Origin of the sequence: Caballeronia udeis, assembly GCF_044909315.1 — a bacterium.
Classification (GTDB): domain Bacteria; phylum Pseudomonadota; class Gammaproteobacteria; order Burkholderiales; family Burkholderiaceae; genus Caballeronia; species Caballeronia udeis_A.
In genome coordinates, this window is record NZ_JBIYEB010000036.1 from 1 (window position 1) to 55,605 (window position 55,605).

At 60.4% G+C, this 55,605-nt stretch carries 56 protein-coding genes, 2 tRNA genes and 3 pseudogenes; 34 read left to right on the plus strand and 27 right to left on the minus strand.

The window, feature by feature from the left end; translation table 11 throughout:
* On the plus strand, positions 1–94 hold a 94-nt coding region (locus ABH944_RS37780; protein WP_404613222.1), incomplete at its 5' end, for a 4Fe-4S dicluster domain-containing protein.
* Between the two features lie 61 nt (positions 95–155).
* Here ABH944_RS37780 and aroC read toward each other — a convergent pair.
* The 3 genes from aroC to ABH944_RS37795 all read right to left on the minus strand — a co-directional run bounded on the left by aroC (position 156) and on the right by ABH944_RS37795 (position 3,896).
* Entirely contained in the window at positions 156–1,259 is a 1,104-nt protein-coding gene (gene aroC / locus ABH944_RS37785; RefSeq protein WP_404613216.1) for a chorismate synthase, read from the minus strand.
* Between the two features lie 95 nt (positions 1,260–1,354).
* A complete protein-coding gene (locus tag ABH944_RS37790) occupies positions 1,355–3,289 on the minus strand; it encodes an MFS transporter (RefSeq protein WP_404613214.1) in 1,935 nt (644 codons plus the stop codon).
* 154 nt (positions 3,290–3,443) lie between these two features.
* The gene (locus ABH944_RS37795) at positions 3,444–3,896 is read right to left on the minus strand and encodes a CBS domain-containing protein (protein ID WP_031359018.1); all 453 of its coding nucleotides are present in this window, start codon (positions 3,894–3,896) and stop codon (positions 3,444–3,446) included.
* A 265-nt stretch (positions 3,897–4,161) separates the two neighbouring features.
* On the opposite strand from ABH944_RS37795, the gene ABH944_RS37800 reads away from it, so the two are divergent.
* From ABH944_RS37800 to ABH944_RS37810, 3 genes are all read left to right on the plus strand, one after another.
* The gene (locus ABH944_RS37800; protein WP_404613212.1) at positions 4,162–5,487 is read left to right on the plus strand and encodes an O-acetylhomoserine aminocarboxypropyltransferase; all 1,326 of its coding nucleotides are present in this window, start codon (positions 4,162–4,164) and stop codon (positions 5,485–5,487) included.
* A complete protein-coding gene (locus ABH944_RS37805) occupies positions 5,484–6,308 on the plus strand; it encodes an alpha/beta fold hydrolase (protein WP_404613210.1) in 825 nt (274 codons plus the stop codon). The genes ABH944_RS37800 and ABH944_RS37805 overlap by 4 nt, the downstream gene beginning before the upstream one ends.
* Positions 6,309–6,502: 194 nt before the next feature.
* Positions 6,503–6,823: an Mpo1-like protein gene (locus ABH944_RS37810; RefSeq protein WP_062091667.1), complete on the plus strand. Its 321-nt coding sequence runs from the start codon at positions 6,503–6,505 to the stop codon at positions 6,821–6,823.
* 23 nt (positions 6,824–6,846) lie between these two features.
* On the opposite strand, the gene ABH944_RS37815 is transcribed toward ABH944_RS37810, so the two are convergent.
* Positions 6,847–8,154, minus strand: a complete 1,308-nt coding sequence (locus tag ABH944_RS37815) for a YihY family inner membrane protein (RefSeq protein ID WP_404613208.1) — start codon at positions 8,152–8,154, stop codon at positions 6,847–6,849.
* Between the two features lie 145 nt (positions 8,155–8,299).
* Between ABH944_RS37815 and wrbA the strand changes: the two genes are divergently transcribed.
* The 4 genes from wrbA to ABH944_RS37835 all read left to right on the plus strand — a co-directional run bounded on the left by wrbA (position 8,300) and on the right by ABH944_RS37835 (position 11,783).
* On the plus strand, positions 8,300–8,905 hold the full coding sequence (gene wrbA / locus ABH944_RS37820; RefSeq protein WP_404613206.1) for an NAD(P)H:quinone oxidoreductase: 606 nt from the start codon (positions 8,300–8,302) through the stop codon (positions 8,903–8,905).
* Between the two features lie 3 nt (positions 8,906–8,908).
* A complete protein-coding gene (locus ABH944_RS37825; RefSeq protein ID WP_404613204.1) occupies positions 8,909–9,361 on the plus strand; it encodes a DUF2069 domain-containing protein in 453 nt (150 codons plus the stop codon).
* 110 nt (positions 9,362–9,471) lie between these two features.
* Complete coding sequence (locus ABH944_RS37830) at positions 9,472–10,947, plus strand: FAD-binding oxidoreductase (RefSeq protein ID WP_404613202.1); 1,476 nt, start codon at positions 9,472–9,474, stop codon at positions 10,945–10,947.
* Positions 10,948–10,979: 32 nt separating this feature from the next.
* A complete protein-coding gene (locus ABH944_RS37835) occupies positions 10,980–11,783 on the plus strand; it encodes a metallophosphoesterase (protein WP_404613200.1) in 804 nt (267 codons plus the stop codon).
* A gap of 273 nt (positions 11,784–12,056) precedes the next feature.
* Here the strand turns inward: ABH944_RS37835 and ABH944_RS37840 are convergent, their stop codons facing one another.
* Both ABH944_RS37840 and ABH944_RS37845 read right to left on the minus strand, forming a co-directional pair.
* Positions 12,057–12,227 carry a hypothetical protein gene (locus tag ABH944_RS37840; protein WP_156529088.1) on the minus strand — a complete coding sequence of 57 codons (171 nt, stop codon included), beginning with the start codon at positions 12,225–12,227 and terminating at the stop codon, positions 12,057–12,059.
* Positions 12,228–12,387: 160 nt separating this feature from the next.
* Entirely contained in the window at positions 12,388–13,326 is a 939-nt protein-coding gene (locus ABH944_RS37845; protein WP_404613198.1) for a LysR family transcriptional regulator, read from the minus strand.
* Between the two features lie 207 nt (positions 13,327–13,533).
* On the opposite strand from ABH944_RS37845, the gene ABH944_RS37850 reads away from it, so the two are divergent.
* Genes ABH944_RS37850 through ABH944_RS37865 form a run of 4 tightly spaced genes read left to right on the plus strand, consistent with a single transcriptional unit; the run spans position 13,534 to position 18,299 of the window.
* A complete protein-coding gene (locus ABH944_RS37850; RefSeq protein WP_404613196.1) occupies positions 13,534–15,033 on the plus strand; it encodes an efflux transporter outer membrane subunit in 1,500 nt (499 codons plus the stop codon).
* 2 nt (positions 15,034–15,035) lie between these two features.
* A complete protein-coding gene (locus tag ABH944_RS37855) occupies positions 15,036–17,192 on the plus strand; it encodes an FUSC family protein (protein WP_404613194.1) in 2,157 nt (718 codons plus the stop codon).
* Positions 17,182–17,382, plus strand: a complete 201-nt coding sequence (locus ABH944_RS37860; protein WP_031359030.1) for a DUF1656 domain-containing protein — start codon at positions 17,182–17,184, stop codon at positions 17,380–17,382. The genes ABH944_RS37855 and ABH944_RS37860 overlap by 11 nt, the downstream gene beginning before the upstream one ends.
* 38 nt (positions 17,383–17,420) lie before the next feature.
* On the plus strand, positions 17,421–18,299 hold the full coding sequence (locus ABH944_RS37865) for an efflux RND transporter periplasmic adaptor subunit (protein WP_404613192.1): 879 nt from the start codon (positions 17,421–17,423) through the stop codon (positions 18,297–18,299).
* Here ABH944_RS37865 and astE read toward each other — a convergent pair.
* The 9 genes from astE to ABH944_RS37910 all read right to left on the minus strand — a co-directional run bounded on the left by astE (position 18,294) and on the right by ABH944_RS37910 (position 28,410).
* A complete protein-coding gene (gene astE / locus ABH944_RS37870; RefSeq protein ID WP_404613191.1) occupies positions 18,294–19,316 on the minus strand; it encodes a succinylglutamate desuccinylase in 1,023 nt (340 codons plus the stop codon). The genes ABH944_RS37865 and astE overlap by 6 nt on opposite strands.
* Entirely contained in the window at positions 19,300–20,643 is a 1,344-nt protein-coding gene (astB, locus tag ABH944_RS37875) for an N-succinylarginine dihydrolase (protein WP_404613189.1), read from the minus strand. Before astB ends, astE begins: the two co-directional genes overlap by 17 nt.
* Positions 20,644–20,652: 9 nt before the next feature.
* Positions 20,653–22,128 carry a succinylglutamate-semialdehyde dehydrogenase gene (gene astD, locus ABH944_RS37880; protein WP_404613187.1) on the minus strand — a complete coding sequence of 492 codons (1,476 nt, stop codon included), beginning with the start codon at positions 22,126–22,128 and terminating at the stop codon, positions 20,653–20,655.
* 11 nt (positions 22,129–22,139) lie between these two features.
* Positions 22,140–23,177: an arginine N-succinyltransferase gene (astA, locus tag ABH944_RS37885; RefSeq protein ID WP_404613185.1), complete on the minus strand. Its 1,038-nt coding sequence runs from the start codon at positions 23,175–23,177 to the stop codon at positions 22,140–22,142.
* Entirely contained in the window at positions 23,174–24,229 is a 1,056-nt protein-coding gene (gene aruF, locus ABH944_RS37890) for an arginine/ornithine succinyltransferase subunit alpha (protein ID WP_404613183.1), read from the minus strand. Before aruF ends, astA begins: the two co-directional genes overlap by 4 nt.
* Before the next feature lie 43 nt (positions 24,230–24,272).
* Entirely contained in the window at positions 24,273–25,484 is a 1,212-nt protein-coding gene (locus tag ABH944_RS37895; RefSeq protein WP_404613181.1) for an aspartate aminotransferase family protein, read from the minus strand.
* Between the two features lie 274 nt (positions 25,485–25,758).
* A complete protein-coding gene (locus ABH944_RS37900; RefSeq protein WP_062091653.1) occupies positions 25,759–26,574 on the minus strand; it encodes an ABC transporter ATP-binding protein in 816 nt (271 codons plus the stop codon).
* Between the two features lie 141 nt (positions 26,575–26,715).
* The gene (locus tag ABH944_RS37905) at positions 26,716–27,156 is read right to left on the minus strand and encodes a hypothetical protein (protein ID WP_404613179.1); all 441 of its coding nucleotides are present in this window, start codon (positions 27,154–27,156) and stop codon (positions 26,716–26,718) included.
* A 33-nt stretch (positions 27,157–27,189) separates the two neighbouring features.
* Positions 27,190–28,410, minus strand: coding sequence for an EAL domain-containing protein (locus tag ABH944_RS37910; RefSeq protein WP_404613177.1), 1,221 nt, complete (start codon positions 28,408–28,410; stop codon positions 27,190–27,192).
* Positions 28,411–28,904: 494 nt separating this feature from the next.
* Here ABH944_RS37910 and ABH944_RS37915 point away from each other — a divergent pair, with 494 nt between their 5' ends.
* The 4 genes from ABH944_RS37915 to rpsU all read left to right on the plus strand — a co-directional run bounded on the left by ABH944_RS37915 (position 28,905) and on the right by rpsU (position 30,949).
* Positions 28,905–29,450 (plus strand): GNAT family N-acetyltransferase, encoded by a 546-nt coding sequence (locus ABH944_RS37915; RefSeq protein ID WP_404613176.1) that lies wholly within the window; start codon positions 28,905–28,907, stop codon positions 29,448–29,450.
* A gap of 115 nt (positions 29,451–29,565) precedes the next feature.
* Positions 29,566–30,159: an IMPACT family protein gene (locus ABH944_RS37920; RefSeq protein WP_404613174.1), complete on the plus strand. Its 594-nt coding sequence runs from the start codon at positions 29,566–29,568 to the stop codon at positions 30,157–30,159.
* Between the two features lie 9 nt (positions 30,160–30,168).
* A complete protein-coding gene (locus tag ABH944_RS37925) occupies positions 30,169–30,516 on the plus strand; it encodes a 2Fe-2S iron-sulfur cluster-binding protein (RefSeq protein ID WP_404613172.1) in 348 nt (115 codons plus the stop codon).
* A 220-nt stretch (positions 30,517–30,736) separates the two neighbouring features.
* Positions 30,737–30,949 carry a 30S ribosomal protein S21 gene (rpsU, locus tag ABH944_RS37930; protein WP_006999077.1) on the plus strand — a complete coding sequence of 71 codons (213 nt, stop codon included), beginning with the start codon at positions 30,737–30,739 and terminating at the stop codon, positions 30,947–30,949.
* 441 nt (positions 30,950–31,390) lie between these two features.
* Here the strand turns inward: rpsU and ABH944_RS37935 are convergent.
* Both ABH944_RS37935 and ABH944_RS37940 read right to left on the minus strand, forming a co-directional pair.
* Positions 31,391–31,467, minus strand: a tRNA-Met gene (locus tag ABH944_RS37935).
* 77 nt (positions 31,468–31,544) lie between these two features.
* A pseudogene (locus ABH944_RS37940) lies at positions 31,545–32,619 on the minus strand (peptide MFS transporter).
* A 398-nt stretch (positions 32,620–33,017) separates the two neighbouring features.
* Here ABH944_RS37940 and ABH944_RS37945 point away from each other — a divergent pair.
* On the plus strand, positions 33,018–33,749 hold the full coding sequence (locus ABH944_RS37945) for an SDR family oxidoreductase (RefSeq protein WP_404613170.1): 732 nt from the start codon (positions 33,018–33,020) through the stop codon (positions 33,747–33,749).
* Here ABH944_RS37945 and ABH944_RS37950 read toward each other — a convergent pair.
* The 7 genes and pseudogenes from ABH944_RS37950 to ABH944_RS37980 form a co-directional block, all read right to left on the minus strand.
* The gene (locus ABH944_RS37950; RefSeq protein WP_404613168.1) at positions 33,689–34,375 is read right to left on the minus strand and encodes a ribonuclease HI family protein; all 687 of its coding nucleotides are present in this window, start codon (positions 34,373–34,375) and stop codon (positions 33,689–33,691) included. The two genes, ABH944_RS37945 and ABH944_RS37950, sit on opposite strands and share 61 nt — an antisense overlap.
* A 266-nt stretch (positions 34,376–34,641) precedes the next feature.
* Positions 34,642–35,223: pseudogene (locus ABH944_RS37955) on the minus strand (NapC/NirT family cytochrome c).
* A gap of 9 nt (positions 35,224–35,232) precedes the next feature.
* Positions 35,233–35,730: a nitrate reductase cytochrome c-type subunit gene (locus ABH944_RS37960; RefSeq protein WP_404613166.1), complete on the minus strand. Its 498-nt coding sequence runs from the start codon at positions 35,728–35,730 to the stop codon at positions 35,233–35,235.
* A 10-nt stretch (positions 35,731–35,740) separates the two neighbouring features.
* A pseudogene (gene napA / locus ABH944_RS37965) lies at positions 35,741–37,517 on the minus strand (periplasmic nitrate reductase subunit alpha); the annotation flags it as partial.
* Positions 37,518–37,679: 162 nt separating this feature from the next.
* Positions 37,680–37,826 (minus strand): hypothetical protein, encoded by a 147-nt coding sequence (locus ABH944_RS37970; RefSeq protein WP_404613164.1) that lies wholly within the window; start codon positions 37,824–37,826, stop codon positions 37,680–37,682.
* Positions 37,827–37,849: 23 nt separating this feature from the next.
* Positions 37,850–38,038 carry a periplasmic nitrate reductase, NapE protein gene (locus ABH944_RS37975; protein ID WP_404613162.1) on the minus strand — a complete coding sequence of 63 codons (189 nt, stop codon included), beginning with the start codon at positions 38,036–38,038 and terminating at the stop codon, positions 37,850–37,852.
* Positions 38,039–38,367: 329 nt separating this feature from the next.
* Positions 38,368–39,072 carry a glutathione S-transferase N-terminal domain-containing protein gene (locus tag ABH944_RS37980; protein ID WP_404613160.1) on the minus strand — a complete coding sequence of 235 codons (705 nt, stop codon included), beginning with the start codon at positions 39,070–39,072 and terminating at the stop codon, positions 38,368–38,370.
* 277 nt (positions 39,073–39,349) lie between these two features.
* Between ABH944_RS37980 and ABH944_RS37985 the strand changes: the two genes are divergently transcribed.
* The 3 genes from ABH944_RS37985 to ABH944_RS37995 all read left to right on the plus strand — a co-directional run bounded on the left by ABH944_RS37985 (position 39,350) and on the right by ABH944_RS37995 (position 42,223).
* Complete coding sequence (locus tag ABH944_RS37985; protein ID WP_404613158.1) at positions 39,350–41,524, plus strand: malate synthase G; 2,175 nt, start codon at positions 39,350–39,352, stop codon at positions 41,522–41,524.
* A 62-nt stretch (positions 41,525–41,586) separates the two neighbouring features.
* On the plus strand, positions 41,587–41,820 hold the full coding sequence (locus ABH944_RS37990; RefSeq protein WP_404613156.1) for an AbrB/MazE/SpoVT family DNA-binding domain-containing protein: 234 nt from the start codon (positions 41,587–41,589) through the stop codon (positions 41,818–41,820).
* Complete coding sequence (locus ABH944_RS37995; RefSeq protein WP_404613154.1) at positions 41,813–42,223, plus strand: PIN domain-containing protein; 411 nt, start codon at positions 41,813–41,815, stop codon at positions 42,221–42,223. Before ABH944_RS37990 ends, ABH944_RS37995 begins: the two co-directional genes overlap by 8 nt.
* On the opposite strand, the gene ABH944_RS38000 is transcribed toward ABH944_RS37995, so the two are convergent.
* A complete protein-coding gene (locus tag ABH944_RS38000; protein ID WP_404613152.1) occupies positions 42,195–42,491 on the minus strand; it encodes a HigA family addiction module antitoxin in 297 nt (98 codons plus the stop codon). The genes ABH944_RS37995 and ABH944_RS38000 overlap by 29 nt on opposite strands.
* 110 nt (positions 42,492–42,601) lie before the next feature.
* On the opposite strand from ABH944_RS38000, the gene ABH944_RS38005 reads away from it, so the two are divergent.
* The 9 genes from ABH944_RS38005 to ABH944_RS38045 all read left to right on the plus strand — a co-directional run bounded on the left by ABH944_RS38005 (position 42,602) and on the right by ABH944_RS38045 (position 48,909).
* Positions 42,602–42,691 (plus strand) — tRNA-Ser (locus ABH944_RS38005).
* Positions 42,692–42,855: 164 nt separating this feature from the next.
* Positions 42,856–44,070 (plus strand): tyrosine-type recombinase/integrase, encoded by a 1,215-nt coding sequence (locus ABH944_RS38010; RefSeq protein ID WP_404613150.1) that lies wholly within the window; start codon positions 42,856–42,858, stop codon positions 44,068–44,070.
* 112 nt (positions 44,071–44,182) lie between these two features.
* On the plus strand, positions 44,183–44,956 hold the full coding sequence (locus tag ABH944_RS38015) for a hypothetical protein (RefSeq protein ID WP_404613148.1): 774 nt from the start codon (positions 44,183–44,185) through the stop codon (positions 44,954–44,956).
* Positions 44,957–45,326: 370 nt separating this feature from the next.
* A complete protein-coding gene (locus ABH944_RS38020; protein ID WP_404613146.1) occupies positions 45,327–45,641 on the plus strand; it encodes a transcriptional coactivator p15/PC4 family protein in 315 nt (104 codons plus the stop codon).
* 370 nt (positions 45,642–46,011) lie between these two features.
* Complete coding sequence (locus tag ABH944_RS38025; protein WP_404613144.1) at positions 46,012–46,296, plus strand: hypothetical protein; 285 nt, start codon at positions 46,012–46,014, stop codon at positions 46,294–46,296.
* Positions 46,289–46,591, plus strand: a complete 303-nt coding sequence (locus tag ABH944_RS38030; RefSeq protein ID WP_404613142.1) for a hypothetical protein — start codon at positions 46,289–46,291, stop codon at positions 46,589–46,591. Before ABH944_RS38025 ends, ABH944_RS38030 begins: the two co-directional genes overlap by 8 nt.
* Entirely contained in the window at positions 46,584–46,817 is a 234-nt protein-coding gene (locus tag ABH944_RS38035) for a hypothetical protein (protein WP_404613141.1), read from the plus strand. The genes ABH944_RS38030 and ABH944_RS38035 overlap by 8 nt, the downstream gene beginning before the upstream one ends.
* A gap of 108 nt (positions 46,818–46,925) precedes the next feature.
* The gene (locus ABH944_RS38040) at positions 46,926–47,150 is read left to right on the plus strand and encodes a hypothetical protein (RefSeq protein ID WP_404613139.1); all 225 of its coding nucleotides are present in this window, start codon (positions 46,926–46,928) and stop codon (positions 47,148–47,150) included.
* Positions 47,151–47,202: 52 nt separating this feature from the next.
* On the plus strand, positions 47,203–48,909 hold the full coding sequence (locus ABH944_RS38045) for an AAA family ATPase (protein ID WP_404613138.1): 1,707 nt from the start codon (positions 47,203–47,205) through the stop codon (positions 48,907–48,909).
* A gap of 163 nt (positions 48,910–49,072) precedes the next feature.
* On the opposite strand, the gene ABH944_RS38050 is transcribed toward ABH944_RS38045, so the two are convergent.
* On the minus strand, positions 49,073–49,867 hold the full coding sequence (locus tag ABH944_RS38050; protein ID WP_404613136.1) for a hypothetical protein: 795 nt from the start codon (positions 49,865–49,867) through the stop codon (positions 49,073–49,075).
* A 73-nt stretch (positions 49,868–49,940) separates the two neighbouring features.
* Positions 49,941–51,122: an HNH endonuclease gene (locus tag ABH944_RS38055; RefSeq protein ID WP_404613134.1), complete on the minus strand. Its 1,182-nt coding sequence runs from the start codon at positions 51,120–51,122 to the stop codon at positions 49,941–49,943.
* A gap of 150 nt (positions 51,123–51,272) precedes the next feature.
* Here ABH944_RS38055 and ABH944_RS38060 point away from each other — a divergent pair, with 150 nt between their 5' ends.
* The 5 genes from ABH944_RS38060 (at position 51,273) to ABH944_RS38080 (ending at position 55,480) form a co-directional block, all read left to right on the plus strand.
* Positions 51,273–51,797, plus strand: a complete 525-nt coding sequence (locus ABH944_RS38060) for a hypothetical protein (protein WP_404613132.1) — start codon at positions 51,273–51,275, stop codon at positions 51,795–51,797.
* Between the two features lie 162 nt (positions 51,798–51,959).
* The gene (locus tag ABH944_RS38065) at positions 51,960–52,160 is read left to right on the plus strand and encodes a hypothetical protein (protein WP_404613130.1); all 201 of its coding nucleotides are present in this window, start codon (positions 51,960–51,962) and stop codon (positions 52,158–52,160) included.
* Positions 52,161–52,174: 14 nt separating this feature from the next.
* Entirely contained in the window at positions 52,175–53,230 is a 1,056-nt protein-coding gene (locus ABH944_RS38070) for a hypothetical protein (RefSeq protein WP_404613128.1), read from the plus strand.
* Positions 53,231–53,352: 122 nt separating this feature from the next.
* On the plus strand, positions 53,353–53,577 hold the full coding sequence (locus ABH944_RS38075; protein WP_404659667.1) for a hypothetical protein: 225 nt from the start codon (positions 53,353–53,355) through the stop codon (positions 53,575–53,577).
* A gap of 10 nt (positions 53,578–53,587) precedes the next feature.
* Positions 53,588–55,480 (plus strand): phage tail tape measure protein, encoded by a 1,893-nt coding sequence (locus tag ABH944_RS38080; protein ID WP_404613124.1) that lies wholly within the window; start codon positions 53,588–53,590, stop codon positions 55,478–55,480.
* The last annotated feature ends 125 nt before the right edge of the window (positions 55,481–55,605 follow it).

The following is a 55,605-nucleotide window of genomic DNA, read 5'->3' on the forward strand; positions in this document are numbered from 1 at the left end:
GCACTGCAAGACCTGCGATATCAAGGACCCGACGCAGAACATTGTGTGGGTGCCGCCGGAGGGGGGCGGCGGGCCGAATTATCCGAATATGTGATTGTTCGGGTTTAAGGCTTCAGGAAATAGCGCCGGTTCTTATGCTCAGAACCGGCGCTATTTTATTTGGCGATATGCGCGGCGATATGAGGCGTCGTCGTCACCACGTCGCCGTTCTGCGCGCGATGCCGCAACGCATGATCGATCAGCACGAGTGCGAGAAGCGCTTCGGCGATTGGCGTCGCCCGGATACCGACGCACGGATCGTGGCGGCCGAAGGTTTCGACCGTCGCGGAATGACCGGCTTTATCGATGGATTCGCGCGGCGTGCGGATGCTCGACGTCGGTTTGATCGCGATCGATACAGTGATGTCCTGCCCGCTCGATATGCCGCCCAGCACGCCGCCAGCATTGTTCGCAGCGAACCCCTCCGGCGTCATTTCGTCGCCGTGAACCGAGCCGCGTTGCGCGACGCTCGCGAAACCCGCACCAATTTCAACACCTTTCACCGCGTTGATGCCCATCATCGCTTTGGCGATGTCGGCGTCGAGACGGTCATAAAGCGGCTCGCCCAGCCCGGCCGGCACACCCGTCGCCATCACGCCGATGCGCGCGCCGATCGAATCGCCATCCTTGCGCAGCGCGTCCATGTACTCCTCGAGGCGCGGCACGATTTCCGCGTTCGGCGCGAAAAACGGATTCTCCCGGACGTGTTCCCACGCAACGAACGGAATCGGGATTTCGCCGAGCGCGCTCATGAACCCGCGTGTTTCGATACCCATGCGCTCACGTAGCCATTTCTTCGCTACAGCGCCGGCAGCCACGGTCGGCGCCGTGAGCCGCGCCGATGACCGCCCACCGCCGCGATAGTCGCGGATGCCGTACTTCTGCCAGTAGGTGTAGTCGGCATGCCCGGGACGGAACGTCTCGGCGATATTGCCGTAATCCTTGCTGCGCTGATCCGTATTCCGGATCAGCAACGCGATAGGCGTACCGGTCGTTTTGCCTTCGAACACGCCCGAGAGAATCTCGACCTGATCGGCTTCCTGACGCTGCGTCACATGTCGCGACGTACCCGGTTTGCGTCGATCCAGTTCGATCTGGATATCTGCCTCCGAGAGTTCCATTCCCGGCGGGCAGCCGTCGATCACGCAGCCAATCGCGGGACCGTGCGACTCGCCGAAGTTCGTGACGGTGAAAAGCGTGCCGAGTGTATTGCCGGACATGAGCGTCGTCCTGAAAAAAGCGAAAGAGCCAATATTATGCCAGCCGAGCGCGCTTTAAGCCCCCCTGAGCCTTCTTGAACCTGCCCCCCCGGGGCTTATTTGCGGGCGCCTCGCAGTGTTGTGACCACCTCTTGCAGATGTTCCGGCGTGGCATTGGCCGGATCGATAGGCTCGCCTACCGCGAGCGTCAGGCGGCTCATCACCCCGCGATGAACAGGACGCGGCCAGCGGTTGTCATCGTGGCGTGAAAAAACGCTGCCCCAAAGACCGCGTAAAGCGATGGGCACGACCGGGGCGGAATGGCGCCGGAGAATTTCCGTGATGCCGTGGCGGAACGGGTTGATATCGCCGGTCCGGGTCAGCTTGCCCTCCGGGAAGATGCACACCAGATCGCCGTCGGCGAGTGCACGGCCGCAGGCATCGTAGGCTTTTTCCAGCAGTTTTGCGTCTTCGTGAGCCGGTGCGATCGGAATGGCCTTGACGTGACGGAACAGCCAGCCGACCAGCGGCGAGCGGAAAATCCGGTGATCCATCACGAAGCGAATCGGCCGCGGACTTTCCGACATGATCACGATGGCATCGACGAAACTGACGTGATTGCACACCAGCACCGCCGCCCCGTGCTCAGGAATGCGCTGGGCGTTCACCAGCCGGATCCGGTAGAACGTATGCACGAGAGTCCATGCAAGAAAGCGCAGCAGGAACTCGGGCACAAGCGAATAGATGTACGCGGCCACCACGATATTCAGCAACGCCGTGGTGAGAAACAGCCCCGGAATGCCCACGCCCGCCGACGTCAGGCCGACCGCCATCAACGCCGACACGATCATGAAAAACGAGTTGAGGATGTTGTTCGCGGCGATGATGCGCGCGCGGTGCGTCGGCTGGCTGCGCGACTGGATCAGCGCGTAGAGCGGCACGCTGTAAAAACCGCCGAACATGGCGAGCAGGAACAGGTCGGCCAGGATGCGCCAGTGCACGCCCATTTGAAGAAACTCGCCGACGCCCATCAGATGACCCGCCGGCGCGATGTCGTGACTGGCAAAAAACAGGTCAATGGCGAAAACGCTGATACCGATCGATCCGAGCGGCACGAGGCCGATTTCGACACGGCGTTTCGAGAGCTTTTCACACATCAGCGAACCGATGCCGATACCAATCGAAAACGTGCCGAGCAGCACGGTCACGACGTCCGGATTCGCCGACAGGACGTCCTTCGCGAAGTTGAAGAACGACGTGAGAAACGTCGCGCCGACAAACCACAGCCACGAAATCCCGAGCAGGCTCAGGAACACGGTCCGGTCCTGACGCGCGAGCGCGAGGTTACGCCAGGTCTCGCTGAACGGGTTCCAGTTGATCTTCAGGTCGGGCTGCAGCGCTGCGGTTTTCGGTACGAAACCCGACGCGACACGCCCGATCAGCGCAACCGTCACGCAGCACACGGCAAGCAACATGGCGCCGTGCTCGGTCAACCCCGCCGCCGCGCCGCCAATGATCGTCCCGATCAGGATGGCGACGAACGTCCCCATTTCGACCAGCCCGTTGCCACCAACAAGCTCCGACGGCTGGAGATGCTGCGGCAGATACGCGTATTTCACCGGTCCGAAGATGGTCGAATGGACACCCATGAGGAACGTGCAGGCGTACAGCAGCGGCGCGCTGTGCAGCATGAAACCCGCGCCGCCGATCAGCATCACCACGATTTCGAAGGTCTTCACGAAGCGCGTGAGCGTGGCCTTGTCGTATTTATCGGCGACCTGGCCTGATGTCGCGGAAAAAAGCACAAAGGGGATGATGAAGATGGCGGAGATCAGGAAAGCGGCGGTTTTCGGATCGACACCTGAAAAGCGTGCCGCCTGAAACGTGACCAACGATGTAAAGCCGACCTTGAAGACGTTGTCGTTGAGCGCGCCGAGAAATTGCGTCCAGAAGAACGGCGCAAAACGACGTTCGCGCAACAGGCGAAACTGACTGTCGCCATGTTGGGCGCCAGCCTTTTTCGCTCGGGTCGATGCAGATGTTTCGCTCATGGATTATTGGAATTGATAGCTGAGAGAGTTGATCCGTTGAAGGTACGAAAAAAATGCGCGCCGCTCGGGCGCGCATTTTATGCGTGACATTGTGATGCGCTTCGACCAGGTCAGCGCGAATCGTTCCAATCCCGCTAATCGCGCGACGCCCCGGTCAACGCGCTTCTTCCTGCTGCTCCGGCCAGTCGCGGATATAGGCCTTGAGCATCTTGTTCTCGAAGCCCTGCTCTTCCACCACGGCCTTGGCCACGTCGTAGAAAGAAATCACGCCCATCAACACGTTCTTTTCCATGACCGGCAGGTAACGAACGTGATGCTCAAGCATCATGCGGCGCACCTCGTTCACGTCCGTTTCCGGCGTACACGTGATGGGGTGATCGTCCATGACCTTGCGGATAGTGGAGGTACCCACGCTGCCGCCGTTCTCGCTCAGCGTGAGGATGATCTCGCGGAACGTGAGCATGCCGGCGAGATCGCCGTATTCAATCACCACAAGTGAACCAATGTCGTGTGACGCCATTGTGTTGATTGCTTCGTGCAGCGGCGTGTCGGGTGTCACCGTGAAGAGCGCGTTGCCCTTGACGTTCAAAATGTCGCTGACTCGCATGATTGTCTCCTCGCGAAAAGCCTGAATATCTGTCGATCCTAGCGGAAAGGCAGGTAAAAAGAAAGCGCGCAAGAACCCCGTGTTTTGTCTGCAAAAGCACGCGGGGCGGGCTTTTGCACCGGGTCGGCGCATCCCGCGCCAAGGCTGCCCTTGCGCGGCATGGCGCCGCATCGGGCAAATGCCTGCGCTGGCGTCTACCCCAAGTTTATCGGGCCACACCCGATGTTACGATAATTGACTCTTTTCCCATGGTAGACCGTCCACGATGCCCGCCAACCGCTTCGACACGCTCGTGCTGCACGCCGGCGCAGCGCCCGACCCTGCCACAGGCGCCCGCGCCACGCCGATCTACCAGACCACGTCGTTCTCGTTTCGCGACACCGACCACGCTGCTTCGCTCTTCAACATGGAGCGCTCAGGACACGTTTATTCACGTATTTCGAACCCGACCGTCGCCGTATTCGAGGAGCGCGTAGCCGCGCTGGAAGGCGGTGCGGGGGCAATTGGCACGGCCAGCGGACAGGCCGCGCTGCATCTTGCGATCGCTACGCTGATGGGTGCGGGTTCGCACGTGGTCGCGTCAAGCGCGCTGTACGGCGGCTCGCACAACCTGCTGCATTACACGATGCGGCGCTTCGGGATCGACACCACGTTCGTGCCGCCGCACGATCCCCACGCCTGGCGCGCAGCCATCCGCCCCAATACGCGACTGCTGTTCGGCGAAACACTGGGAAACCCCGGTCTCGACGTGCTCGATATTGAGACGATTGCCGAGATCGCGCATTCGAACCACCTGCCACTGCTGGTGGATTCGACCTTCACCACGCCCTATTTGCTGCGGCCCTTTGATCATGGCGCCGACTTCGTCTACCACTCGGCGACCAAATTCCTGGGCGGCCATGGCACGACAATCGGCGGCGTGCTGGTGGACGGCGGCACGTTCGACTTCACCGCCACCGATCTTTTCCCCGAGTTCACCGAACCCTACGACGGTTTTCACGGCATGGTCTTCACCGAAGAAAGCACCGTCGCGCCGTTCCTGCTGCGCGCCCGCCGCGAAGGCTTGCGTGACTTCGGAGCCTGCCTGCATCCGCAAGCTGCGTGGCAACTCCTGCAGGGCATTGAAACCTTGCCGTTGCGGATGGACCGGCACGTCGCCAACACGCGCAAGGTGGTCGAATTCCTGCTCGCTCACCCTGCCGTGGAAGGCGTGGCTTATCCGGAACTCGAGAGCCACCGCGACTACGCGCTCGCTCAGCGCCTGCTGCCGCGTGGCGCGGGCGCCGTATTCAGCTTCGACCTGCGGGGCGACGTCGCGGCAGCGCGGCGCTTCATTGAAGCGTTGACCCTGTTCTCGCATCTCGCGAACGTTGGCGATGCGCGCTCGCTCGTCATTCACCCCGCTTCAACCACCCATTTCCGCATGGATGCCGCCGCCCTCGCCGCAGCGGGCATTGCGCCGGGACGTATCCGGCTGTCGATTGGCCTGGAAGATCCCGACGACCTTATCGATGACCTCAAGCGTGGCCTCAAGGCGTCGCAGAAGGCTTCGTCAAGCGCTGCGCGCAGCAGCGACGGGAGCCGCGCATGATGCTCGAAGTCGAGGGCGCTTCAGCCTACGCCTACACCGGCGGCCACGCGTTCGAGCCGGATCGTCCCGTAGCCGTGTTCGTGCATGGCGCCAAGCACGATCACAGCGTCTGGGCTCTGCAGACACGCTACTTTGCCCATCACGGCCTGAACGTGCTTGCCGTCGACCTTCCCGGTCACAACCGCAGCGCAGGCCCGGCGCGGCGAACCATTGCGGCGCTCGCGGACTGGCTTGTCGCTGTACTGGATGCCGCCGAGGTCAAGGAAGCCATGTTGATTGGCCACAGCATGGGCTCCCTGATAGCGCTCGATTGCGCCGCGCGTTATCCGTTACGCGTCACACGTCTTGCCCTGCTCGCCACAGCCTTTCCGATGACCGTCTCCGACGCCCTTCTCGATGCCGCGCTCAATCGCGAACCCGAGGCCATCGACATGGTCAACCAGTGGTCGCACTCGTCGATCGCCGCCAAACCGTCGTGCCCCGCACCGGGGTTCTGGCTGCAGGGCGCCAACCAGCGCCTGATGGAGCGCGTGGCCGCACTTGGCGAGCCCCATCTCTTCCATACCGATTTCAGCGCCTGCAACGCGTATGCGGAGGGATTTGAACGGGCGGCTGCGCTACGTTGCCCGGTACAGATCATTACCGGCCGCCTTGATGCCATGACGCCGCCCCGCGCCAGCCGCGCACTGACCGACGCGATGAAGCAAGCGAATGTCTCTGTTGAAACAGTCATGCTGGACGCCGGGCACGCACTGATGAGCGAGCAACCCGATGCGACCCTCGCCGCGTTATTCAGTTTCGCAACGCGCCATTTTAGGTGACGGATCACGTTGCGGCACATGAACCAAACTCATGAGCCAAGCTTACCGGCCCTCTCTCCACTCCGCTATCAGCCGGATGGGAGGGGTGTCCAACAGTTTCCGGGTCAGAAGCGAACGCAGTTGCACAGTGTGCTCAATCGCCGGAGAATGAATCCTGCTGAGCCAATGCTGCAACCTGCTCGAAGGAGACTGTCATGGCCCAAACCACGCATTCCGATCACTTCGCGAGCTTCGCCGAGTTCTATCCGTACTACCTCGAAGAGCACCGTAACGTGGTGTCACGCCGGCTGCACTTCATCGGTTCGCTAGGCGTAATTGGCTGTCTTGCAATGGCTATTGCCACCGGCGACTGGCTCTGGCTTCCCGCTGCCGTTATTTGCGGCTACGGCTTTGCGTGGGTCGGCCATTTCTTCTTCGAGAAGAACCGCCCGGCCACCTTTCGCCATCCGCTCTACAGCCTGATGGGCGACTGGGTCATGTTCAAGGACATCTGCATCGGCAGGATTTCGCTTTAGCGTGCTTCGAAACGCCGGGTGATTCAGGCGGTTTGATGCGGCATGGACGTTACCCCTTGTGCCCCTCGAGCACCTTCCTGGCGAGAGGCCGCACGCGCCGCCAGCAGCGTAGCCAGCGTAACCTCGAGCTTCTCGTTGCTCAGCGCGTTCATCAATGCGGCACGGTCAATGTGCGAGGAATCGAGGCGCAACTGATAATCCAGCTCTTCGCGTTCGATCACGAACAAATCGAAGAGGCTCGACACCGTGATCTGTTGCGGATTGGCGATCAGCACATAGCGCGGCACCCGAAGATTCTCCAGCCTCGCAATCCATTCCAGCGCGTCGAGCTTGCGAACCAGGCGCATGGACGTATCCATGTCACACCGCAGCATCCGTGCAAGCTCGAGGCCGGTGTAACCCGGCAAGCCGGCTTCACGCGCCTCTGCAAGACGAGCGAGCAATTCGAGGGCATCAAGCAGATCGCTCCCCGGAAAATCATTTCGATGAAACTGGCCGATCCGGATTGCCGGCAACGCCGACGTGAGCATTGCGCCGATCAGCGTGATCATCCAGCACAAATACACCCATAGCAGGAACACGGGCAACGCGGCGAACGCGCCATACACGGCGGTATAAGTTGGAATACGCCGCACGTAATAACCGAAACCGCGCTTCGCCAGTTCGAACGCGATAGCCGCGACGAGTCCGCCAACCAGCGCATCGCGCCACTCGACTTTGCAATTCGGCAGGAACACATAGAGCATCGAGAACGCCAGCACCGTGAACGGCAGCGATACGCTAGCCAGTGCCCACTCGACCACCGGCGGCAGGAGATTATGTGAGCCGGCAAACGCAATGGACTGCGCAAACAGGTAAGACGAGATCGACAAGCTCACGCCGAACAGAATAGGACCGAGCGTGATGATGGCCCAATACACCAGGACGCGTTGAGCGAACGGCCGCGATTTGCGCACGCGCCAGATCACGTTGAACGCGGACTCGACCGTCATCATCGTCATCACCGACGTGACGAACAAGATGATCATGCCGACCGTTGTCAGCCCCTTCGCCTTCGACGCAAACTGGTTCAGGTACTTGAAGATCTGGCTGTTGATCTGCGAGGGCATCAGGTGCGCGGCAAGAAAATCCTGCAGCGACATCTGGAACGAAGCGAAGATCGGAAACGCCGTGAAGAGCGCGAACGCAACAGTCGCAAGCGGCACGAGCGACAGCACGGTGGTAAATGTCAGGCTGCCGGCTACCTGCGGCACGCGATCCTCGCCCGTACGACGCGCAACGAAGCTGGCAAGCCGCTTCGCCGTGTCGAGATCGATGGGAAACTTCAGCAAGAATCTCTCTCCTTGAAACACTGCAACAGATCCGCGGCGCGGTTTGAATGGCGGGCTGAAGCATGCCAAACGCATGCCGAAATACACCCCAAAACGCCCCGCCCACGTACCCGATCCTTATAATACCCGTTCACCGAAAAGGCTCATGAACGACATTCTCGTGCTCTACTACAGCCGCAACGGCGCCACCCGCGCACTCGCCCAGGCGATTGCGCAAGGCGTCGACAGCGTACCCGGCATGCAGGCGCGCGTGCGCACCGTGCCTCCTGTATCCACCGTCTGCGAAGCCACGCAGCCGGATATTCCCGCCGACGGCCCGCCCTATGCCGAAGTGCGTGACCTGGAAGAATGCGCCGGGCTCGCACTTGGCTCGCCCACGCGGTTCGGCAACATGGCGGCCCCGCTGAAATACTTCCTCGACGGCACCTCGCCGCAATGGCTATCCGGCGCGCTGGCAGGCAAACCCGCCAGCGTCTTCACCTCCACGGGCAGCCTGCATGGCGGACAGGAAACCACCCTGCTTTCCATGATGCTGCCCTTGCTTCACCACGGCATGCTGATCGTAGGCATTCCGTACACCGAGCCGAAGCTGACCACCACGCAAACCGGAGGCACGCCCTATGGAGCGTCCCATTTCGCGCGTGCTGAAACGGCTGACAGCGGCATCTCCGCCGACGAGAAAGCATTGGCCATGGCGCTCGGCGCACGCCTGGCCACGACGGCGCTCACGCTTCAGCGCGGCGGCGCCTGATTGATGACCACACCCCCCGTCATGGAAACAGCCGGCACACAACCGGGCTTTGCGCGAGGCGCGCTGTTCAGCCTGATTGCGCTGATTGCGTTGTCGCTCGCGTGGGAGCTTTGGCTCGCGCCGCTGCGCCCGGGCGGCTCCGCGCTTGCGCTCAAGGCCATCCCGCTGCTGTTCGCGCTGCGCGGCACCTTCCGTCGCAACGTGTACACGCTGCAATGGGCATCAATGCTCGTGCTGCTGTACTTTGCCGAAGGCGTTGTGCGCGGCATGACCGACGGTGGATTGTCAGCGCGCCTTGGCTGGCTCGAAGCGCTGCTCGCCCTTGCATTCTTCGTCTGCGCGCTTGGCTTTGTCGCGCCGTTCAAACGTGCTTCACGCGCCGCGAAGCGAGCGAAGGCCGCTGCCGCGGCGACCACCTCGGCGCCAGACTCGACGCCCGACGGCAATCATTTGTAGCATGGAATGGTCGGCGTCAACGAGACCTATGCCATCAAGCCAGGGTTCGCCCGGTTCAACCTTGCGCGATACTGTGTCATCCGTCGCCCACGCCACCGCCATTGAAACTCATGACCGCATCCGACCGTTCACGTTACTTTGTTGAAGCCTGCATCGAAGCGATCGGCGCCGCCCATGTGCTGACCGACGCCCATGACACCGCGCCGTTTCTCACGGACTGGCGCAAGCGCTATCACGGCCAGACATGCGCCGTACTGCTTCCTGGTACGACCGAACAGGTCGCGAAGGTGGTGCAACTCGCTCGGGAACATCGGGTTCCTATCGTGCCGCAGGGCGGCAACACGGGCCATTCCGGCGGGGCAACGCCAGACGCCAGCGGCACGCAGGTGGTCATCGGCCTGCGCAGGCTGAACCGGATTCGCGCTGTCGATCCGCTCAACAACACCATCACGGTGGAAGCCGGCGTGATCCTCGCCGATATCCAGGCGCGCGCCGAAAAGGAGCAGCGGCTCTTTGCGCTCAGCCTCGCGGCCGAGGGCAGTTGCACGATCGGCGGCAATCTTTCAACGAACGCGGGCGGTACCGCCGTTCTGCGATATGGCAACACCCGCGAGTTGTGCCTCGGGCTGGAAGTGGTCACTCCGCAAGGTGAAATTTGGGACGGTTTGCGCGGGCTGCGCAAGGACAACACGGGCTACGACCTGCGCGACCTGTACATCGGCGCGGAAGGGACGCTCGGCATCATCACCGCCGCCGTGATGAAGCTGCATCCGGCGCCAGTCGCGCGCGTGACGGCGCTCGCGGCCCTCGCCTCACCGCAGGCCGCGCTCGATTTCCTTGCTACCGCCCAGCGTTACGCCGGTCCGTTGCTGACCGGCTTCGAACTGATGTCGGATTTTTCGCTTCATCTGGTGACCACGCACTTCCCTCAGATGCGTTACCCCTTCAGCGAAAAACACGGCCAGACCGTGTTGCTCGAGTTGTCGGAAAGCGAAAGCGAAGAGCACGGCCGCGTGTTGTTCGAACGGCTGATGGAACATGCACTGGAGCAAGGACTGGTCGAGGATGCAGTCGTTGCGGAAAGCTTGTCGCAGTCGCGGGCGTTCTGGAATCTGCGCGAACATATCCCGCTCGCTCAGGCCGTGGAAGGACTCAATATCAAGCACGACATCGCGGTGCCCATTTCCCGCATCGGGCATTTCATCGAAGCAACTGACGCACTCATCGCCCAAGCCATTCCGGGTGTGCGCATGGTGACCTTCGGCCATCTTGGTGACGGCAATCTGCATTACAACGTGCAGGCGCCGGAAGGCGTAGATCCGGAACGCTTCCTGGCGGAATTCCAGGCACCGGTCAATGCGCTGGTCTACGAAAGCGTACACGCCCATCGCGGCAGCATCAGCGCGGAGCATGGGTTGGGGCAATTGAAGGTGGACGAAGCAATGCACTACAAGTCACCGGTGGAAATACGGCTCATGCGTGCACTCAAGACTGCACTCGACCCTGAGAACCTGATGAATCCGGCCAAGGTCCTGCCAGACGTGCGTGCACCAGGTGCACCCGGTGCGTCGCGCGCGTCGTCGTAAGTGTACGTAGTTGCGCTGAGGAGATAAGTACCGTGAAGATTCGCGTTCTGTCCGACCTGCATCTCGAGCACGACGAGCCGCTCGCCATTCCCTACGCAGAGGCGGATCTCGTCGTGCTGGCCGGCGACATCCACAATCATGTGGAGGGTCTGCGCTGGGCCGCCGAAAACTTCGGTTCGGAGGTACCCGTTGTTTATGTGCCGGGCAACCACGAGTATTACGACGGTGAATTCGGTGCGCTCGAAAGCGCAATGCAGGACGCCGCGCGCAGCTTGCCCAATGTACATTTTCTGAACAACACCACCCTCACCGACCGCTATGGCAAGTGGCGCGTGCTCGGCACGACTTTGTGGACGGATTTCGCGCTGTTCGGCGCGCGCGATGAGGCAATGCGCGAGTCCATCGCAGCTGCCGAGCGTGTGATGCTCGACTTCCGGGGCGTGATCCGGGTTGCATGGCCGGAGCCCGAAGACGAACCGCGCTCGTTTAGTCCCGGAGACTCTCTGGCGCTGCATGAGCAGGCTCGGGCATGGCTGGAAGATGAGCTGGCAAAGCCCTTCGACGGCAAGACGATCGTTGTGACCCATCACGCGCCGCACAGACAAAGTCTGGCTGAGAAATTTGCTACGGACCGGGCATCGGCGGGGTTTGTGAGCGATCTGGCCTCGCTCGTGCGTGCACCGGTGGCGCTGTGGGTTCATGGCCACACGCATACCGCATTCGACTACGTTGCCGAGGGAACGCGCGTGATCTGTAATCCGCGCGGGTATCGCGACCGGCGCACGGGTATGCCTGAAAATCCGTCGTTCGAATGGGACAAAGTGGTCGAGATCTGAGCGGCCAGGCGCAATGAATCTCTAAAACACGTTTCCGGCATGGGTACGCAGCGGTGGCGTAGTGCCGAAAAGAACGCAAACCGGTCATGACGCAAACAACCGGCCTATCAGCGTTATGGGTAAAAAGGGTAAAAACACCCGTTCCGGGCCGAAAAATCTCAAGCTCCGGAAGGGGTTCAGAACCGGTTCAGATGCGGTTTACCCGGCGCAGGGTTAAAACTCACTGCGCCCACTGCAAAAAACAAAAAGACCGATAAATCGGTCTTCTTTTGCTCAACGATCCGACGAATCGCGCGATTGACGGTTTTTACGCTCGTCGATACGGATCGGGATCAGGCGCGCGCGTTTTGCATTCTCGCGGGCCGTACGCAGCAGTTCGCGAGTGGCGGGCACGGCGATCAGAGCCAGCAGTACGTAGATGGCGATCATCAGCGGCGTATTCATAACTTCCTCGGATATTGTCAAATCGGTAAAAATGAATCGGTGAAGCTAAAGCACAAACTACAAGCTATCAACATGCGGCCGAAATAACTGTAAGCAAGTGTTGCATCGCGGCAAATGACAAAACCGCTATCAGCTTTTCCCTATTCTCCTGCTCATAAGCTTACGACGCCACAAATTCCTGCAGTGATTTTTCATCGGCGGCGAGTGCGGCAGGCAACTCAGCGCGCAAATACTCCACCCATGTCCGGATTTTCGCATCCAGGTACTGACGAGACGGATACAGCGCAAACACATTGAGCATCTGCATGGTGTACTGCGGCAAAACGCGCACCAAGGTCCCTGCGCGCAATGCAGGCAACGCGGACGACGTGGGCAATATCCCCACGCCCATGCCTTCGCTGATTGCCACGGCCATGGCCTCAGCCACATTCACCGTGAAGGTCGCCGATCCAAGCGTGATGGTTTCCTGCCCGTTCGGGCCGTCGAAGGTCCATTTGTTCGGAGGAAACGCGGGCGTAATGAGTTGCAAGCACGTATGCCGTACCAGATCCGACAAGACATGCGGCACGCCGTGCTCCTGAATATAAGCAGGCGACGCGCAGGCAATGCTGAATGCGGTTCCCAGGCGCTGGGAAACCAGCCCTGAATCGGGTAGTTCGGTCCCAAGCACGATGGACACGTCAAAACCTTCATCCAGCAGGTCAGGCACACGCTGCGCAAGCGTCAGGTCGATCTGCACCGACGGATGCAGCTTCTGGTAGCTCGAAATCATCGGCACGATGTAATGCTGGCCGATCCCCGCCATGGTGTGCATCTTGAGCTTGCCGGACGGACGGGCGTGCGCATCCCCGGCTTCGGCTTCCGCCTGATCCACGTACGCCAGGATCTGCTCGCAACGCTGCAGATAACGCTCGCCCGCCTCGGTCAGCGCGATCCGGCGCGTGGTCCGGTTGAGCAAGCGAGTGCGCAAATGTGCTTCGAGATCGGAGACGGCGCGCGAGGCATAGGCCGTGGTCGTGTTCAGGTGCTGAGCCGCGGCGGTGAAGCTGCCGGCTTCAACAACCCGCGAAAACACGCGCATGTTTTGAAGCGTATCCATGAGGCTTGAGTCTCGTTCAAGTGATGCCGCGTTGTTGCCGCATTGTTTCGTTATGGGCAACGGTGATTACCTCATAACCCGTAACAATGCTTTGCATTTTTACCAGTTACTCGCCAATCAGGGCAAAAATATAATTCTGGTCTGTGTCTCAATCCGTTTTGAGAAATAATTTTGCTAGTTCGCACGATCAGAACGACCATCATTCCGATGGTTCTTACATTTATTTTAACAATAGCAGGCTGCGCGAGCACTAAAAACGTCGGTCCCGAAGATACTCTGAAGGACGCGTCTTCGCTCGATGCCGGCGCGACGCTGCGCGCGGCTAACGCCGACGCTGCGTGGCCGGCGTCGACATGGTGGCAGGCCTACAACGATCCGCAGCTCGATGCGTGGGTCGCGCGTGCGCAAGCCGGGAATCCGACGCTGGCGCTAGCCGCCGCGCGCGTACGCGAAGCCCGTTCGATGACGGGGGTGGCGCAAGCTGCCCTCGCGCCTCAAGTCGATGGATCGCTGGCGATCAATCGCCAGCAGTGGCCGGAAAACGGCTACTACGGCCCCGGCACGTTCAACAACGTCAACACCTGGGACAACACAGGCGCGCTTCAACTGTCGTATAACCTCGACCTCTGGGGCCGCGACGGCAACGCGGCGAAACGCGCGCTGGACGCCACTCACGCCCGCGCCGCCGATGCCCGCGCCGCGCAACTCGAACTCGAAGCGAACGTGGTGCGCGCGTACATTGGTTTGTCGCAGGGATTTGCGTTGCGCGACATCGCTCAATCCACGCTCGAGCAGCAGCAGAAAATCGCGGCGCGGGCGCGTCGGCGGCTGCAGGGCGGGATCGGCACGCAGCTTGAAGTCGCCCAGGCGGAAGCGTCGTTGCCGGACTACGAGCGTCAGGTGGAGACCTACGAGGAAGCCATCGCGCTCTCCCGCAACCAGCTAGCGGCACTTGCCGGCGCGGGGCCGGGAGCGGGTGATTCGATCACGTGTCCCGTGCTGTCGCTGGCCACGCCGCTCGGCTTGCCGTCGGCTTTGCCCGCTGAACTGATCGGACGCCGCCCGGATGTGGTGGCGGCACGCTGGACGGTTGCGGCTCAAGCGCGCGGTATCGATGTCGCCAAGGCGCAGTTCTATCCGAACATCAACCTGATGGCGTCGCTTACGCAAATGTCCGCGGGCGGCGCGCTGCTGACGTTCCTGACCGGCGACGGCAGCGGCTGGACTGCGGGACCCGCGCTGACGCTGCCCATTTTCGAAGGCGGCCGGCTGCGCTCGCAGCTTGGGGCGGCGTCGGCGCAATACGACCAGGCCATCGATCAATACAACGCAACGCTCGTTGCGGCGTTGCGCGATGTCGCCGATCAGGTCGTGCGGCTCCAGTCGCTCGATCGCCAGCTCGACGCGTCGGGCCGTTCGGTCGCGGCTGCGCAGAAGAGTTATCGGCTGGCTGACGAGGGGTATAAGCGCGGCTTGACCGATTACCTGAACGTGCTGGTCGCACAGACGCAATTGCTGCGCGCGCAGGACGGCGAGGCGCGGGTTCGCGCTGAACGGCTCGCGGTGTATGCGACGTTCTCGGCGGCGCTGGGTGGCGGCATCGACAGCTCCACCGACAGCCCTGCCGACACGCAGATGAGACCTGCGAAACATATCGGACCATTCGCGGCGCATAAAGACGCGTCGGCCGGCGACCGGAGCGAGTGAGCATGTCGACGCCCTCCTCCACGCTGAACCGTCCTCATCCGCTGCTCGCGGACTGGGCGGCTACCGAAGGCCTCGCGTGGGTCTACATCTTCAAGACGATGCTGGCGGCGTTCCTCGCGCTGTGGATCGCGATGCGTCTCGACCTGCCGCAACCCCGCACCGCGATGACAACGGTCTTTGTCGTGATGCAGCCGCAAAGCGGCATGGTGCTGGCGAAAAGCTTTTACCGTTTCTGCGGGACGCTCGTCGGACTTGTAGTGATGCTCGCGCTGATCAGCCTGTTCTCGCAACAACCGGTTCTGTTCTTGTCGGCGACAGCGCTCTGGGTCGGCATCTGCACGGCGGGCGCGGCGCGTAACCGCAACTTCCGCTCGTACGGTTTCGTGTTGTCGGGTTATACGGCCGCGCTCATCGGAATACCGGCCGCGCAGCATGCGGATGCCGCCTTTCTATCCGCGATGACGCGCGTAGCCGAGGTATCGTTAGGCATCCTGTGTTCAGGTGCGGTCGGTGCGCTCGTGTTTCCGCGCCATGCCGGTGCACAAGTCCGGGTCACCGTGCGGCGGCGTTTCACCGCGTTCGTGGATTACGTGTCGAACGCGTTGGGCGGAGGTATCGAACGCTCGCAGATCGAGCGCATCAACGCGGCGTTCGTCGCGGACGTCGTCGGGCTCGAGGCTGCGCGCAGCGTGGCCGTGTTCGAAGATCCCGACACGCGCATGCGCAGCGGCCGGGTCGCGCGGCTGAACGGCGAGTTCATGAGCGTATCCACACGCTTTCACGCGCTGCATCAGTTGATGAACCGGCTGCGCGTCAACGGGGCAGCCACGACAGTCGATGCACTGGAACCGTATTTCCGCGAAGTTGCGCCTTTGCTGAGCGCCGCGGGCGCGCCGGTGGAGAAAGCCGCCGATGCCGCCCACGCCGCCGCCCAACTCGACACATTCAAAGCCTGGCTGCCCAAGCGTATCCGCGCAACGCGGCGCGCGCTCGATCCGGCAATCGACCTGCTTGAATTCGATACCGCCGCCGAACTGCTGTATCGCTTCGTGGACGACCTGCATGCCTACACGCTGACCTATGCGTCGCTGGCGGTGCCCTCGCACGAACGCGAGCACCGCATCACGCGTTATGTCCCGAAGACCAGCCTGCTGGCGGCCGGCGTTTCCGGGCTGCGCGCGTTCATCGTGATCCTGGTCCTGAGCGGCTTCTGGATCATGTCGGCATGGCCTAGCGGAGGCACGGCCGTGCTCGACGCGGCAGCGGTGATCGCCCTTGCGTCGTCATCGCCGCGTCCTACGCAAATGGCCTTCCAGATGGCGGCGGGCACCGCGCTCGCGACCGTCGCGGGCATGATCGTGGTGTTTGCGCTGTATCCCCGTATCGATGGTTTCGTGCTGCTGGCGGCTGCGCTCCTGCCGTTCCTGATGCTTGGCGTTTATATCAGCACGCGGCCCGGCATGACAGGCGTTGGCGTCGGTTACTGCATCTTCTTCTGCTTTCTCGCCGGTCCCGACAACGTCATTCAGTACGACCCATCAGGCTTTATCAACGACGCCATTGCGCTCGTCCTTTCCATGCTTGTCTGTTCGATGGCCTTTGCGGTGCTGCTGCCCACCGACGCGCCTTGGCTGCGCCGTCTGCTGCTGCGTGAACTGCGGCGGCAGGTGGTAACGGCAAGCAAGGACAGCCTGACCCGGCTCGCCATGGGTTTTGAAAGCGGTACACGCGACCTGCTTTCGCAGATCGATGCGCTCTCGGCGGGTCGGGAGGATCTGCAGCGCGAAGCATTGCGCTGGCTGTTCGCGGTGCTTGAAGTGGGTCACGCGGTGATTGACCTGCGTACCGAGTTGACTCGCGCGGACACAGTAACACCGGCGCGAGCGTCCATCACGCAGGCGCTGCATCAGGTCGCGTGCCTCTTCGATCGCCCCACCCCTCGACGTTTCGACGCGGCGTTATCAGCGACCACGCGGGCTATCGACGACCTGCGGGCGCAACTCGATACGGTGCACGAGCGTTGCGAAGAGCGCCATCGCCTGCAACGCATGTCGAGTCATCTGCATTTTATTCGTACGGCGCTGCTCGATCCGCAATCGCCGTTAGGCCACCTCAGCCAAAGTGAACGCCCGCCCGAAGGAGCGCCCCATGCCGCGTGATATCGCCATTCTGGATGCCTACGTACCGACAATCCTGCTGCTGTTTATCGCGGGCGGCTTGCTGACCTGGTTCATCGACCGGCTGCTGGCGCTGACGGGGTTGTATCGCGTGGTGTGGCATCCGTCGCTCTTCCGCGCGTGTCTGCTCGTGTGTAGCTGCGGCCTGCTCGGGCTCGCGGTGTATCGCTGAACCATCGCTGAATATTGTTGAAGGACTAAAACCGCATCATGATCATCAGGAAAATTTTCGGCATCTTCATGACGGCGCTCATTTTCTGCGCGGCCATCTTGATCGGGCGTGTGCTGTGGGTGCATTACATGGACCAGCCGTGGACCCGCGACGGCCGCGTGCGCGCCGACGTCATCAACGTCGCGCCCGATGTCTCGGGCGCGGTCGTGACCATGCCGGTCGCCGATAACCAGTTCGTGCACAAAGGCGATCTGCTGATGGAGATCGATCCGTCGCATTACAGGATTGCCGTCGAACAGGCACAAGCCACCGTTGCTGCACGCCAGGCGGATTTGCGCATGCGTCGCGATGACGCCGCGCGCCGGGCAGATCTGGACAACGAGGTGGTGTCGAAGGAATCGCGCGATAACGCCAGCCAGGCCGCATCCGGCGCCGCCGCGAACCTGCAGCAAGCGCAGGCGGCGCTCGATGCCGCCGAACTCAACCTGGCGCGTACCAAGGTGTTTGCACCGGTGGACGGCTACGTGACGAACCTGAACGTGCATCGCGGCGACTACGCGACAACAGGCTCAGCAAAGCTCGCTATCGTCGATAGTCATTCATTCTGGGTCTACGGATATTTCGAGGAAACGAAGCTGCCGCGTGTGCGTATTGGCGATAAGGCCGAGATGCAGCTGATGAGCGGCGGCGTGTTGAAGGGCCATGTGCAGAGTATTTCGCGCGGTATCTATGACCGCGATAATCCGCAAAGCCGCGAACTGCTCGCCGATGTGAACCCCACGTTCAACTGGGTCCGGCTCGCGCAACGCGTGCCGGTGCGGATTCATATCGACGAGGTTCCGGCGGACGTTGTCCTGGCCGCAGGGACAACGTGCACGGTGGTCGTGGAGCCTACCGGCAAGCCCGGCAATTCATAGCGAGCTGAGCGTTTCCTCAGTCGTATCGATGACCATGAGCCCTGCTCTCAAGCCCGGTTTTACCGTCGGATTCGGAAACACGATGCGCTCCTCGTCGCGCAGCACTTCATACTTGTAATCGCCATCCTCGGCGAGCACGGTGCCGCACGCAAACGGCGTGAAGTTCGCGACATCACCGGCTACGTGGAGCTTGAACTGCTCGCTCTGTTTATCGATTTGTCCGACGACCGTGAATACCTTCAGCGTGCTGTTCGGCGTTGCTGGTGCAAGCCCGGCGATCAGCCGCCGCAATGCCGCGTCGGACGCCAAGAAGCGGGACAGATCGTTATGCCCGAACGCGCGCACCTTGCCAAGCTCCAGCGTGCACGCGAGCGCCCCTGATTGCTCCGCCGTGAAATGCGTGAACGTGTTCGACTTCTCCTTGTGCAGCAACACCGCGGACAACCCCGCGTCCCGCAACCAGTCGAACATCACGCGTGACAGCGGCGCGCCCGTGTACGGCAGCAACGCAAACTGCTCGAACACCGACGGGCGAATGGCAGTGTGCATGTCGATGTGCCACTTCGCGTGAGTTGAGTCGGCATCGGCAAAAAACGCCCGCGTCACGCTCTCCAGTTCCGCGGCACGCGGCGATTCATGACTCGCCGCGAGTTGAAGATAGCGGCCGTTGAACAGCCGGTTGAGATCGTCATCGCGATAGCGGCTGGCCGCCCGCATTGCGTCGATGTTGCCAAAAATAACCAGCACTCGGCTCTTCAACGCCGCCTTGCCGCTCGCAATATCCGCGACGAGCATCGACAGCATTTCGATCGGCGCGGTTTCATCGCCGTGAATCCCGGCCGATGCCACCACGCTTTGCAGCACCGCACCTTCCGGCTCGAAACGAACGATGCCATCGCCGAGCCACGTCCAATTCACGCCACTCGGCAACCGGCCTTCCGTCAGCGCGGGCTTTTTTCCATCGAGCACAAAGTCGAGAAAGTTCGCGAACATGGCCGGCTCAACGCTGGAAGTCATAGATAGCGCCCAGCTTGAGAATGCCGGTCAACGCGTCAAGCGCCGCACGTGATTCATCGAGCAGTTTCAGGTCGGCGAGGTCCCCGGGTGCAATGCGGTCGCGATAGTGCGTGTCGATCCAGGCATCGAGTTGCGCGAACAATGTGTCGTTCATCCACACGCCCGGATTCACGGCGACGCGCTCCGCATCGTTCAACACCACGCGCAGGCGCAGGCAAGCGGGACCACCGCCGTTCTTCATGCTTTCGCGAAGATCGAAAACGAGGACGTCATCAATGGACGTGGACCGTGCATGCAACGAATCGAGGTACTTGGCGACGCGTGCGTTCTCCCTGCACTCCTGCGGCACGACCAGCACCTGCCGGCCGTCGGGCCGTGTCAGCAACTGGCTGTTGAACAGATACGACGATACGGCATCAGCTACGCTGACTTCGTCTTCCGGCACTTCGATAGCGGTGAACGCGCCGCCATGCGTTTCAAGTTTTGCGCGAAGCTGGTCGTACACGCTGGCCTGATCCAGGAACGCGCGTTGGTGGCAAAACAGCGTGTTGCGGTTGCCCACGGCAATCACGTCGTTATGAAACACGCCTGCATCGATCACGTCAGGAAGTTGTTGCGCGAAGACAGTGGCGTCGTCGGAAAGACCATGAAGACGTGCGACCGCGCGGCTTGCTTCCAGCGTCTGACGTGCTGGAAAGCGCTTCGGTTCAGCCGAACCCTGACCGTATTCGCTGCGTCCGTAGACGAAAAACTCCACGCCCTTCTCGCCGTACTCATTGCAAAAGCGCGTGTGGTTGGCCGCGCCTTCATCGCCCAATGCCGGCGTGCCAGGCAGCGCATGATGAATCCTGAAATGCTTCTCGTCGGAGAAAATGGCCGAGAGCGAACGGCGCGTTTCTTCATGCTCGATTGCACGATGCAACTTCGTGCTGAGATTGGCCGGCGTGAAATGCACGCGGTTATCGTTGGTATCCGCCGATGGGCTCACCGTCGCCGCGTTCGCAGTCCACATCGCCGAAGCGGAACTCGCAGCAGCCAGCAATTCCGGCGCTTCTCGCGCAGCGCGTTCGACTACCGTAGCGTCGTCGCCGGTGAAACCAAGGCTACGCAGCAACTTGAGCGAGGGCCGCTCCAGCGGCGGCAGCACGCCCTGGTGGAATCCAAGGTCGGCCAACTGCTTCATCTTGCGCAGGCCCTGCTTCGCCGCGGCCTTCGGATTGGCGGCCGACTTCTCGTTGTTGCGCGACGCGACATTGCCGAACGACAGCCCCGCGTAGTTGTGCGTCGGACCGACCAGCCCGTCGAAGTTCGCTTCGAATGCTTGCATCGTGGTTCCTCAGAACTGAAGGCCGGGCGAGACGCTCGCGGGCATGTGCAACTGGGTGCTTTCGACCGATGCCATAGGATACGAGCAATAATCCGCTGCGTAAAATGCGCTCGGCCGCTGGTTGCCCGAGCGTCCGATACCACCGAACGGCGCCGCCGATGACGCGCCGTTCGTCGGCCGGTTCCAGTTCACAATGCCGGCGCGAATGGTGTGCTGGAAATGGGTCCACGCGGCTTCGTCGTCAGCCAGCAAGCCCGCGGACAAACCGAACGCGGTGTCGTTGGCGCGCTCAATTGCCTGGTCGAAGCTGCTGTAGCGCGTGAGTTGCAGCATCGGGCCAAAGTGTTCTTCGTCGGGGACGTTGCGCGCATTCGTCACGTCGATGATCGCCGGCGTAACGAATCCAAGGTGTGCCGAACGCTGTGTCATTTGAAGCAAGGGCTCGCCGCCCGCTTCGATCAACTGCGTTTGCGCGCGCACGAGCTTCGCGGCGGCGCGCGCCGAGATCACGGCGCCCATGAACGGTTGCGGGTCGGCATCGAAGGCGCCGGTTTTTATCTTCGAGGTCACATCGATCAAGCGCGTGGTGAACTGTTCGCCGAATGCGTTATCCGGAACGAACAACCGGCGGGCGCACGTGCAGCGCTGCCCTGCCGACAAATACGCCGACTGGATCGTGTGATGCACGGCGGCATCAATGTCCTCGACCTCGGCCACGACGAGCGGATTGTTGCCGCCCATTTCCAGCGCGAGCACGATCTCCGGACGGCCGCCGAATTGCCGGTGCAGCAACGTGCCGGTATCTGAACTGCCGGTAAAGAACAAACCGTCGATCTGCCGATGATTCGCCAGCGCAATGCCGGTGTCCTTCTCGCCTTGCACGAGATTCAACACGCCGGCCGGCAAGCCGGCCTGTGCCCACAAATCCACCGTCAACGCAGCCACGGCCGGCGCGAATTCCGATGGCTTGAACACAACCGTATTACCCGCGATCAACGCCGGAACAATATGGCCGTTCGGCAAATGTCCGGGGAAGTTATACGGCCCGAACACGGCCACGACGCCATGCGGACGATGCCGAAGTACCGCTATGCCATCGGCCATTTCCTGGCGCTTCTCGCCGGTGCGTTCGTGGTAGGACTTGACGGAGATATCGACTTTGGCGGCCATCGTCGCGACTTCGGTCCTCGCTTCCCACAACGGCTTGCCGGTCTCGAGACCAATGGTGTGAGCCAGCGTTTCCTTGTGCTCGGTCAGCAGTGCCGCGAAACGCCGGGTGATCGCAATGCGTTCGTCCAGCGTCAACGCGGACCACGAAGCGAACGCGCGTCGTGCTGACAGCACGGCCTGGTCAACGTCCTGAGCCGCTGCGCTCGCCCCTTCCCACACCACGTTGCCGTTGCCCGGATTGCGCGATGCGAACGGCGCGCCCGTGCCCTCGCTCCAGGTTCCGTCGATAAAAAGTTGAGCCGAAATCTTCGTCATATTCGTTATCCTTAACTTGCGTTCTTGGCGCGTGGTTTCGATGCCAGCACGCGCACCGTGTCGCCCGCTTGCACGCGCAGTGCCGCGGCCTCTTCCGGTGTCAGCAGGAAGAAGCCTTCTTCGGGCACGCCGAAGGTCGCGCCACAGCGGAAGTCGTCGAGCGATGTATTCGATACCAGGCTGCGAGCCTCGCCGTGCTCGGCACGCTCACCCACGCGCACTGTCACCAGCACGCTCTCGCGCACCGTGCGCAAGTCCGCTACGTGACATTCGAGGACGGGACCGGCATCGAAGATATCGACGTGATTTTCGTAGCGCAGCCCTTCGGTTTCGAGCATCTTGCGTGCGGGCATGGTGTCGCGATGCGTCAACCCGACCGCCGCTTGCGCATCTTCCGGCAGCATCGCGAGATAGACCGGATACCGCGGCATCAACTCGGCGAGGAACGACTTCTTGCCGTGCGAGCTGAGATAGTCGGCGGCGTTGAAATCGATCTGGTAAAAGTGCGACCCCACTGCCTGCCAGAATGGCGACGCGCCGCTTTCATCGAAGTGGCCGCGCAGTTCAGCGCACAGGCGCTCCGGGAAACGCTCGCGGAATTGCGCCATAAACATGAAGCGCGAACGCGACAGCAAACCGCCCACGCCTGCCGTGCGATATCGCGGGCTCAGGAATAGCGAGCAGACTTCCGCGTAACCGGTCAGATCGTGCGAGATGTTAAGCAGCGACATCTTGGTCCACACGCCGAGATCCCGGCTGGCATGCACGACTGTCGATACCCGATAGTTATAAAACGGCTGCTCCAGCCCGACCTCGGTTTCAATACCGCACACGCCGGCAATATCGCCTGTCGCGGTGTCTTCCATCGCGAACAGATACCCTGCTTCGAACGCTTCAGCCTCATCGGCGAGCGTGCGTCGTGCACGTTCAACGCGCGCGGTGAGCGCATCGCGATCCGGCTTGAAGGTGGTGAGTCCCGGTCCGGTCTCGTGCGCGAGCGCGACGAGCGCGTCGACATCTCCAGGCTGCACGCAGCGGACAACGATCATTGCAATTCTCCCGAAGCCTGATGAAGCGGCACACAACGCACCGTATCGGAATCTTTCACGCTTAAAACCGTGCACAGTTCCGCGGACAGCGGCGCACCGGTCGCGCGCGAGGAAGGCAGATTGGCTAAAGCGCATCGGAACGCGTGCGCGCCGCCGGCTGCAATCAGGTACGGCGTACCCGACGTGCCCGTGTCATCTTGAGCCGTCCGCACGGCGCGAACTTCGTTCGCCAGCACGGACGCACTGCGATCCACCGCGACGGTCAGGACCGGGCCGGCATCGAAGATATCGACGAAACGATCCGGCTCGAAACCTTCTTCAAGATGGATGTCATACGCGAGCAATGCGCCGTCGTCCGGCTCGCCCAGCACACGCTGCGCCTCAGGCGGCAACAGCGGCACGTAGAGCGGATAACTCGGCATCACCTCTGCAATAAATGTACGGCTCCGACCGCCCGATTCCAGCTCGACCTGCTCAAAGTCGCGGCCGAAGAACTTGCGCCCGACCGCCTCCCAGAACGGCGATACCCCCGCTTCGTCGGTGACGCCGAGCATCAGCGAGAAGACGTCGTCGGAGAAACGCTTGCGGTTCGCGGCCACGTACATCATGCGGGCACGCGAAAGCAGATGCGCGGCGGCGTCGTGCGTGGCTTCGCGCACTGATGGATCAACATAGAAACCCGTCAGCCGGCTCTTGCCCGTGAGCTCATGCGACATGGTGAGCGCGTGGATCTTGCGGTTCACCTTGAGTTCGCGCGACGCGTGGATCAGCGCGTCATTGCGGAACGCGTAGAACGGCTCCGAATAACCCGCCGACGCGACGATACTCGACGTGCCAAGCAACGCGCCCGTCGCGGTGTCTTCGAGCACGAAGAGATAAAACTCCTCCCCGGGAAACTCGACTTCCGCGCGGAACGAATCTTCGGAGAGCGCGACGCGCGTCTCCAGCACATGACGGTCACGCGGCAGCGAATGCAGCACCGGATGCGCGGCGTGCGCCATCCGTTCGAGCGCGTCGAGATCGGCGAGTCTTGCGGGGCGGACGATTAACATCGGCGGTTCCGTTGGTTTAGAGAAGATGCCGAAGTGCGCACGTTCAATGCGCCACGTCAGCGATAGCCTTTTCGATGCGCGCAAAACCTTCGTCGAGATCGGTCATCGGCATGATCAGGGACGGCGCGAAGCGCAGTACGTTCGGCCCCGCGATCAGCATGATCACGCCGTGTTTCGCGGCGGCGTTGAGCACGTCCTTCGCGCGGTCCTTGTAAGCATCGGCGAGTTCGGCACCAATCAGGAGACCCTTGCCGCGAATCTCCTTGAACACGGAGAAACGCTCATCGATGCGCTTCAAGTGCGCCTTGATCGCAACACTGCGTTGCTGCACCCCTTCGAGCACGGCAGTGTCGCTGATCAATTCAACCACCTTGTCCGCAATCGCTGCGCCCAGCGGATTGCCGCCGTATGTCGTGCCGTGCACGCCGACCTTGAAATGCGCGGCGATCTTGTCGGTGGTCAGCATCGCGCCGATCGGGAAGCCGTTGCCAAGCGCCTTCGCGGTCGTGAGGATGTCCGGCGTCACGCCGTAGCCCATGTAAGCGTAGAACGAGCCGGTACGGCCCACGCCCGTTTGTACCTCATCAAAAATCAGCAGTGCGCCGTGCTGGTCGCAAGCCTCGCGCAGGCCCTTGAGGAATGCGGGATCAGCCGGCAACACGCCGCCTTCGCCCTGCACCGGCTCGACGATCACCGCGCAGGTTTGCGGACCGATTGCTGCACGGGCGGCGGCCAGGTCGTTATAGGGAAGATGCGTGATGCCTTGCGGCGTCGGGCCGAAACCTTCGGCATATTTCGGCTGGCCGCCCACGCTGACGGTGAACAGCGTCCGGCCGTGGAACGACTGCGTGAACGAAATGATTTCGACTTTCTGCGGACCGGTGTTGTCGATAGCGTAACGGCGCGCGAGTTTCAGCGCGGCTTCGTTCGCTTCGGCGCCGGAATTCGCGAAGAACGCGCGGTCGGCGAAGGTGAGATTGGTCAAGCGGGTTGCAAGCCGCAGCACGGGTTCGTTGGTATAGCCGTTGCCGATATGCCAGAGTTTCTGGCCTTGATCGTGGAGCACTTTCAGCAGTTCGGGATGCGCATGACCCAGCGCCGTCACCGCGATGCCGCCGGCGAAATCGACATAGTCACGACCTTCCGTATCCCACACGCGCGAACCGAGTCCGCGATCCGGCACGAAATTCGCCGGGGAGAAAAGAGGCACCATCACTTCGTCGAACGTGCCGCGCGTTACATTGAGATCCGTCATGAATCGCTCCTTTGCTTGTTCGGGTAGTCAGCTTATTTTTCAGCTTACACATCGTTATCAGATGGTAGGCGCGCGCGGGCGCCGCGTCTTGCGGGAACGCGACACGGTTTCATGGTATTCGAGGGCATTTACGCTTGTAAGTCAGTCGCAAGACATCGGCGTCCAGCCCGCCGCTGCAGATTGCACGCGGGACGCGACCGAACCCGCAGCGATCACACCGATCGCTGCGCTGGGGCCCGCAGCCATGCCGGAGCCCGCGCCGATGAATCCAGCCCTACTTCAGGCTGCCGGACAGGAATTGCCGCAGCCGCTCGCTATTGGGCGTGCTCAGCACGTCAGCCGGCGCGCCCTCCTCTTCGGTGCGCCCCTGATGCAGAAACATCACATGATTCGATACATTGCGCGCAAAGCCCATCTCGTGCGTCACGACGATCATCGTGCGGCCTTCTTCGGCCAGCTTCTGCATCACTTTCAGCACTTCTCCCACCAACTCGGGATCGAGCGCGGAGGTGGGTTCATCGAAGAGCATCACGTCGGGATGCATGGCGAGCGCCCGGGCAATGGCGACCCGCTGCTGCTGGCCGCCGGACAGATGCGACGGATATTGCTTCTCCACCTTCGGCGCCAGCCCGACCTTCTCCAGGCATTCGCGCGCGCGTTCGCTCGCCTCCTTCTTCGATAACCCCAGCACGTGCATGGGCGCTTCCATGACATTTTCAATCGACGTCATGTGCGCCCACAAATTGAAGTGCTGGAACACCATCGCGAGCTTCGTGCGCACGCGTTGCAACTGCTTGTGGTCCGCGACTTCGAGATTGCCCATGCGATCGGTTTTCGTGCGCACCGGTTCACCGTCGACGATGATCTCGCCGGCGTTCGGCCGTTCCAGGAAGTTGATGCAGCGCAGGAAAGTGCTTTTGCCCGAGCCGCTTGACCCGATGATGCTGATCACATCGCCGGCGTTGGCTGCGAGCGAGACGCCCTTGAGCACCTCGTTCTCGCCGAAACGCTTGTGGATATCGCGGGCGACGAGTTTGACCGCGGCGTTTTGCGCGGCAGCGGATGCAGCATTTTGTGCGGATGAGTCCAACGCATTCTCCCCGGAAAGTGGGTCTGACCGGGCTGAAACCCGGCCCTCTGTCGATCATGGCTGCGGATTCTACCGAAAGCTGTCAGCGGGCAGGCATAGGGACAAACGCCTTCGCCCGACCGGCGAGCCAACGGTCAATGCTCAGTCCTTTGCGGCGGGCATGGACGTGGGCATCACGGCCCGCACTTGCTGCGCCACGCGGCCATTGGCTATCGCAACCTCGGGACTGTCTTGCAGCATCGGCAGGAATTGGGCGTCGAAAGCGGCGTTGCGGCCCTTCGCGCCGAACATGGCCGTGACCGCGTCCGCCATGTCGATGCGGGCGTCGGGCGTGGCGTCTTTATCGTCGATGGAGTCGAGTACGTCGTCGAGCGCCGCGATCAGCGTGGACAGCGGGCCAAGCCATTTATAAGCGCTGCCGTTGATCACGATCTGCAGGAACTCTCCCGGCGACACCACGCCGAATTCGGCTTCGTGACGGGTGCGCAATTCGTCGAGAATGCTACGGTGCAGCGCCAGCAGCGGATGGCGCACGTCCTTGAGAAACGTGGTCGCGACCGGGTCGGTCATCCTGGTGGTCATGGTCATTGCCCTGAGGTGGAAAATGAGCCAAGCCTACACCGTCGCGGGACCGCGCCCTACATAGCGAATAAAATCCGGCGCTGTCAGCGGCGCGGAAAAGAGCCAGCCTTGCCCGAATTGGGCGCCGCGCGTGCGCAGGTAACACGCCTGCTCCTCCCGCTCGATCCCTTCGGCCACCACCTGGACCTGCAGCGTCAGCGCCATGTCGATAATGTGCGACGCCACGCTGCTGGACGCCGCGTCCTGGCCGACGGTATCGACGAAAGACTTGTCGATCTTCAACGCGTCCACCTGGAAATTCTGTAGGTGCGAGAGGCTCGAATAACCCGTCCCGAAGTCGTCGATATACACCGGATGGCCCGCGTCGCGAAACGCCTGGATCACTTCCTTGGCGGCGTCGGCATCGAGAAAACAGCGCTCGGTCGCCTCGATCCGGATCTGCTGCGGCGCGATGTTCGCGGCCGCAAGCGCCGGCGTCAGCCGCTCCAGGAACCGCCGCGAAGTCAGGTCCGGCGCGCTCAGGTTGATCGACACGTAGAGCTCCCTGTACCGCTGCAGGAACTCGCCGAGTTCGAGCAGGACGGTGTCGAATACCTGGTCCGTGATGGCCTGGATCAGGCCGCGATGCTCCGCGAGCGGAATGAAGTGATCGGGGCGCACGATCCGGTTCTGGTGCTTCCAGCGCACGAGCGCTTCAGCGCCAATACAGCGGCGCGTGGCGAGGTCGACAATCGGCTGATACGCGACGATGAACTGGTGCCTGCGCACGGCGTCGCTGAGCTGGCCGACCGGGGAGAGACGGCGCACCATCAACACGCCCAGCCACGCGGAGAGCGCCAGGCCGCCCGCTACGCCCGCCAGCAGCCAGGTCCAGGGCAACGCACGCAGGCGTTCGCCGAAGGTTACGTCCGATGTGTTCACGACGTTTGCGGCGCTTGCCGCCTTGGCTGATTCGTAGCCGCGACGAGCCGTGTTGGGGTTCGGGAGCATCGCCATGGCGGCGAATCCCGGTACCGGAAACTGCACAAACGGCCTGGACGTTGCAGGCGCCGACGTGTTGCCGATCAAGCGGATTGCACCGGTGTCGACCATATGCACGACATAGCTCTCGAGCGCAGCGGCTTCCCGGGCTGCGGCGACACGTTCATCCACGCCCGGCGCAAACAGGACGCACAACACCCCCGGCAGCAAAGCGGCGATCAGCACGATGCCCGCCAGGAACGCTACGCGCCCGCTGTGTCTGAACGTGATCATCGTGCGCATTCCATTTCGCGACGCCTTTGCGCCGGATACGCGCTGCATAATAGTTTTTAATGAGGCACCTGATGACATCTGCTGTGTCGTGCGCGGATTCGTCAAGGCTGGGTTGCTCGCGCCGTTAGTTCCTGGTCCGGTTGTTCGTGCCGTCAATCGTGTCCACATGGCTGACAACCGTATCCCTGTTTTACATCTAACCTTGCCTGGGTCCGGGGTTGGTTCCAGATCGTTCTGGTGTCGTCCCGGCAAACGGCCCAGTTTAGCGGCGGGGTGCACCGGGCTTCAATGCTTGGCGGCCCGGGAATTGCCTGCTTTGGTGGGCTGGCGCACGCCGGCTCGATGCTTTTCCCGCGCGAGTGCGCAGGCGTCTGGCAAATGGCGGATGAGTCCGATACTCGTGAGAAAATCGAACCTCCTGATGATGACTTTTCTCATCGTCCGATCGTCGTCCGCTCATCATCCGATTAACGCCAAAACCATGGAGGCACTCAATGGCATCGAACGAAGCCAGCGCTCTCACAATCCGCGACGCGAAAGCCACCGATTTCGATACGATCACCCGCATCTACGCCCACTACGTGCAGCATGCGCTGGCGACCTTCGAGGAAACGCCACCGGACGCCGACGAAATGCGTCGCCGGCACGCTTCAATCACCGGTACCGGCCTGCCTTACCTCGTGGCTGAAATGGAGGGCGTGGTGGTGGGCTACACGTATGCGACCGCGTATCGGCCGAGGTCGGCGTACAGGCACACGATCGAGGATTCGGTGTACATAGCCGATGGCTTCGGCGGCCGCGGTCTCGGTCTCGCGCTGCTAACGGCGCTGATCGAACGTTGCGATGCGGGACCGTGGCGCGAACTCGTGGCGGTGATTGGCAACAGCGGCAACGCCGGGTCGATCGCGCTGCACGCACGCCTTGGATTCGAGCATGTCGGCATACTGCGCAAGGTGGGCTACAAACACGGCCAATGGGTGGACACGGTGCTCATGCAGCGGTCACTCGGCGAAGACAAGGCGTTGATTCCGCAGAAATGAGGCACGCTATCAGGCGCTCGCCGTTTATCCCGCGATAGTCCGCGAGCGCAGCGTCCTTTCGCCATACCATTGCATCACGACCTTCCGGTCGCCTCTTTTACAGCCTGAGCTTTAGTTGCCCACTTACACCCTCGCCGCCGCCGTCAGTGCCGAAATCGACATTCGCAAAAGCCGCTTTATCGCGCTGGCAATCCCTGTCGCCGATCGCGCCGCCGCAATGCTCGAACTCGATACGCTGCGCGCCCTGCACGCCGGTGCCACGCATGTCTGCTGGGCGCTGCTGGCGGGCGGCGAATCCGGCATGTCGGACGATGGCGAGCCTTCCGGCACCGCCGGCCGGCCGATCCTGGAGGTGCTGCGCCACCATGAAGTGGACGGCGTGCTGGCTGCCGTCGTGCGCTACTACGGCGGTATCAAGCTCGGCGCAGGCGGTCTGGTGCGCGCTTACACCGACGCCATCGCAACCGCGATGCAACTGGCCGAACGCATCGAACGCGTACCGCTCGGCCTGTTGCAAGTGGAGGTGGATTACGCCGACGAAGCGCGTGTGCGGCGCTGGGTTGAACAAGAAGGCCATGCACTCGATGAACCCGGCTACGGCATGACTGTCCGCCTGTCCATCCGGATGCCGCTTGCCGTGCGCGACCAGGCGGCTGACGTTATCCGCGACCTGACCCACGGCCGCGCGGCCATTACCAAGACGCCCTGAGTGAGCACCATGAGCGCCGTCGACCATCCACCGTCTTTCACGATCACGCTGCTGCCCTCGGGGCGCAGCTTCGCGTCGACCGGGCAGACCACGATCCTCGAAGCCGCCGCGCTTGACCGGCTACGCTTGTCGAGTTCGTGCCGCAACGGCACATGCCGCGCGTGCTTGTGCCATCTGGTCGATGGCACCGTGCAGTATCGGATTGACTGGCCGGGTCTGAGTACGGACGAAAAAGCCGGCGGCTGGATTCTTCCATGCGTGGCGCTGCCCACGTCCGACCTGATCGTCGATCAAGTGGATTTCCTGGAAATTCCAAATTCCGCCGACACAAAACCGGCTCGCAGCCGCGGCTTTTGAGGTTTTGAATTGGGCTTGGTGCGCCTTTGCGCAAACAGCCGATAACCGCAAGCCGCCACCCGGGTAATCCGGGATTGTTGTCTTTTATCAAAGACATACGATGGCATTCCCGAGCGGCGAAGTGCGTCCCATTGTTCACCAGCCTGTAATTAAGGCTCCAAAAAGTGTACAATTGCGTTTTGCCCAATTTTCTGGCAGGGCCAGACCAACTGAGATATCAATGACTAAAGTATTGTTGAAAGAGAACGAGCCTTTCGACGTCGCCATGCGCCGTTTTCGCCGCACGGTCGAACGTACCGGCCTGATTCAGGAACTGAAGTCGCGCATGGCTTATGAAAAGCCGACCACCGAGCGCAAGCGCAAGAAAGCTGCTGCTGTTGCTCGCCTGCGCAAGCAGATTCGTCGCGCACAGTTGCCCAAGAAATTCTATTGATGGTGTTGTACGTCTGAACGGCGGCTTGCAGGTCGACGTGGTTCGATCGAAGCGCCGAGTAAGCCGGGGGCGTGTTGGAACCGTCCCGGATACAGGCCGGACTCTCAGTACCGGCCCTGCGCCCTAGCCCGGCGGTTGATTTGCGGCTCGATTAGCCGATCAATTCAAGGTGTAGCGAACTGTATCGACTGCGCCCACGCATCCAGAATTCGAAAGCCTGCATGATTCATATCGTGCGGGCTTTTTACGTTTGCCCTGCTTGAATTCAACTGAGTGAATTCAACTGCGCGATGAATTCACCGACATAGATTCATACATCCGCTCGACGCATGCTTGAAGCTTCCATGCGCGCTGCACGACTGCTTATCAAAGCGTCTTCGCGCCATTCGCAGCCGTAAACGCATAAAGCCCGGATGGACCGGGCTTTATGCGTTGAATCTCTGGTTGCGGGGGTAGGATTTGAACCTACGACCTTCGGGTTATGAGCCCGACGAGCTGCCAGACTGCTCCACCCCGCGAAAAAGATTATAGCGCTAAGGGTATGTCAGGTCAAACCGAATCGAAGAATATTGATAATGAGTTGAGTGCGTTGACGTTATTGTAGCGATGCCGGCTTCGCCGGAGCGAACGGATCAGTGCCGGACCGTACCGCGTCCACACAACGCCTATGTTCTCGTGACAGGCGATCCAACAACGGCAGCAGGATGATTGCCACTGCAGCCCCGCCTGCCGCGAGCCAGCCGAGCCCAAAAGAGAGCTTGGTATAAAGCGGCAAACATTGCAGCGAATCAAGATCGTTGGACGGCATGCGTGCGAAGTTGGCGACCACGCTGCCCAGGTATTGCGACACCCCCGTCGCGACGTAATACGCTCCCATCATGAAACCGCTCATGCGTGCGGGCACGTAGTGGGCGATCATCGCGAGGCCGAGTCCGGACACCAGCAGTTCGCCAAGCGAATATAGCCCGTAGCCTCCGACCATGAACCACGAAGACACGTGGCCATCAACCGCATAATGGCCGCTGAACGCGAACACAAGTACCCCCAGTTCATGGGTTCGTCGTCAGGAGCCGAACCAATGCGTCCGACCGTCCTGCGCATCAGTATGAAATTGACCAGCCCGAGCACCATTCCGGCGAAACATACGGCAAAGGCTGTGTGCCAGCCCCAGTGATCCTTGATCCACGGCGATGCGAGCATTGAAATGGTCGAGCCGATATTGACCGACATGTAGTAGATGGTGAACGCGCTGTCGAGGCGTGCGTCGTCGCCCTCGTAAATGCGTCGCACGAGATTTGCCGCGTCGCCTTGAAGAGGCCGTTGCCGACTACGATCACCCCTAGCGCCGCATACAGGTAGCCCAATGAATCAAAGGGAATAGAGAGCATCAGATAACCCGATGCCAGGACACATGCGCCGAAGATCATCGTGCGGCGCGCACCCAGCACCTTGTCCCCGATCCATCCGCCGATTGCCGGCGCGGAGAACACGAGCGCGGTGAACGTGCCCCATGTGAGGTTCGCGTGGGAATCGGCGAAACCGAGCTTGTCGATCATGAACAGAACGAGTAACGCGGCCATGCCGTAATAGCCGAAACGCTCCCACATCTCGATCAGGAAAACGGTCGTGAACGAGCGCGTCTGAGACGTGCCGGACGGATGTGGTGTCATGGGTATGCCCGATAAGGTGAAACGCTCGCGGCATTAATGCCCGACAGGTGACAAGGAGGAAACCAACGCGGGAGATTCATTAATACAGGAGTCCGACACATGGAGAGTCGCGATTATCACAGCACCGCCTGAAAATGTGTGACAAAGGCTTGCACATACAGCGTTCAGCTTTTTGACACTAAAGCGGAAACTGGAAATTGAACGATGCGCCGGAGCGCTTTTACGACGCTATTGTTTGATTCGCGTCAACCGTCATTCTGATTGAATCGATTTTTGTTTCATGCATTCTTTCAATTGCTTAGCATACCGATTTATTTGTTGCAATTGTTCTCGTCGATGGCCTTTCTGAAAAATCGTGGTAACTTTATGCTCTCAATTCACCTTCAGGTTGCATCGACATGGACACTATCAAGGCGATTCTCACCGGTCATACACGCGGCCTCGGTGCGGCACTCGCCCACCTCATGCGGTCACGCGGCATTGCGGTGCTCGGGGTGTCGCGCACCAGCAGCAACACATCCGCCTCGCGCCTGCTGCAGGAAGTCGAACTCGATCTCGCGAATCCCGCTGCGCTCAGCGAATGGCTTGGAACTGAAACACTCGCCCGGTTTATCGATGGTGCACATACCGTGCTGCTGATCAACAACGCCGGCATGTTGCAGCCGGTGGGCGGAATTGAAGGGCAGGATGTGAGCGCGATCGGGCGTGCGGTGAGCCTGAACGTGGCGGCTCCGCTGATGTTGGCAGCGGCAGTGGCGGCAGCAAGTCCAGCGGCCTCTGATCGACGGATCGTACATATCTCGAGCGGCGCGGCGCGTAACCCGTACCCTGGCTGGAGCATCTATTGCGCGACCAAGGCAGCGCTCGATCATCATGCCCGCGCAGTCGTGCTGGATAACAACCGCGCGTTGCGAGTATCCAGCGTTGCACCGGGTGTTGTCGACACGGACATGCAAGCCGAGATCCGCGGCACGGGTCTTGAGCATTTCCCGTTGCGGGAAAAATTCGATGACCTCAAACGCAACGGCCAGCTTTCAACACCGGCTGACGCCGCACGAAAGGTACTCGACTACGCGTTGAGCGATACGTTCGGGGACTCGCCCGTGGTAGACGTACGCGACCTGTCCTGATGATCTGGATGGGCGCCGCCGCGAATGGCCTGCTGCGACAGCGCGTCGGCGACTGAGTTGCGGGCGCGCGGAATCCACTGCAGGCGAACATCTGCGAGTTGCGCGATCAAACTGCGTGCCTGCGTGGCGTATGAACTTAGCGCGGGCGCGCTGCTGGCTTCGTCGCGAAGCACGTCTTCAATCACGACCTGACTGTCGCCGTGGATCACCAGCCTCGCCGGCGCCGGCCTGCGGGACACGGCCGTTTCGAGCACCGCGATCAGCGCACGATATTCCGCCTCGCAACTGTCGCCATGGCCGGCCAGCGTACTGATCTTCACAACGTCGCCGTCCGGGCTCTCCAGCACACCGCCAATGCCAATCTTGCCGGGATTCGGATGCGCCGAACCGTCGAACCACGCGTGCCATGCCGCGGCATCGCGAATGGCGGGTCGCACCTTTCTGGCCTCGCGCGCGGCCGCCCGCGCTTGCTCACGGTGGCTTCGTGCATGTTCTGTTGCGGCCCTTTCCCGATGCCGCGCGCTCACAAGCTCCGCGAGCGTCTGCGCACCGGCTGCTTTTTCCAGTGTCCGGGTCAAAGCAGCGTGAGCAGAGAGCGAGGTGAGCTTCGACAAACGCCGACTCATCGCGCGCTCCTTCTTGTAGGCAATTAGCAGTAGCTCTTCGAACTCGAACATCCCGGGCATTAAAGTGATCGAATGCCGAGCTTAACAAGTTTTTTATAGCGAGCCCGAAATTGGCGGCGCTGAGCCGCGAGGCCAGGTCACGAGATCACGCGCCTATGGCGACGCCGCCGCGATCACCACGCTGGCGTGCCGATTTTCCAATCCTCGGGCGTCGCGTCGCTTCGTCCGCTCAGATCGCCCCCCGACTGTCGAAACGATCCGTGCCTCTACCCCAACCTGCTGATGCGCCGACAGCGTGTCGCTTGCATTGATCGCAAGCGGATACACGTCTTCTCGCCCGTAGCTAGAAAGCGCTGGTGCGCGTTCTGCGCACGTGGGCTCTGGCGCGTGAAGTCCATGGGCTCGAAAGAGTGGCAATTGCGGCACTCGAGCGAATTGTTCGTTTCCAGGCGGCGCCACTCGTGTTCGGCAAGTTCGAGCCGTTTGTCCTGGAACTTCTCGCGCGTGTCGACCGAGCCGAACAGCTTCGCCCACACTTCCTTCGACGCCTGCATCTTTCTCGCAATCCTGTCCGTCCAGTTGTGCGGCACATGGCAATCCGAGCAAATGGCACGCACGCCGCTGCGATTGCTCTAGTGGATCGTGCTCTTCAGTTCGGCGAAGGTGTTGTCGTGCATCTCGTGGCAACTGGTGCAAAACGCTTCCGTGCTGGTCACTTCCAGCGCCGTGTTGAACGCCCCCCAGAACATAACGCCCGCGAGAAAACCACCGAGCGTCAGGAAGCCCACGCTGTAGTAGGTGCTCGGGCGGTTGATCGTCTGCCAGTAGCCCTTTATCAGGCCGAACATCGCACGCTCCTATTTCTTCCCGGCCGCGTTCGGCCCAGCAGGCCCGGGTGCAACGCGCACATCTTCCGCACCCTTGAACGTGTTGCCGACAAGCGGCTTCGCGTCGGCTTGCAGGACATGGCACTGCGTGCAGAAATAGCGCCGTGGCGAGAGGCTTCCGAGCGTGGCGTTGTCTCGCGTGAGGTAATGCGACACGCCGATGGGCACGGCTCCACTCTCGGCCCCGCGGCTCCTCGCATGGCACGCAAGGCAGCGGTTGGCGTTCTTGTCGAGTTGATAGCCGTCGATCTTGTGCGGGATCGTCGGCGGCTGCTGTGCATAAGCGCGACCACTGATGACATCCTTGTTTTCGATAGGTGCAATCAGCGGCGGTTTCGCCTCTTCATCGATCGGCGTGGTGCCGCGCATGGCGTCGTGAAACGGTCCGGCAGGAATCACCGGTTGGGCCGACGCCGCCTGGAAAAAAACACAAAGACTTGCTGCAACCACCACGGTCCACGCTCGCATGGCCGCCTCCTCAGACTCTGACAATCTTGACGGCACGCTTCTTGTAGTCGGTCTGCAGCGAGATCGGATCGGTGGCGTCGAGCGTCACCTTGTTGATCAACTGACTCGCGTCGAACCACGGGACGAACACGAGACCGCGCGGCGGTTTGTCACGACCGCGCGTCTCAACCCGCGTACGGATAAAACCGCGCCGCGACATCACCTTGATTTCGTCGCCACGGCGCAGGCCGAGCGCTTTTGCGTCATCCGGATGCATGAAACACACGGCCGTCGGGAACGCCCGATACAACTCCGGCACACGCCGGGTCATCGATCCGGAATGCCAGTGTTCGAGCACACGTCCCGTTGCGAGCCAGAACGGAAAATCCTTGTCGGGCGCTTCGGCCGGTGGTTCGTACGTCAGCGCGAAAATCACCGCGCGGCCGTCCTTGTTGCCGTAGAACTGGTAACCGGTACACGTCTTTACGTAGGGATCCGATCCCTCCTTGTAGCGCCAGCGTGTCGCCTTGCCGTCAACTACCGGCCAACGCAAACCGCGCGCTTCGTGATAAGCGTCGAACTGGGCGAGATCGTGACCATGACCACGGCCGAAAGTCGCGTATTCCTCGAAGAGCCCCTTCTGCGCATAAAAGCCGAAGGCCTTCGACTCATCATTCTTATAATTCGGATTGCTATCTTTATCCTGAAATTTGTCGACTTGTTCGTTTCGGTAGAGCACATCCAATGGCGTCTTGCCCGTCAACCCCGGGCTCTTCGCAATCAACTCGGGCGGCCAGACTTCCTCGATCTTGAGGTGCTTCGAGAACTCCATCAATTGCCATAAGTCGGAGCGCGCGCCGGTGGGCGCTTCCACCAGTTGGTGCCAAAACTGCGTCCGGCGCTTGGCGTTGCCGTACGCACCCTCTTTCTCGACCCACATCGCCGCGGGCAGGATCAGGTCGGCGGATACCGCCGTAGCGGTCGGGTACACATCGGACACCACAATAAAATTCTCAGGGTTCCGATATCCCGGCAGCGTCTCTTCGTTCAGGTTCGCGCCTGCCTGGACGTTGTTGTTGCACATCACCCAATATACATTCAGCTTGCCATCCTTCAGCATGCGGTTCTGCATCACCGCGTGATAGCCCGGCTTCTCGGGAATCGTGCCCGTCGGCAGCCGCCAGATCTGTTCCGCGTGCGCCCTGTGCTCGGGGTTCGTGACCACCATGTCCGCCGGCAGCCGATGCGAAAATGTCCCCCCTTCCCGCGCCGTGCCGCACGCCGACGGTTGCCCGGTCAGCGAGAACGGACTGTTGCCCGGCGTGGCGATCTTGCCGGTCAAGAGATGAAGGTTATAGATCATGTTGTTCGCCCACGTACCGCGTGTGTGCTGGTTGAAATCCATGGTCCAGAACGACATCACCTTGATGTTCGGATTGGCATAAAGCTCCGCAAGCTGGTCGGGCTTTGCCTTCGGCATGCCCGAAAGCTTCGTCACATAACCCGCGTCGTACTTCGAGACGAAATGCGCGAACGCGTCGAAATCCATCGGCTTCGAACCATTCGGATCGCCGGCGTTTTTTGGCTGCTTTCTGCAACGGATGATCCGGGCGGAGCCCGTAACCAATATCCGCGTTGCCTTCCTTGAACGTCACATGCTTCGCAACAAAGTCCTTGTTCACGCGATTCGTCTTGATGATCACGTTCGCGATGTAGTTCATGATCGCGAGGTCGGACTGCGGCGTGAAAATCACCCGATAGTCGGCGAGATCAAAGCTGCGATGCTTGAACGTGGACAGCACCGCCACGTCGCGAATCTCCCGGTCGAGCGCTTCGATATCCTCGTGAAACTGATAAAACGAGTGATGCGGAATAAACGCCTGGAAGTGCGTGAATGGCATTCAGTTAATCGACAATGTCAACTGAGCGGCGCGCCTCCAGCGTCACGATTATTTTCCTCTCCGGACTTGTCATGTGAATCTCTGAACCCGGCAGAAGCGAAATGCCTGCTTGATGTTTTCAAGATTCGATTGACTCGCATGCGCCACGATTCCCGCGATATGTGCTTCGGGAATTGAAACGAGTTCAACGAATGCATTTTTCAGACGTGCAGACATGAGTCGGCTCCTGCCGTTTTCAATTACATGAAACCAATTAATCCGCGCGTTAGTCGGTGAGGCGGACCGCCGATCAGCATTTGATAGAACCACACGCTGAAACCATAAATGGCAACGAACGTGATGGTTAATACAGGAACCATGATGATGGTCAGGAAGAAGAAGCTACGGAGCTCTTCCGCCTTTCGAAGGCGAGTTTCAGTTTCCGTCATGATTATGAAATACGAGAGACATTCCGATTAAGAATCGGCTTTTTTGAGATGCTGTGGAAGTGATTGTTGGCGCACGCGGGGAAAGCGTCAAGGGATTTATTATTTTGTGAAAACGCTGGAAACGAGTGATTGTTACAGTTAAAACGAATTAATAAAAATGAACGTCTTTATATCTACAGTTACAGAAACTCACCGGAAACACCCGGCAATCCAGAACTTCGATCCTTGAAAATCAAATGACGAACGCGTCGCGAAATGTTATTAACCCTTGCTTGAATAAACAAAGGCAGCGCGCGGCTGCCTTTGTCGCAAGAACACCTACTTCACTCTCACCCCCGCTTCGGAATATCCAGACCTCTCACGACCGCCGGCCTGGCGACGAACGCATCGAGTGCACGCCTGACGTTCGGAAAATTCTCGATGCCCACCAGCCCGCCCGCGTCATAGAACCCGATCAGGTTGCGGATCCACGGAAAACTCACTATGTCGGCGATCGTGTAGTCGTCGCCCATGATCCACTTGCGCTCGGCCAGCCGCTGCTCGACCACGCCCAACAGACGCTTCGACTCAGCGACATAGCGGTCACGCGGGCGCTTGTCTTCGTACTCCTTGCCGGCGAACCGGTGAAAGAAACCGACCTGGCCGAACATCGGACCAACACCGCCCATCTGGAACATCACCCACTGGATGGTCTCGTAGCGGCCCGCTGCATCTTGAGGGATGAACTGGCCGGTTTTGTCGGCGAGATAGATCAGGATGGCGCCCGATTCGAAGAGCCCGAGCGGTTTGCCGCCCGGGCCATTGGGATCGATGATCGCCGGAATCTTGTTGTTCGGATTCAGCGATAAAAACGCCGGCGACATCTGGTCGTTGGTCTCGAAGCTCACCAGATGCGGCTCGTACGGCAGCCCGGTCTCCTCCAGCATGATCGAGACCTTCACGCCGTTGGGCGTTGGCAGCGAATAGAGCTGAATCCGGTCGGGATGCTGCGCAGGCCATTTTGCCGTTATGGGAAAAGCGGACAAGTCGGTCATGGATATCCTTTTAAACGTTCAGACTTTAAGACTCTGGAGGAGCGTGCTCGGCGATACAAGGCGATGGCTCGCCTGATCGGGCGTTGGATTGTCTGGGTGTACAGGACGACAAATATAGACATTCCGGCGGCGTTTGTCTTTTCACCCGGCACCGCGACGCGGCCAGATCGGATCGGATCGATAAAGAAGCGTTAACATGGTGGTTATATCGAACGTCGAATACACCGCATGCGGCTATGCGCAATTGCACCGAATACAAACAGAGCTGGAGTTACCCATGAGTCAAATGATCAAGCGAAACGGATTACAGGTTGCAGCCGAGCTCAGCCAGTATGTCGATGATGAAGCCCTGTCGGGCATCGGCATTGAGAGCGAAGCGTTCTGGAAGGGCTTCGACGCCCTTGTCCACGACCTCGCCCCGAAGAACCGCGCGCTGCTCGCCGAACGCGACCGGCTGCAAACGGAACTGGACCAGTGGCATAAGGCAAATCCTGGACCGGTGCGGGACCTCAAGGCGTACCGGGCGTTTCTGGAAGGGATCGGATACATCGTGCCGGCAAGCGCCGCTGTACAAGCTACGACCCAGAACGTCGATACGGAAATTGCCGAGCAGGCCGGACCGCAACTCGTCGTGCCGCTTTCCAACCAGCGTTACGCGCTCAACGCCGCGAATGCGCGCTGGGGCAGCCTGTACGATGCGCTGTACGGCACCGATGCGATTCCCGACACCGACGGCGCCGAACGTACCGCGCAATTCAACCCGGTTCGCGGGGCACGTGTCATCGCTCGCGCTCGCGCGTTCCTCGACGAAGCTGCACCGCTCGCCAACGGCTCGCATGTCGATGCCACCGCGTATCGCGTAGAAAGCGGCAAGCTTGTCGTCACGTTGAAAAACAGTTCGTCGGCGTTGAAATCGCCGGATCAGTTCATCGGTTTCCAGGGCGATGCCGGCTCGCCTTCCGCGGTGCTGCTCAAGCACCACGGCCTGCACTTCGAGATCCAGATCGACGCGACTGACTCCATCGGCAAGACCGATGCCGCGCATGTGAAGGACGTGCTGATGGAGGCGGCTGTTTCAACGATCATCGACTGCGAGGATTCGGTGGCAGCCGTTGATGCCGCCGATAAGGTCCAGCTCTACCGCAACTGGACCGGCCTGATGAAGGGAGATCTGGTAGAGGAAGTCACCAAGAACGGCAAGACCTTCACGCGCCGCCTGAACGCCGATCGCGAGTACACCGCGCCCGATGGCTCGACGGTCAAGCTGCATGGCCGCTCGCTGCTGTTCATCCGTAACGTCGGGCATCTGATGACGAATCCTGCCATTGTCGATCGCGACGGACACGAGATTCCCGAAGGTATTCTCGACGCCGTGATGACGTCGCTCGGCGCGCTGCACGACCGGCAAAACAAGCTCAATTCGCGCACCGGATCGATTTATATCGTGAAGCCGAAGATGCACGGCCCGGCGGAAGTTGCTTTCTCCGATGAGCTGTTCGCACGCGTGGAAGACCTGCTCGGCCTGCCGCGCTACACGATCAAGATGGGCATCATGGACGAGGAGCGGCGCACGAGCGTCAACCTGCAGGCGTGCATTGCGGTGGCATCGGCGCGGGTGGCGTTCATCAACACGGGCTTCCTCGACCGCACCGGCGACGAGATGCACAGCGCGATGGAAGCCGGCCCGATGATGCGCAAGGGCGACATGAAGTCGTCGGCGTGGATCACGGCTTATGAGCGCAACAACGTGCTCGCGGGGCTGAGTTCGGGATTGCGTGGGCGCGCGCAAATCGGCAAAGGCATGTGGGCCATGCCCGACCTGATGCACGCCATGCTCGAGCAGAAGATCGCCCATGCGAAAGCCGGGGCGAACACGGCATGGGTGCCCTCGCCTACCGCCGCCACCCTGCATGCGCTGCATTACCATCAGGTCGATGTGCAAGCCGTGCAGCAGGAGCTGGAGAAGACCAGCTATGCCAGCGCTCGCGATGAATTGCTCAATGGCTTGCTGACGATTCCCGTGGTCGAAAAAGCGCAATGGTCGGATGAGGAAATTCGCCAGGAGATCGAGAACAACGCGCAGGGGATTTTGGGTTACGTGGTGCGGTGGGTTGACCAGGGCGTGGGATGTTCGAAGGTGCCGGATATCCACGATATCGGGCTGATGGAAGACCGCGCAACGCTGCGAATCTCGAGCCAGCATATTGCCAACTGGCTGCATCACGGGGTGGTGTCGGAGGCGCTGGTCAGCGAGACCTTCGAGCGGATGGCAAAGGTCGTCGACAAGCAGAATGCCGGGGACGCGCAGTATCAGCCGATGGCCGGCCACTTTGAAACATCGTTGGCTTTCAAGGCGGCGAAGGCGCTGGTGTTTGAGGGCCGCGCGCAACCGAGCGGATACACGGAGCCGTTGCTGCATAAGTTCCGGCTGGAGGTCAAGCAGCAGGGGTGAGAGGTCGGCGCTTGACACTCGTTGGATATACAATGCCTTAACGTATATCCAACGAGGCGATCATGCAGGTATCCAAGTGGGGTAACAGTCTGGCGATCCGCCTCCCTGCGGCGGTGGTGGAAGCGCTCGAATTACACGAAGGCGACGATGTGGAGGTTGTCATCGCGGGTGCGCGCGAATTCCAGATCAAGAAAAAGCCGACCGGTCGTGACTTGCTGGATCGGCTCCGGCAATATCGCGGGCGCTTACCGGCCGATTTCACCTTCAACCGCGATGACGCCAATCGCGATGGCTAAGGTCTTCCTGGATAGCAACGTGGCGCTTCACCTCCTGTCGGGCGATGCGGCGAAAGCGGACCGCGCGGAGGGTTTGATGGCGGAAGGCGGCGTCATCAGCGTTCAAGTGCTGAACGAGGTCGCCAATGTCACCCGGTGCAAGCTGGACATGTCGTGGCACGAGACAAACGATGTGCTGGACGCAGTCCGGGCGGTATGCACGACTGAGCCGCTGACTGTGGAAACCCACGACACCGGCCGGCGAATTTCAGAGCGATACGGGCTGTCAATCTATGACTCGATGATTGCAGCAGCGGCGCTACTCGCCGGATGCGATGTCCTTTACTCCGAGGACATGCATGGCGGGTTGGTTATTGACGAGAGGTTGCGGATTGTTAATCCGTTTGTGGGTGCGCGGGAGTGACCTTGCACAACGCGTCCCTCTTGCGATACGCCTGCCAGAGGTCGAACGCAGCCTGGTGAGTTAGCCAGGACTCGGCGCTTTTGCCAAACGCGAGCTCAAGTCGAATCGATATTTCCGGACTGATGGCCGCGCGCCCATTGACGATCTCAGACAGCGTTTCGCGCGACACGTCGACGCCTTCGGCGGCGTGTGTTATCGACAGTTCCAGCGGCTCAAGCCAGAGTTCGGAAAGAATTTCGCCGGGATGCGGCGGGTTATGCATACGCATGGAATTCCTCATTCGGTGATAGTCCATGCAATCGATCAGGTCGTTTCAAACCTCTTCTCCACAAGGGGGCTGGCAGAGCTGCGCGAGTTTGCTATAATCCGCGACTTGCTGGAGAGATGGATGAGCGGTTTAAGTCGCACGCCTGGAAAGCGTGTTTAGGGTCAAACCTAACCGGGGTTCGAATCCCCGTCTCTCCGCCAGAACACCCCTCCCAGACAGTCCAATTTAATTTGGATTAGTCTCCGAAACCCCCGCCGAATAAGGTTTCACGGGGTTTCAGTCAAATCTGAACCCTCCGAATCGATTGCCTTCCATCTGAATAAGTCGTAAATTCTTGGGTGGGTCGGTTGGTGGGTTAACGGCAATGCCAAAAATCGCGAAAGAACTGGGTGCGCTCGCCGTGTCACGCTTATCTGAGCCTGGCACGCATGCGGTTGGGCGCGTCGCGGGCCTCGCGCTGCAGGTCACTCCGACCGGCACCCGGTCGTGGATTCTCCGCGTCACTGTCGGCGGCCGGCGTCGCGAGATCGGTCTAGGAGCCTATCCAGCCGTCTCACTGAAAGATGCACATGCAAAGGCCCAGGCGAAGAAGGACGAGATCGCAGCTGGCGTCGATCCGGTCATGGCAAGGAAAGAGACGGCAAGCCGACTGCGCGCAAGCCATGGGCTCGAAATCACGTTCAAAGAAGCAGCGACGCGGTTCATCAAAGCCAAGGCTCCTGAATGGAAAAACGCCAAACATGCGGACCAATGGACGAACACGTTGGTCAATTACGCGTATGACGCCATCGGCGACCTCATGGTGCGGCATGTCACCCGAACTCACATCACCGAACTACTCGAACCAATCTGGACGACGAAAACGGAAACCGCTTCACGCGTGCGTGGCCGGATCGAAGCCATATTGGATTGGGCTCGTGTAAAAGGCTTCCGTGACGAAGGTATCAACCCTGCGGCCTGGCGCGGTAACCTCGATAAGCTGCTCTCCGCCCCAAAGAAAACGAAACACGTGCGCAACCATCCGGCCCTGCCGATTGACCAGATGAGCGCGTTCATGATGACGCTGAGAAATCTACCCGGGGTGTCGGCGCGCTGCCTCGAGTTCACGATATTGACTGCTGCCCGATCGGGCGAGTCGCGCGGCGCGCGCCGGCCTGAAATCGACTTCGATAAGGCGGTATGGATTGTTCCGCCGGAGCGGATGAAGGCGAAGAAAGAGCATCGCGTACCACTCTCGGCTGCCGCGCTCGATCTCGTCAAGGCGTTGCCGGAGCATCCGAAAACCGACCTGTTATTCCCGAGCCCCAAAGCCCATAGCATGCTCAGCGATATGGCATTGCTGGCCGTGATGCGCCGCCAGGAACTCACGGCCACGCCGCACGGTTTTCGGTCGACGTTTCGAGATTGGGCTGGCGAGCATACGAACTATCCGCGCGAGCTGGCCGAGGTCGCACTCGCCCACATCAAAGGCGATGCGACGGAAGCCGCTTATTGGCGTGGTGACGTGTTAGAAAAGCGCCGGCGAATGATGACTGACTGGGCTGAATTTATAGCCCGGCCGCATGAGCCAGGCGAGTAATACCCATCAACATGACTGCGTGACCGTTTTGCTGCGCCTAGCCCGACGGGGCGAAAACCGGGTGCCCTACTCGGCCGGCGCAGCATCCAAATAGGGATGCTAATGGGCAGGCATGTACACTAATCTTGTTGATCCCAAGGACGGAGTTCTTGTCGCTTGCGACCCCTCGCTGAAGGATGTCGCGAGAGAAGCAGTTCGCTTATGCAGTCCAGATTTTCACGGTTTTTTCCTGCATGCGACGATAGAGGATATGTCTCGGCTGTCGCTCGCTGTGACTGAAATCGAAGAAAGATATAACGCGGAAGGGAAAAAGCGAATGGACGAACTCGGCTTCGAGTCTGTTGCGATGCATGGACACGCGACGACCTTGGCCTTCGACCGCGGGCACATCGATCCGGCAAAATTGCCACCGCCTTTTTCGGAATGCATCGACGCCCACAGTTCAGATATGCATCGTCAACCGTATTTTGTGATGCTTTTTGCTGCACAAGCGCTCACGCAGATCGACCGGGCGGCCACGCTCATAAACTCTGGAAAAGCCGCGGAAGCAATTCGGCATCTATGCCTGGCTTCGGTGTCTCTGGTTCACGCGTGCGACTATGCAGGCATGCAAACGTCTGAGCGCGAAACCCGCATCGCCCTACACCGACGCAAGGCTGAGCTGGGAGCCCTCGGTGGCCGCGCTCGCTCTGAAAGGTATGGGCATGTCCGGGATTGGGTGATTGAACACTACCTCAGCAAGCCGTGGGCTTCCGCTCGCCAGGCCGCCCAGACGCTCTATCCGGAGGCGCTCAAGCTTTCGCAGACGCTGGGCATGCCGTTGAGCGAAGACCGAGCTTTTCAAACCGTATACGACTGGATCCGTGAGGCGAAAAAAAACAACTAAAAATGTATGTTGGCCAAGCAAACGTATACGCATAGCCGGCGCACGAATACGTCTGCCGGACAGTCGTAGACGTTTGCTTGGCTGGTGGATATGAGCCCATTCTGGGCGGCTATCTAATCCGTATCGACCCGTCCAATCCCGGACGAATCCGAGTCGATACGATGAAGACGAAAAATCATCTCAAAGATTTTGACAGCTTGCCTAACGCTGCATGCGTAAGCGATCAGACTGTTGCCGCCCTGTGTGACTGCAACGTCTCCACGGTATGGGACCGAAGCAAGCGCGGCGCTCTCCCCAAACCCCGCAAGATCGGCGGCTCTACACGTTGGAATGTCGGCGAGCTCCGCAAGATCCTCCAGGGCCAGCCGTCATGATAAAAAAAACGGCCACCCCGAAGAGCAGCCTGAAAGACCATGACAGCGCAGATGCTAGCAGTTCATCGCCGGCCGCGCAGCAGCACGCCGAGGCCCTGTTCACAATCCAACGAAACGCGCAAGAGCGGATCCTGATTGGTGTTGGCGAATACCGAGGCCATACGTTCGTCAGTGCGCGCATCTGGTACCTCGATGACAAGAGCGAATATCGCCCGACCAGCCGGGCGATTACGATCCGGCCGTCGCTTGTGCCCCAACTGATCCAGGCGCTGGATCTGGCGGCGCGTGCCATTGGCCAAGGGGGTGCATAGGATGCTCACACCCACTCTTGATAAATCGAATGCTGGCCGCCCGCGGAATACGACACGCAAAACGTGTAAACTCCGGCCGTGTAAATACCACTTGACGACGGTATACCCGCCCACCTATGCTGGTCACGTCGCTGAAACAACAGCGAACTGGTTTAGCAGCCAGGAACTCGATGGGCGGACGACCGCCGCTGCGCGGTTTTTTTACGTCCGTACTACGCCTTTGCGCGCCTTCTTCTATGGGTGGGCCTTGGCTGGGGCATCTTCGGATGCGCAGGTTTCCTATCGAGCCTGTCTGCTAACCCGGTCAACGGCCTGCCCACCCCATTTAGCAGTGGACGGCAGGCCTCCGATATCGATAGGAGGTCGCATCATGCGCCAGTCACTGTTCGCCCGTACCGGGCAGCCCCAACCCCAAACTCCAGTTCAACGCCATCCGCTGTTTGCGCGTGCCGGCGCTGCCGCGGCGGATCTTTGGCTAAATCACCCTGTGCTCAGCCTGGCTGACTTCCGCGACCTGCGTTTTCGGAATCTGTTGTCCGGCCTCACGTCCGACCCCGATGACAATGCGCGCCGGTTCGCTTTCAACGCCGCGTATGCCGCTCGTATCGCTTCCGCGATCGCCGAACAATCGCGTGTGGGGGTGAACCATGCCTGATGACCGCATCCCCTCTCCAGATCAAGTCGACGCGCAAGAGCTTATCGCTCTCGTCGATCAAGCGCAGGAACTTTTTACCTCCGCGTGCGTGTCGTTCAGCGACCTCCGAGCCGTGTTCGAGGCCATCGCGGTAGCTTCGCCTCCAGGCTCGCTTTCCGCCCGGCTCGCCTCCCTTGGCGTAAGCCTGTGCGAAGCCCGCGGAGTTGAATTCGACCGGCATCAATGCGCGTACATGACTCATGCGGACCGTTTCACCGCCTCGCTTGGCACGGTGACGGAGGTGAACCATGACTAAGCAAACCGATATCGCGAAGCGCGCTGCAGATGAACTCGCCGCAGCAATGCGCGCATTTCAACACGCCCATGTGCTTTTTAAACTCTTGGAGGAGTGGGCAGTAACCGGTAAAGATCTGGACAGGGGATTCTTGCTTGCTCAGATCGGGGCAGAGATCACCTCCAAATACGGTAAACGTGCCGACGGCGAATCTGATTTCTTTCTTGCGGAGGTGAACCATGGTTGATCGCACATTCAGCGCCGACTACCTGGTCGGCGTTACCGTGGCCATCACCGACGTAGCTGCGCTGGTGCTAGTCGGGAACCCGCGCATCTACGCCGATCGGGGTGTCCTATGAGTGACGTTATACAACTGGCCTCATTCCGCAAGCCGGCTCCCCTCCCGACTGCGCAGACGAAGATCACATCGAGGCTTCATATCGACATCATGAACGACGGCTCGATCGAGTTCCCGCCAGTTGAGGTGGCACAGACCCAGGCTCTCACCATGCTTCGCGTGATCATCGCGTTCGCCGACTATTGTCTGGATCAACATAACGGTCGAGGGCTCGGGCAATGATTTCCATACCCGAATCCGCTATGCGTTCTGGTCACTTTGGGAGCGGTCTCGCATGAATGCTCGTCAAGAGACCCTCGACCGGGCCGACGCCGCGCAGCATTCGATTGAGGCCGAACAATCGGTACTCGGCAGCCTGCTGCTCGACAACCGCTCTTTTAAACGGATCGCCGATCAACTGCGCGATCGCGACTTCTATCGACGCGATCATCGACTGATCTACCGACAGATCACGCAACTCATCAACGACGGGAGGGCCGCCGATGCCATTACCGTTTTCGAGGCGCTGCAAGTTGCCGGCAACGCCGACGACGCAGGAGGCCTCGCGTACCTCAATGAGCTTGCACAGAACACCCCAGGAGCCGCGAATATTCAGCGATACGCCGAAATCGTGGCTGACCGGGCGCGTCTTCGGAGCCTTCTAGCAGCAGCCGATGAAATTCGGGCGGTCGCACTTAATCGCCAGGGCGCGACCGTCACTTCAATCATCGCTCGGGCGCTGGCTAAGCTCCAGGACATAGCCGCCGGCGGCGCGGATAGAGCTCCCGGCGAGGCAGTCATGCTGTCGTGCGCTGCTGATGTGACGCCCGAGGCTATCCGTTGGCTGTGGGAAGGTTGGCTCGCAGCCGGCAAGCTTTCGATCCTGGCCGGTGACGGCGGAACTGGGAAAACCACGCTTGCGCTCGGCCTTGCCGCCGTTTTAACCGTCTCGGGACAATGGCCTGACGGGACACCGTGCCATAGGCCCGGCAACATCCTCATTTGGAGTTCGGAGGACGACTGGAAAGACACGCTGGTGCCGCGACTGAAAGCGGCCGGTGCAGACTTGACCCGATGCTTCTATGTAGAAGGCGTGAAGCTCGCAGATGGGAAAACGGGAGCATTCGACCCCGCACGCGACGTGCCACTTCTCGATGCTCGCCTGGAAGAGATCGGCGGCGCGTCCCTGCTTATCATCGATCCGATCGTCAACGCAGTATCAGGTGACATGCACAAGGCCAACGACGTACGCCGGAGCCTGCAGGCGATCGTTGATTTCGGAGCTCGACACAAGTGCGCCATCCTGGGTCTGAGCCACTTCACGAAGGGGACTGCAGGTCGAAGTCCCCTCGAGCGAGTGACCGGCTCCCAGGCCTTCGGGGCACTTGCCCGGGTAGTACTGGTCGCGGCGAAGGAAGAAGGCAACGATCGGCGTGTGCTCGCGCGGGCGAAATCGAATATTGCGGCGGACACCGGCGGCGTGGCTTACGGCATCGAGATTGTCCGCATTGCCGACGGCATTGTGGCAAGTCAGGTTGTTTGGGGCGAACTGATCGCCGGTACCGCGCGTGAGATCCTCGGTGAGTTCGAATACAACGCTGACGACGACGCTCCTGAGTCACTTAGCGAGCTCGAGCGGTGCCGTCACCTCCTCAGCGAGTGGCTCAGGCCGTGGATGAGCCACCCGGATATCAAGCGCGCTGCCGAGGCAAACGGAGTGAGTTTCCGGACACTTGAGCGCGCAAAGGCCGCAGCGATCGCCGACGGCATCCCGATCCGGGCGGAAAAACGAGGCCGAGACTGGGTATGGGTCGACGCAAGCTATCCAGAGCAGGCGCAGGAAAATGCAACTCCGCCAGGTGAATCAACCCCGCCAACCGTTTCAACCCCCGTTGGCGGGGTTGAAACCCAAGCTGAGCAAGGCTTTGCGGTGAAGTCCGCCAAGTCCGCCAAGTACCCCCGCGCGCCTGCGCGTCCGCGCGCGCCCGGGGGGGTTCCGTAAAATGTTGGCGGAGTTGGCGGCCTTGACGGGAAACCCTTGTCGCATAAGACTTTCAAGTCCGCCATCAACTCCGCCAACATGCAGGTAGCACGGGGTCGCCGATACGTGCACCAAAACTCAACGAAATCAAATACGACGCACGTTCCCCCAACCAAGCCGCCGTTCATAGGCTCGGTAAATGCTGCTTCGGTCCCCGCCATTGGAACGATGCAAGAACGCTTTCCAGAATCCGCTGCAAGTGTTCCATCGATTCGATAGATACGTCGACCTCGCCATAGTGTCCGTCGGCCATAGTTGAACCGTATTTCGAGCCATTCAGAACATTCACTGCCAGGACTGCCCCTTCTGCCGCTTTGACGAATTCGTTGTCAACAGGCTTCAGTTCCATTTGTGTCGGCGGTTTACCCGCTCCGAGCCCGCGCGCACGGTCCTCAAAGTGCTGATTCGAATTTCTTATCGCCCGGAGACTGGGGAATATCGCCAACAGTTGTCGGTGAATTTGAGTTATCGCCTCCGGGACATCTGGCTCGGCGGCGAGAACACCGAGAAATTTCTCGAACATGTCCAACGCATACAGAAAGGCGCGCGCATAGATAAATGGCGTCACAGCCAAGAGTTCGCGTGGGGCTGCGCCCTCAAGCCATCGCTCCCGCTTAAGACGCACCTCAGTATCAAAACGAATCTCTTCGATATCTTCCTCGGAAGTAGGTGCTCCGCGCTCTTGCTCGAGTTCGCGCTGGATGACTGCGCGTCTCTGTCGATCGCGTTCGTAGCTTGCAAAATCGGGAGACGTGGTTTTGGGGGCTTCATCAGATGCTTGATTGAAGAGATTTAACGCGGCATTCGCCTCGAAAAATTGCAATTTGAGATGTTGAAGGAGACCCGTAATTTTCCACCACTGGTCGTGGTCGTCAGTAACAAGCCGGGCGCCCGGCGTCGTGATCTCAAAAATTAACATTGCTCCCTCCCGGATCACGCACTACTGAAGTTTGTAAGCAGAAACTGCTCTACGATGCCGATCACACCCTCAATCAATCGTCCTCGTCAATCCGCATAGCTTCTGCGATAGGAATGCCGCTTGCCATCATGTGAACGATCAGCGGTTGGAGATTTTCCGTCAGATACCCAGCGAACTCCTTAGCTTGCGTAGGCGGGACGGCTTCTCCGGCGGGGATCCCCAATTTCGATGCCGCATATGCGACTGACTCGGCAAACGTCTTTCTGAATTGACGTCGAACGCTTCGAAAATAGACGATCCCGAACGAGCTGTATACGACGGCCGCATACTGCTCATCGGTGTAAGCCTCATTCGCCTTGATCCGCTCGATCTCGTCGTCGGAGAAAGAAAGATCAACGTCAATGTCGACCTCTTTGCCGTTCGCGGGATTAAACGCGTAGGTTGACGACAAGGACGTGCCGTCGTAGCTGTCACTCAGAGGCACGACTATCCGGGCCATCCCGAAGTACTCCACATACCCCCATAGATATCCGCTAATCGGGTCGCCGCGCACACTGACGATGTGAGGCGTATAGCCCGTTGGACGCTTGCTGACGAGGTCGCGTGCGTAAAACAGCCCGTAGGATGCCTGGCAGTCCTTGTTGAGAAGATAGGGGAGCGCCAGATCGCATGCTGATGGCTTGACACCAGCATGCGCCGCCATCGCAATCGCAGTTTTCACCATTGATCGTCCGCCTAGCGGGTCGCTGAATCCGGCCCCGAACGTGATCGGGGAGTCCAGGAACTCCGAGCTCGATTTCAGATTCGAGAGCATTTCCTCAACATTGATCTCGGGGTGCTTGGCCGCAAGGTTACGCACCATCTGGCCCGCTTCCTGTGTGTTGCGAACGGTGGCATTGATGAGAAACCCTTTGCCCTGGGCATGCGGAACCTTCTCGAAGGTGATCTTTTGAGGCATCAGACTGCCGTCGGGCAGCAGCATCAATTGTTTCCCGGACACAGTTTTCACTAGAACGGCGGGGACCTCCCCGCGATCACGGTCAACACCGTGCATTAGTGCGATATGCGAAAACTGACGCCAGATTTCTACGTCCCAGCTATCCCCTGCTCGGCTGTTGCAGTCTCTGCAGACGAAGCCCCAAACCTTTCGGCGTCCCCCGATTGAATTGGGGATGATGTGTTCGCCCGAATCTCCCTTGAGAGCTATCGGATCGTCACAGAGTGCGCACACGTTTTGGTTACTTGTTTTTTCCATGCTGCTTTCCTATCGAAGGGAGGTCGCGCGGCTGGTAAACAGTACCACTCGTCGGCATAATCGGATCGTCGCGCCTAGCCCGGCCAGGCGAAACGCGGGCTACCCGGGCTCGCTGGCGCGACTCCTGCCGGGGATGCTGCGGGAGCATCGATGACTCACTTTTACACGAAGATGGAAGCCGCGAATGCGATGGCGGCGGCGCGCTATCCAGAAGACCAGTTGCTGCGAATACAGGTTGCTGGTCAGTATGAGGGTGAGATCTATACCGACCTCTGTGACGGCAGACTCGTAGGACGTTGCCCCTCGAGTCGGTTGCCAATCAAATATCGAGGGCTTGCTGGCGCACTCATGTTCAATAGCTGCCTTATCAGCGCAGATGATCTGAACGGCTGGCTTGACGCAAGGGGTGTGGGGTTCCAGGTGAGTGATCACGAATTGGCTTCAGAGGACACTGGTGCGGTCTGCCTGCCGCCTGATGTGGAACTCCTCGCGGAGCAGCAAGCCTTGAAGGACGATCATGCGCACGCCCCCAACGTTAAGCTCGCCGAGAAGTACGGAGTTAAGCCACGCCATATAAAAGACCACTGCACGGCGGCGAGAAAAGCAGTTAAGGCGAGCAAGATCTCGACTACCTCATACTTCCCCAACTCTCAATTTAAAAAATCGTCCCGCTGACTGGACGTCTTCGTCCGGTTGCAGTTCGATCTCCCAATCGACGGGGCTTCCAAGGCGGTCATCGCCGTCCAGTTGCCGTCCCGTCCAGCCTAAAGGCAATCTGTGCTCACCCGCTAAAGCGTCGACGCGCCTGATGTCGAGCATGCCGGGATGGAGAGCACGATGAAAAAGCGAAGCAGAAACACTCCAGTTACCGAGGCGGACGCGGAGAGGCGCTATGGCGCGATCGCTGACGCAGTACGGGCCGCCCAGGTCAGCTCGAGCTGGGACCGGGCGATGGGCAGTGCACGCAGCCCCTCGAGCACCGGCGTGAAGCTGCACCCGGGCTGGGACGCAGCGTTTCGCCGCGCTCGCGCCAGTTGAGCGGGGAAATCAATATGAAGATTTTCGCGGCCATGAAGTTTCTGCCCGCCGACCTGCGCTCCGTTCTCGATGAAATCAAAGCGGCCATCGATGGCCGTGCGACTGCAGATCGCGCTGCTATCGCGAACCGTGATGCAATCGCCGCCGGTAAGCTCCGAATCGCGGAGCTCGAAGCTGTGTTGGCTGAGCGTGACGCGGAGGCTGTGAAGGCGGAGGCACGCGCGGCGGCGGATGCGGATATGAAGGCGGACGCTACCAAGGCCGCGAAGGCGGCCGACAAGGCGAACGGTGAGCTCGTCGACACCCGGCGCGCTCACGAGCGGCGCATCGCGGCTGTAGAGCATTTGAGCGCTGAAGCCCGTGAAATCGATGCAACAATCGCCGACTTGAAAAAACGGTTGTCAACGGCGATGACCGGCTACAGAAAGCACATCCGCGCGGCGTTGAACGAAGATCTGTTAGAGGCTTGCGCGCCGCTGATCCCGGTTATTCAAGCAGCTCTTGCCGTCGATGCACAGATCCCTGACGGCGGTCTCGCCCGCGACTGGCTCGACTGCGCCAAGCTAATCAGTCCGGTTGATTACCGTTCGGATCATCTATCTCATCACGTGCGTGTGCACGGCACCGACCTTCTCGCATCACAGGAAGCACTCCCTTCGCTGCCTGTCGGTGCGATGACGGCCGTCCAGGAGATCGCTATGGTCTCCGCTGCTCTCAAGCAACACCGACCATATCAGTTGCCGAAGTCGACCCAGCCTGATGCACCGAAGCGAACGGAATTTGAACAACGAAAGTTTGAAAAAGGTGGCCAAGAGGCGGCCGACCAACAGCGCCGCTGGGATCAAGAGGAAGAACAGAGGGCAGCTCGGCGCAATGAACCGCCGAAGGGCCATTCGTGGGTCATTCACGAACCGGGAGCACGGGCGGCACCCCTCGCATCGCAAAGCAGAGCTCGTGCTGCAGCTACCCCGGCGGACCTTGGCTCGCGATCTCTCGATGGCGATGTAAGTGGCGAGTATGAATGGATGAACGAGTCTCAGGGTGCCAACGGCGATCGAGGAGGAGCATAGGCCATGGGACCGAATAACGAGCCCGCACGTGAACGTTGCATTTCCGGGATGCAAGCATGACGCGAAAAACGAAGCCGCGGTCGCTGGGAGTCAGGAAAGGTCCGCGAGTTTTCAATATACCGTTGACCCATGCGCTGGTATTCGAAAAGGACGGCTTCCTGGTTGGAGTCAAAACGCTGAAAGTGCGAGTGCCGACAGAGGCAGAAGCGCGCCAGTTGACTGACCTGGTCGGACTGGATCAGACGTTTGAAATGCTGGGACTGCTCGCCGATGTTCCTGTAACCGTCATCGAGGACCTACGCGCCCGGGACTTTTTCGCTGTCTGCGAAGCGCTAACGAAAATCTAGGGGATTTCCTATGGCAAACAATTTGCAGATTCGAATTTCCGCGATCGACAATGCGACCAAGATCATTAACAAGGTCAACAGGTCGTTTGCGAACGCGTTGATGCCGATCACGCGCCTGAACCGGTCGATCGGCAACCTAGCCAAAGCTGCCGGCGTCACGAAGTTAACGAAGGGATTCGTGGGTGTGGGTAAGGCCGCGGCGAACGTTGCGGAGAAAGTCGGGAAGATCTTTGCTCCGCTCGCAGCGATCATAGGAGTCGGCTCGATTGCCGGCGTCGCCGCGCTTGCTACTGAGTGGGGCAAGCTTGCTATGACGGTCACGAACGCGGCCGCCAACATCGGGATGTCTGCGATGTCGCTCATGGGCCTGCAGTCTGCCGGGCGACTCGCCGGCGTGAGTGCCGAGGAGCTCACGTCTAGTCTCACAGGCCTTGGCAACACGATGGAGGACGCTCTGTTCGGGCGCAACCAAGGCGCGCTCATGATGATGAATCGCCTCGGCATCAGCATGCATCGCCTGAAGAATGGTTCGGTCGATACCCAGCGCGCAATGATGGATCTCGCCGGTGTGATGCAGCGCCCGGGTATCAAGGGCAACGCACAGGTCGAGAACGTGATCGCCAATCAGTTCGGCGTCAGTGCTTTGCTCCCACTGCTGCGCAAGGGGCCCCAGGCGATCAACGATTACCTACAGAAGGTACGCGAGCTCGGCGGCGAGATGAGCGGTCCAGCGATTGCCGCGGCCGCTGAATTCCAATACCACTTGCTGATGTTGCAGACCGCTGTCGGCGGGTTAAAGAACTCAATTGGCGCAGCACTGATGCCCGTGCTGCAGCCATTGATTGACCAACTGACGCAGTGGGTCTCGACGAACCGAGATCTGATCGCCACGAAAGTAGCCGAGTATGCCCAGCAGATCGCCAACTGGGTCAAGACGATCAATTTTAAGCGTGTGTGGGACGACGTTACAGGCCTTGTGAAAGGTGTCCTCAGTTTCGTCGACGCTATCGGCGGCTGGAAGGTGGCGCTCGCAGGGATCATCGCGGTCATGGCCGGCCCTTTGCTTGCGTCGATCGCCCAGCTTGGCGTTGCTCTTGTCAATCTGGGAGCCATCGTCTGGGCCAATCCGATTCTTGCAGCACTCGGGGCGATCGGATTCCTGTCGTACGAGATCTACAAGCACTGGAACGATATCGGCTCGTCTATGGCGAACGCTACGCCCCCTGCGTTGGGTGACGGGACGAATGGAAAGACGCCGATCGGGAGATGGGGCGTGGTGGGCGACTGGCTGCACATCAATGGGAATACCGGACCGAACGGTATGCAAGGCGTGCAAAACCCATTGGGTATCCGAAGCAATAACCCCTTAAATATGACTTTGGACGGCCACGAGCGAGCCTACTCGGATCCGACGAAGGGCATCGCCGACGCGGTTTCTAATCTCGAACACAACTATCGCGGTCTATCGCTCTCGCAGATCCAGGACAAGTGGACAGGCGGTGCGCGAACTGGCAACACGCCGCAGCAGATCGCCAACTACACCAAGATCATGTCGGCGGAGACCGGGCTCGAGTCCGGCGCCATACCCGATCTTAATGATCCGCGCGTCGTATCGTCGCTCGTGATCGGGATGATCCGTGCGGAGAACGGGCAACAGCCATATTCACCGCAGCAGGTGGGAGATGCAACGATCGCCGGCATGCAGCAGGCCGGTATCACTCCTGGACAAGGCCCGGCTACGCAAGGAGGCGCCGGGCCTGCGCAAGCCACACAACAACAGATCGGCATACACCTTAAGGTTTCCGGGCTGCCCGCCGGCGCGAGTGTGACCGCGTCGCCTGAAAACGCGGCGCTCGGGCCCACACGCGTCTCGTATTCGATGCCGACTGCAGTCACGCCTTGAGCTACTGGGACGACCTGCTGCAGGCCACGTTCGACGGACCGCTATTTCTCGACTCGCGATCGCACAACCGCATTGTGGGCGAAGAGCACCAGCGGATGAACACGACTCAACCAGGCATTGGGACT

Coding starts and splice junctions, on each gene's coding strand:
- ABH944_RS37825 (WP_404613204.1), top strand. CDS start 8,909: ATGACCACACCCCCCGTCATGGAAACAGCCGGCACACAACCGGGCTTT.
- aruF (WP_404613183.1), bottom strand. CDS start 24,229: ATGTTAATCGTCCGCCCCGCAAGACTCGCCGATCTCGACGCGCTCGAA.
- ABH944_RS37925 (WP_404613172.1), top strand. CDS start 30,169: ATGAGCGCCGTCGACCATCCACCGTCTTTCACGATCACGCTGCTGCCC.
- ABH944_RS38045 (WP_404613138.1), top strand. CDS start 47,203: ATGAATGCTCGTCAAGAGACCCTCGACCGGGCCGACGCCGCGCAGCAT.
- ABH944_RS38035 (WP_404613141.1), top strand. CDS start 46,584: ATGACTAAGCAAACCGATATCGCGAAGCGCGCTGCAGATGAACTCGCC.
- ABH944_RS38000 (WP_404613152.1), bottom strand. CDS start 42,491: ATGCGTATGCATAACCCGCCGCATCCCGGCGAAATTCTTTCCGAACTC.
- ABH944_RS37910 (WP_404613177.1), bottom strand. CDS start 28,410: ATGATCACGTTCAGACACAGCGGGCGCGTAGCGTTCCTGGCGGGCATC.
- ABH944_RS37915 (WP_404613176.1), top strand. CDS start 28,905: ATGGCATCGAACGAAGCCAGCGCTCTCACAATCCGCGACGCGAAAGCC.
- ABH944_RS37850 (WP_404613196.1), top strand. CDS start 13,534: ATGGTTCTTACATTTATTTTAACAATAGCAGGCTGCGCGAGCACTAAA.
- ABH944_RS37845 (WP_404613198.1), bottom strand. CDS start 13,326: ATGGATACGCTTCAAAACATGCGCGTGTTTTCGCGGGTTGTTGAAGCC.
- ABH944_RS38040 (WP_404613139.1), top strand. CDS start 46,926: ATGAGTGACGTTATACAACTGGCCTCATTCCGCAAGCCGGCTCCCCTC.
- ABH944_RS38015 (WP_404613148.1), top strand. CDS start 44,183: ATGTACACTAATCTTGTTGATCCCAAGGACGGAGTTCTTGTCGCTTGC.
- ABH944_RS38065 (WP_404613130.1), top strand. CDS start 51,960: ATGAAAAAGCGAAGCAGAAACACTCCAGTTACCGAGGCGGACGCGGAG.
- ABH944_RS37990 (WP_404613156.1), top strand. CDS start 41,587: ATGCAGGTATCCAAGTGGGGTAACAGTCTGGCGATCCGCCTCCCTGCG.
- ABH944_RS38050 (WP_404613136.1), bottom strand. CDS start 49,867: ATGTTAATTTTTGAGATCACGACGCCGGGCGCCCGGCTTGTTACTGAC.
- ABH944_RS37865 (WP_404613192.1), top strand. CDS start 17,421: ATGATCATCAGGAAAATTTTCGGCATCTTCATGACGGCGCTCATTTTC.
- ABH944_RS37800 (WP_404613212.1), top strand. CDS start 4,162: ATGCCCGCCAACCGCTTCGACACGCTCGTGCTGCACGCCGGCGCAGCG.
- ABH944_RS37895 (WP_404613181.1), bottom strand. CDS start 25,484: ATGACGGATCTCAATGTAACGCGCGGCACGTTCGACGAAGTGATGGTG.
- ABH944_RS37810 (WP_062091667.1), top strand. CDS start 6,503: ATGGCCCAAACCACGCATTCCGATCACTTCGCGAGCTTCGCCGAGTTC.
- ABH944_RS38025 (WP_404613144.1), top strand. CDS start 46,012: ATGCGCCAGTCACTGTTCGCCCGTACCGGGCAGCCCCAACCCCAAACT.
- ABH944_RS38055 (WP_404613134.1), bottom strand. CDS start 51,122: ATGGAAAAAACAAGTAACCAAAACGTGTGCGCACTCTGTGACGATCCG.
- aroC (WP_404613216.1), bottom strand. CDS start 1,259: ATGTCCGGCAATACACTCGGCACGCTTTTCACCGTCACGAACTTCGGC.
- ABH944_RS37960 (WP_404613166.1), bottom strand. CDS start 35,730: ATGCGAGCGTGGACCGTGGTGGTTGCAGCAAGTCTTTGTGTTTTTTTC.
- ABH944_RS37830 (WP_404613202.1), top strand. CDS start 9,472: ATGACCGCATCCGACCGTTCACGTTACTTTGTTGAAGCCTGCATCGAA.
- astB (WP_404613189.1), bottom strand. CDS start 20,643: ATGCAAGCATTCGAAGCGAACTTCGACGGGCTGGTCGGTCCGACGCAC.
- ABH944_RS37905 (WP_404613179.1), bottom strand. CDS start 27,156: ATGACCACCAGGATGACCGACCCGGTCGCGACCACGTTTCTCAAGGAC.
- ABH944_RS37805 (WP_404613210.1), top strand. CDS start 5,484: ATGATGCTCGAAGTCGAGGGCGCTTCAGCCTACGCCTACACCGGCGGC.
- ABH944_RS37855 (WP_404613194.1), top strand. CDS start 15,036: ATGTCGACGCCCTCCTCCACGCTGAACCGTCCTCATCCGCTGCTCGCG.
- ABH944_RS38030 (WP_404613142.1), top strand. CDS start 46,289: ATGCCTGATGACCGCATCCCCTCTCCAGATCAAGTCGACGCGCAAGAG.
- ABH944_RS37970 (WP_404613164.1), bottom strand. CDS start 37,826: ATGTCTGCACGTCTGAAAAATGCATTCGTTGAACTCGTTTCAATTCCC.
- wrbA (WP_404613206.1), top strand. CDS start 8,300: ATGAACGACATTCTCGTGCTCTACTACAGCCGCAACGGCGCCACCCGC.
- ABH944_RS37975 (WP_404613162.1), bottom strand. CDS start 38,038: ATGACGGAAACTGAAACTCGCCTTCGAAAGGCGGAAGAGCTCCGTAGC.
- ABH944_RS37790 (WP_404613214.1), bottom strand. CDS start 3,289: ATGAGCGAAACATCTGCATCGACCCGAGCGAAAAAGGCTGGCGCCCAA.
- ABH944_RS37795 (WP_031359018.1), bottom strand. CDS start 3,896: ATGCGAGTCAGCGACATTTTGAACGTCAAGGGCAACGCGCTCTTCACG.
- ABH944_RS38020 (WP_404613146.1), top strand. CDS start 45,327: ATGATAAAAAAAACGGCCACCCCGAAGAGCAGCCTGAAAGACCATGAC.
- astA (WP_404613185.1), bottom strand. CDS start 23,177: ATGATCGTTGTCCGCTGCGTGCAGCCTGGAGATGTCGACGCGCTCGTC.
- ABH944_RS37840 (WP_156529088.1), bottom strand. CDS start 12,227: ATGAATACGCCGCTGATGATCGCCATCTACGTACTGCTGGCTCTGATC.
- ABH944_RS37945 (WP_404613170.1), top strand. CDS start 33,018: ATGGACACTATCAAGGCGATTCTCACCGGTCATACACGCGGCCTCGGT.
- ABH944_RS38080 (WP_404613124.1), top strand. CDS start 53,588: ATGGCAAACAATTTGCAGATTCGAATTTCCGCGATCGACAATGCGACC.
- ABH944_RS37995 (WP_404613154.1), top strand. CDS start 41,813: ATGGCTAAGGTCTTCCTGGATAGCAACGTGGCGCTTCACCTCCTGTCG.
- ABH944_RS37980 (WP_404613160.1), bottom strand. CDS start 39,072: ATGACCGACTTGTCCGCTTTTCCCATAACGGCAAAATGGCCTGCGCAG.
- ABH944_RS38060 (WP_404613132.1), top strand. CDS start 51,273: ATGACTCACTTTTACACGAAGATGGAAGCCGCGAATGCGATGGCGGCG.
- rpsU (WP_006999077.1), top strand. CDS start 30,737: ATGACTAAAGTATTGTTGAAAGAGAACGAGCCTTTCGACGTCGCCATG.
- ABH944_RS38010 (WP_404613150.1), top strand. CDS start 42,856: ATGCCAAAAATCGCGAAAGAACTGGGTGCGCTCGCCGTGTCACGCTTA.
- astE (WP_404613191.1), bottom strand. CDS start 19,316: ATGACTTCCAGCGTTGAGCCGGCCATGTTCGCGAACTTTCTCGACTTT.
- astD (WP_404613187.1), bottom strand. CDS start 22,128: ATGACGAAGATTTCGGCTCAACTTTTTATCGACGGAACCTGGAGCGAG.
- ABH944_RS38070 (WP_404613128.1), top strand. CDS start 52,175: ATGAAGATTTTCGCGGCCATGAAGTTTCTGCCCGCCGACCTGCGCTCC.
- ABH944_RS37860 (WP_031359030.1), top strand. CDS start 17,182: ATGCCGCGTGATATCGCCATTCTGGATGCCTACGTACCGACAATCCTG.
- ABH944_RS37985 (WP_404613158.1), top strand. CDS start 39,350: ATGAGTCAAATGATCAAGCGAAACGGATTACAGGTTGCAGCCGAGCTC.
- ABH944_RS37950 (WP_404613168.1), bottom strand. CDS start 34,375: ATGAGTCGGCGTTTGTCGAAGCTCACCTCGCTCTCTGCTCACGCTGCT.